Genomic DNA, 57,671 nt, shown 5'->3' with positions numbered 1-57,671 from the left:
GTCAAACTCATCCCTCCCGAGCCTGAGGCCGTTCAATTTGTAACCCGCGATGACATTATCGTAGATGCTCATCATAGGAAAAGGGTTTGGCTTCTGGAAGACCATACCTATCTTCCGCCTCAGGAAAATAGGCTCCATAGCGTAGACATCTTCGCCCTTCAGGTACATCTTGCCTGACACCTTTGTATCGGGTATCAGCTCATGCATCCTGTTTACACATCTGATAAGGGTAGTTTTACCGCAGCCGGAAGGACCCATCAGCGCAGTAACAAGATTATTTGATATTGAAATGTTGATATCCTTCAATATCTGGTTGTCGCCAAAAAAGGCACAGAAATCCTCAACAGCTAAAACTGGACTTTCCATTTAGTTGCTATCCCCCTTGCGATGAGATTGAAGCCCAGGACCACTACCACGAGGATAAATGAAGCTCCCCACGCAAATGTGTGCCATTCAGGATAAGGGCTCATTGCATAATAAAAAATACGGTACGGCAAAGAATCCATAGGTTTAAAGATGTTATAATTCATAAACTGGTTACCAAAAGCGGTAAAGAGAAGCGGTGCAGTTTCTCCGGTAATCCGTGCAACGCTGAGCAGTATGCCTGTCAGAATACCGCTTAATCCTGTGGGCAGAATGACCTTCAGGATTGTCTTATAATATGGCACTCCAAGGGCAAGGGAGGCCTCTTTCAGTGAGTAAGGCATAAGTTTCAGAGTCTCTTCCGTGGTTTTGATAATAACGGGCAGCATCATGATACTGAGGGCAACGCCTCCCGATAAAGCTGAAAAACCTTGGAAAGGTCCAACAACCCACATATATGCAACAATACCTATGACAATCGATGGTGTGCCCTGCAGGACAACAACACAGAGTCTGACAATATGGGCCATCTTTCCTTCACCCTTTTCAGAAAGATAAATCCCTGCCGATATTCCGAAAGGTATCGACAAAACGCTTGAAAGAACGATGAGAAAAAGAGTTCCTATGATTGCGTTGTAAATACCGCCCCCTGCTTCACCGATGGGCCTGGGAAGCTGGGTCAGAAATTCCCAGTTTATCACTGCAATACCGTTTCTTGTAATGTAGTAGAGTATGAGAAGCAGCGGGAGAAGCGATATGAATGAAAGGAGAATAACCGCGCCTTTAAAAATATTATCTTTTATGATTCTATTACGGGGGCTTACGTCGCCCCCTCCACCGGCAAAGCCGTCGGAGCCTCCCCCTCTCGCTCGCTGTGCTCGCTGTGCAGATTCCAACGGGAATCTGCTACCCTGGTTACCTTCCATTATGTTACCTCTTTGGATGCTTCAAGGCTTATTTTCTTGATGACATATGTGCCGATGATGTTGACAATTGTCGTGACAAGAAAAAGCACAAGCCCCACATAGATAAGTGATGATGCCGTTATCCCCGTTGCCTCGGCAAATTCATTTGCAATAACGCTTGCCATAGTATTTGCAGGGCTGAAGATGCCTGTAGGGAGGAAATTGCTGTTCCCGATAAGCATTGTCACCGCCATTGTTTCACCGATTGCCCTGCCCAGGGCAAGAAGCAGCCCGGCAAAGATGCCTGAACGTGCATAAGGAATGATAATATTTTTAATCACTTCAAACCGTGTAGCGCCCAATGAGTATGCAGCCTCTTTCAAATCTGAGGGCACAAGGATTACCACCTCTCTCCCAATTGAAGCCGAGAAAGGGATGACCATGATGGAGAGTATCAAAGACGCAGTCAGTATCCCTACCCCATGGGGTACCACACCGACTTGCATTTCTATCATCCTTACGAGAGGCATGAGGAGAAATAGCCCCCAGAGGCCAAAAATAACGGAAGGGATGCCGGCTAACACTTCAACGGAACTTCTTAAAAACGTGGAAATTGCCCCTTCCTTGAAATACTCTCCGAGAAAGATTGAGATGGCAATAGAAAAAGGGATTGATATTGCAAGCGCCAGGAAGGAAGTGAGGAGCGTCCCGACAAGAAAGGGAAGCGCTCCGAATTTTTCCGATGCGGCATCCCATGTCTTTCCGATAAAGAATCCGAATCCAAAGGTTCTTATCGACGGGACAGAAGCGACGATAAGCGTCAGGCAGATCACAACAAGCAAAGCCACAACAAAAAGGGCAGTCACTTTCAGAATCAGATTGAATCTCTTTTCTGTTTTATCTTTTGTCAGCATATAATTAGTGCATTGCTCATAGCCTTTAGTGCATAGTGCTTAGTTATTTCAACAAGGGTGTTCCTTTATACGTCATCGACTTTATAATCTTCACTGCCTTGTCTGCCGCTTCTTTCGATAACGCTGAATACTGGAGCGGCTCAACATATTTTTGTCCGTCACCAACCATCCACATGAGGAGCTTTGACAGCACTTCGGCCTTTTCCTTTGATCTGCCGCCGTAATTCTGTTCCTTGTAAAAAATAAGCCATGTAAAACCGCTTATCGGATACCCATCCTTTGCATCTGTGTCGGTAAGCGAAACGTTTGTGTCATCAGGAATTTTCACATTTGCCGCACTGCTGACTGATTTTGGAGTAGGCTCAACGAACTTGCCTGCTCTATTTTTTATATTGCCATAGGGCATCTTATTCTGCATTGCGTAGAGGAGCTCTACATAACCAATTGAACCCGGTGTCTGCTTCACATAGCCGGCCACACCCGGATTACCTTTCTGCCCTATCTGCCCTGCCGGCCAGTTTATGGATTTACCGGTTCCCATCTTTTCTTTCCATTCTTTACTTACCTTTGTAAGGTATTCACTGAATATATACGTTGTACCGCTTCCATCGGCCCGGTGGACAACGCTGATTGAAAGATCGGGGAGCTTCACATCCTTGTTTGCAGAAGCAATCCTGGGGTCATTCCATTTTGTAATCCTCCCGAGAAAGATATCCGCCACGACATCTGGTGTAAAATTGATTTTCGGATTGCCGGGAAGGCTGTATGTTACCACAACCGCACCGAGGCAGGTAGATATGTGAAGTACAGGAGCCCCCGCGTCTTTCAGTTCTTTTTCTGTCATGAACGCATCGGTTCCGCCGAAATCAACCGTCTTTTTAATAAGCTGGTTGATACCGCCGCCTGAGCCGATACCCTGGTAGTTAATCATTATCTTGTTTTGCTGGTTGTATACGTCGAATAACTTCGAATAAAGGGGCTGCGGGAATGTTGCCCCTGCGCCGATCAGCTCCTTCTCTGCTGCGTTAGCTATAACTCCGAATAGCAACAAACCAAAAACAAGCACCGCAACAATCGATTTTTTACGTAAAGTGGTCATCTTTTCCTCCTGCAAATGTTTTTCTTAATATACACAGTGATTGTTATTATGTAATGAATGGTGTGTTAATTTTGTGTTAATTCTTTCAAAGGGATAATTCAGATAACCATTTTTTTGTTACGTATAGCTTCCTCCTACCATTAATTGTTGTATAAATATCCTGTATCCCCATAAATGCTAAAGTACTCTGTTTCATCCGGCAATCATTATTGTCTTGATTCTGATACCTGATTGTAATAATAGATGATGAATATAAAGAACGAAAGAACTATGAAAACCGATGACAGCGAAATAGCGGTTTTTATCTCGACCCGGGAGTCAACTTGCTCTGAGTGTGGGGAAGATCTCGGACCACATGCATGGATAACCCTCGCCAAAAACAAAGGGGCGCTGTGCCTGGAATGTGCTGACTTGGGACACCTGCGGTTCCTTCCGTCGGGTAATACAGCGTTAACCCGGAGGGCTAAGAAAAACTCTCAATTATATGCAGTTGTTTTAAAATGGTCAAAGGCAAGAAAGCGATATGAACGACAAGGACTCCTGGTTGAAGAGAGTGCGCTTGAGCAGGCAGAGACAGAGTGCCTGGCTGACACAGAGGCAAGAGAGCGCCGGAGAAACCGTGAGGCCGAAAGACGCGAAGTAATCGATAAAGAATACGTGAAAAAGTACGGCGAACAGATACGCCGATACTATCCTTGCATGCCCCTCGGTTTGGAGGTGAAAATAGCTGAACATGCATGCGATAAATACAGCGGTAGGGTAGGACGTTCAAAGGAGGCAAAAGGGTTCGATGAAAAATCTATAACCCTTGCAATAGTAGCACACATACGGCACGCCGAAACAGAATACGACGAACTTCTCATGCGTGGTGTAGACCGGTATGATGCCAGAAGGATTATTTCTGATAAAATCAATCAAGTGTTGAAAAGGTGGGGGGAGACTTTTTAATAATAATTCCTGCTTCTTGAAAGGGAGCCTTTGGCGGTCATCGGCAGCTTACCGCTTTTAAGTGGTGTTCAATAGCGCGTGCGAGAACTTATTCCTGTTATGATTTTCCTTGCAGGTTCAGGGGGAAATGTGGCAGAAAAAGAAAAAAGGAGAACACCACAGATGAAGAGCTACCGGAAAGAGTTATGGTTCAACACATCCACGAGAAGGGCATATATCAACATCACCTCTCAAGTGGAAGAATGCCTCAGGGAGAGCGGTATAACGGAAGGCCTGCTGCTCTGTAACGCCATGCACATAACAGCGTCGGTTTTCATAAATGACGACGAGCGCGGCCTTCATCAGGACCTTGACGAGTGGCTGGAGAAACTGGCTCCCCATGAACCCGTTTCCCAGTATCGTCATAACACGGGAGAGGATAACGCAGACGGTCATCTCAAACGTTCAGTGATGGGCCGGGAGGTCGTGGTGTCCATCACAAATGGAAAACTCGATTTCGGGCCGTGGGAACAGATTTTTTACGGCGAGTTTGACGGAAAACGGAAAAAGCGGGTACTCGTAAAGATTATAGGGGAGTAGGGATTTGCTTCCTGAAACAAAGTTTTTCACAAAGAAGCAATTTATACCATGTTTCAAACGGCATTCAATAATTCTTTAAGCGATGAATCACTATTGCTTGACCCCTTGTTTTAAAGGCATTAGCCCTCTGGTTTTTAGCCATAAAATCGATACGTTAGTATTGATAGTTTGTTTTTCTTTTGTTATCCTTATCGCATGCTGAAAAGCAAACTGCCAGTTGTTGCCGGAGGTGACGGGGCAGACGCTGTACCGGCAAAAGCGCAAAGGGAAGAAATTGCGCTGATCATCCCGCACGAGGCTCACTTTTTGAATTGTAATGAGGGGGCAAGACCGTTCAAACACGTAAGGAGAAGCAGATTCGCTTGCGGATCAAATAAAATAAAGGGAGGAATGATGAGCATGACAACTATGGAAAAGGTGTGCGAGATTATTTTGAAACTCAAAAAGAAAAGCATTTCCCGGGCAGCCTTGAAGCCTGAAGCGTTGCTGGTTGATGACCTGATGCTTGATTCGCTCGATTTTGCGGAGATGCTGGTGTTGGCTGAGGATGCATTTTCCATTGAGATACCCCTGGACGATGCAGTAAACCTCACAACGATCGGCGCTGCGGTGGAATATTTCGACAAGCGTATTGCTGAGCGAGGCCGATCTATTGCCGGATGAATTATTCCGGATCGTTGCCGTTGATGTAGCGAACGCCCATCACGTGGGAACGGTTTTTCGATCGTTATATGGCGAAGACTTTCCTGTCAAGGATGTCTATCAACCGGAAGTTTTATGGAAGGAAATACAGGCGGGACGCTTAGTTTCAGCATTGGCTTTTGATGTGAAGGGACAGGCGGTAGGGTACATTTCGATGTTCAAAACCGCCCCTAATCCCCGCCTTTGGGAAGCCGGAAATATGTTAGTCGACCCGGGGTACGCGCACACTAACATTTCGTCGCACTTGATTCGTTGTTATTTTGACCCTGCCATGTGCCGGATGACCGACATCGACGGGATTTTCAACGAAACGGTTTGCTGTCACTTTTTTACGCAGGTTAGCGCCGCCAAGATCGGCATGACTGACTGCGCACTGGAACTGGATCAACTGGACGGTGACAGCTTCAAAGACGGGAAGAGCAACAAAACCGGCACTGCACGCGTATCCTGCGTGCTGTATTTTTGGGAACTGACAGATCTATTGGAGGCCGAATATGTGCCGGTCCGGTATGATACGATTTTAAAAAGGATTGCCGGTTCACTGCGGCCAAGGATTCTTTTTCCGTCGACAGATGCGTTGCCAACCGATGGGTCGACAAGCCTGGAAGAGAAATATTATGCTTCAGCCAAAACCTGGAAAGTGGTGGTCCCTATGGTCGGCGGCAACTGGGCTGCAGCGGTGGAGGATATCCTGAGCAAAGCAAAACAGCGCCGGGTGATCAGCTTGCAAGTCACACTTAATATGGCGTGCCCTCATATTGGCGCTGCTGTTGATTTACTGCGGGAGAAGGGGTTTTTCTTCGGGGGGATGGCTCCGCGCTGGTTTGGAACTGACGGATTGCTCATGCAGAAATTGTTTGGGAGCGAAACAGAATACGAGAAAACGAAGCTTTATACACCGTTTTCCAAGGAACTGCTGGCGTTTATCAGATCAGACCGTGAAGCAATTCGAGGGGTATGACAATGCTAATCAATGCTCTTATTGCCGGTGTTGGCGTTTGTATCCCGGATACCGTGCTGACGAATCATGACCTGGCCAAAACAATGGATACAAGCGACGAGTGGATTCGAACAATGACGGGAATCAGAGAGCGCCATATCGTCGATCCGGCCCAGGCAACGTCCGATCTCGGTGTTGTGGCTGCACAACGGGCCATGATCCAGGCAGGGATTGATCGTGCCGACGTTGATCTGATCGTTGTGGCTACCATGAGCCCGGATTTGCTGGTGCCGGCAACTGCCTGTATCATTCAGGAACAGCTTGGAATGAAAAATACTCCTGCCTTTGATGTTTCGGCAGGGTGTTCGGGCTTTATCTATGCGTTGGTTGCGGGGAGCCAGTTTATTTCCACCGGATTATACCGAACCGTATTAGTCATCGGGGCCGAGACAAATTCGAGGATAGCCAACTGGGAAGACCGTGGGTCCTGTATCGTCATCGGAGACGGGGCCGGCGCTGTTGTGTTGCGGCCAGCCTTGCCGGAGCACGGCATTTTATCGATGTGTCTTGGCGCTGATGGGTCGGGAGTCAAACATCTGTATACACCGGCAGGCGGAACCCGTACGGCAGTGACTGCTGAAAATATTGCGGCCAATATGCACAAAGTAAAAATGGATGGGCAGGAAGTTTTTCAATTTGCCATGCGGATGTTGCCAAAGGTGACTGAGCAGGCGCTGGAAATGGCCAACATCAGCAAGGAAGAGGTTGCGCTGATCATACCGCACCAGGCCAATCTGCGGATTATTGAGGCAGCGGCCCGTAGGATGGATCTGCCCATGGACAAGTTTATGGTAAATTTGGATCGATACGGCAACACATCCTCTGCATCCATTCCGATTGCGCTGCATGAAGCATTGGAGGGTGGCCGGATCAAACCAGGCGATGTGGTGGTGCTGGCAGGCTTTGGGGCAGGGTTAACCTGGGGTGCCGTTGTAATGAGGTGGTGAGGACTTGTCGGACGCATGTGCCGCCTAATGCCAAATACTTATCTACACCATACACATTTGAGGGGCTTATCGAATACGGTTTGAAAAGTGCAAATGCTTGGCGGCTTGTTTCCTATTCCGGCAAAATACGGCTGTCTTCCTGAAGTCAATGGTTTTGGGCAAACAAGAAGCATACCCGCTTTCAAGCGGCAATGGTTAATACCATGGCATCTTATTTGACATTTATTTTCCCCATCCCTTGCCTTTCTCAGTCAACAAAGACCCAACGTTCCCTGATAAATCTTTTTTGAGAAAATCTAAATAACGCACGGGTTGTCCTTCTGAAAAATCCAGCTTATTCAAATCAAGGGAACTTATTTGTGGATTACCCACAGTACGAAAAAATATCTTTCTATTTTTTACATCTGAAACAATGGTCCATTGCGTAAATCCATGTTCAAACCCAGGAGATTCGGACAAAATCTGAACTGTGCTAAATCCATAGACAATCGCCTCTTCTGGTGATTTTGGAGCAGGAAGGTATTTTAGATAATAAGCCCCCCTCACAAATCTATCCATGGATTGTGTCCCGCCAGGTATATACGCCTTGCCGCCAAAACCTTCATAGTTTTTAAGGATTGCCAGAGATTCATCATATATTGTATTTGTCAGGACCCGGACGGGCGGATTAAGATGGACTTTTAGTTTACCTTTGGTGTATTCCACGATAGCTGAGTCACCGGAAGGGTCGTGCATATAAAAATGCAGCTTGATATTTACGATATCCCCTTTGATATCCGCAGGGACCTGAATAACCCGGTATTTTTCAGATTTCACATCAGAAACAGCCTCTTTAACTGTTTTGAAGTTATCCAAAAAATACTGAATTAATGATGCAATCGCCAGTGCCGGACGCTTATCCGCTTTAGGAAGCTCTGATGTTTCAAGGAAATAACTTCCGACCTTAAATCCATACTCATTCATGCCATCAACGCCAGCCAGGACAAATCCGCTGGCATTAACGCTCGCCGGGATACTTTTCTTCGTCGGCAATTCAACATTGAAAATTACGCTTCCATATTTACTGGTCCAGGAAAGAGGCTTTTCGTCATTATTCGCGTAAGCAGATGTTTGGGGGGTGCCCCTGGGGGTGATAACGGCAATACCGTCGCCGAATGAAAAATCGAAATTACGGGCCGAAATAATAGAATCGTTTCCTTCAATATATATCTCTGAGCAGGCTAATATGCTTCTGGAGTTAATAAAAAGAGCGCTTAAGAAAACTATGATTATGATTATATGATTTTTCCTCATATTTCCCCCTTGAATTGTTTTATTGTTCAGTGTACCACGGCAACATATCAGGTATCTATTTAAAAAAAGAGTATCATGCACCTTCGTAGTATGCCTAAATAAGTCTGTGGTCATGTTTTAGATCTGGGGAAGAACTGACGGGACATTGGCAGAATATGGACGTTTGAGCTTACCTCCCCACGCTGACAACCTTTTCCTTTCTCTCGGTAATGGTTATCGTTTTTCGACCATCGTCCTGAACATTTGTACATCGGGTAGCCGAGAAGTGTTTCCTGCTATGCGTAACAAATATTGATTGCCATTTGTAAGGTGCGCTCAAATGTATGAAATAAAGAATTCTATCCTTGCGGTTTTTTATTGAATCGTTCTATACTATCATAACAAGCTATGATATATGAGGAGGTAGTCATGCCGGCTGTAAGCTTTTATCTTAACCAGGATACCTTGAGGGCCGTCAGAACGAAAGCAAAAACAGAAAATACCCCTGTCTCACAAATCATCCGGAAGGCCTTGGAAGAATATCTTTTACTTGACGAGAAAAAGGCGGCAAAGAAAAGGGTCTTGGCTACCCTCATGAATGAAAAACCGCTTGGAGGCACAAAAGAATGGGAATCGCTACACCGGGAAAGGTCAGAAGCAGATGCTGACAGGGGTTGATACGAGTTTCTTCTTTGCCCTTGAGGAAGCGAATGAACTGGCATCAGAGATATGGCAGGAACGTGATATTGTGGTATCTGCTATTACCATCTATGAACTTCAGAAGAAACTCCTTGCAGGTAATTTACGGTATCCTGCGATAATCGAAGACATAAAGAAATCGTCAGCGATAATACCGATAACTGAAGAGGTAGCATCACGGGCAGGACATATCGCCCATGGCACCGGAATGCCGGGCCTTGATGCCGTCATAGTGAGCTCATTCCTCCAGGCAGGATGTGAGGAGATCTATACAACAGATGCCCACCTTGGCTTATATAAGAAGAAAGGGGTCAAGGTTATATATCTTCAATAAATATATGGTTGATCTCGCAAGACAAACAAGGGTATTGGTAAGCAGGTGAAGGAAACAACGTTGAGGCAAAGTGATTTATTAGAAATAGGGAAGGAAAATCATTCGGGATTGATCGGCAGGGTGATGGTAAATTGTGTACCTTTACCGGGGGTACTTTCAACGTCAATAGCGCCTTTATGGAGCATGACAATATGCTTTACGATGGAAAGTCCCAGGCCAGTGCCACCGAGTCTTTTGGAGCGGGATTTGTCTACTACATAGAATCGTTCAAAGATGCGGGGAAGATATTCATTGGAGATACCTATTCCCGTGTCCCTGACGTTAATTACTATGAGGCCGTTATTCTCTGTGATTGATATGGTGATTTCTCCCTCTTCGGTATATTTTATGGCATTGTCAATGAGGTTGATGAACATCTGTTCCAGCTTAAAGGGATCTGCCTGTATGAAAGGGAGTGTGTCCTGAATGGTGACATTGATGTTTATATTCTTTTCTTTTGCCCTGTTTTCAAAAATCTTAAGAACATTCTCTATGATGTTTTCGAGTGAAACTTCTTCAAGCTCCAGTTCAGCGCCTTTTTCCTCATTTTCTGAAAGCAGCAGAAGGTCGCCCACGATGTGCATCAGGCGGTCCGTATGTCTTTTGATAATCTCCAGATAGCGTTTATTTTTAATATCTTCCTCGTCTTCAAGGGTTTCCACGAAACCTTTAATGGCGGTGAGGGGGGTTCTCAGTTCGTGCGATATGTTGGCAATAAATTCCTTTTTCGTCCTTTCAAGATTTTTAAAGTCAGTAATGTCGTGAAGCAATACTATGGTTTCGTCTTTCGACACCAGATAATTCGTGCTGCAGAGAAAAACCTTGTCATATAGATGGACTTCACCTGAATAGTAGATACCACCATCGGCCCCTACCTTTTTCATCATCTCTGCAAATTCCGGTGACCTTACAACTTCCCAGTAAAATTTCCCTTCTACATTCTCTTGTTTTATGAGCCTTCCAAAGCTGTCGTTGCTTAGTCTTATCCGTCCATCCTTATCCAGCACTACCAGCGACTCCTGGATTGAAGAGATGATCGTTCTCAATTCATCGGTGCGGGCCGATATCTCATCAAAAACGTCATGCATCTTTGCTGCCATTTCATTAATGCAGTTCCCTAATTCCTTTAACTCATCCTCATTTTTCAAAAAGACCTTTGTATCGAAATTGCCCGTGGAGAGTCTCTTTATGGCTTGAACCAGTGTTTTTACCGGCCTTGATACTCCCCGTGAAAGCATGAATGCTATCCCAAGGGAGAGGATTGTCATGATGAGGGCTATCCACAAAATGTGCATTTTCAGCTCATTAAGCAGAGAGTTGATCTGCTTGAGCAAGGTGCTGATCCTTATAACTCCTGATACCCTGCCGTCTTTCTCAATGGGGAGGGCAACGTACAACATATCTTCTTCAACTGTTACGCTGAATCGTAATGATTTGCCGACATCACCCGACAGGGCATCCAATACTTCCGGCCTTATTTTGTGATTTTCCATGGTTTTCGGGTCTTTTTCCGAATCGGCTAAGACTTTTCCTTCCCCGTCAATCACAGTGATTCTTGAGTGAATCTGATTCTTTAGGGTCTTTACGTAAGCATCTAATTCCTGAAATCTTTGTTTTTCCAGAAGTGAAGTTACATCCGGCTTTAAAGCAATGGCAAGGTTTTTGAGGTTATCCGTAAAGGTATTAACGTAATGTGTTTTTATCAAATTGAATGAAAGCAAGGGGATAAGGATAGAAAGGAGCGCGATAATGAGAAGGCATCCGCCGAATATCTTCGAAAATAAAGGTATCTTCATTCTTCCAGCTTATACCCTACGCCCCTGATGTTTTTTATAAATATCGAGGCCTTGCCGAGCTTTTCTCTGAGATGCTTGATATGCACATCCACAGTTCTGTCCAGTACCATTTTATCATCCCCCCAGAGATGCTGAAGTATCTTATCCCTTGAGAATACCCACCCCTTTTTCGTTGAGAGAATCTGTAATATTTTGAATTCTGTCGTGGTAAGCTCTATTTTTTCGCCTTCCACCTCAACCTCATATTTTTCAGGATCAAGAACGAGAATGTCCCCTATTTTAATCCTTTTCGTCTCCTCTTTCGGGATATTTCTTCTCAGGACCGCCCTTACCCTTGCCACAAGCTCTCTCGGCGAAAAAGGTTTTGTTACATAATCATCGGCACCGAGTTCCAGACCGAGAACCTTTTCGGTTTCTTCTGCCCTCGCAGTGAGCATGATTATAGGAATGGAGGTATACTTGTCCTGGCCTTTAAGGAATTTACATACCTCGAATCCATCCATATCGGGGAGCATGAGATCCAGTATAACGAGATCAGGGGTTTCGGCTGCGAGAGATCTGAAAAAAGACTCCGAATCGGGAAATTCTTTAACCCGGTAACTCGCTTTTTTAAGATTGATGGAAACAAGCTCTAAAATGTCAGGTTCATCATCTATGATTGCAATCAGCTTATTCATAATCTGTCCTAAGATACTTCATTATATCGGTGTTTGTCATCTTTTTTGAGATGCATGGTAAGAAGTGCTAAGCAGCAGCAGTTGAATATCAAGATGATCTCGAAGTTGCTTGACATTTTTCGGTACGATAAGACAACGCAAAGTAAACAGAAAATTAAAAGGGCTTCCCGCAATGGGAAGCCCTTCGGTTGTTTTCAGTGATGTTCTCAGCCCGGCATCAACAAGTTTGGCAACCACGTTGCAATGCCCGGGAACAGAAAGATAAGAATGCCGCCAACAACAAGACTGATTAAAAACGGGTATACACCGGCATAGATAACATTGAAGGGGGTCTTGGTAATCTGCTTGACGACAAAGACGCATATGGCCATAGGCGGAACGACAACGCCTATCATAACAGTGACGGCAGCCAGGATCCCGAACCAGAGGGGGTTGTAACCAAGTTGAGTAATGGCAGGGTAGAAGATCGGTGTTGCGAGGATCATGAATGCAAGATCGTCGATAAAGGAACCGCCGATAAGGTAAATCAGTGAGATGAGTATAACGATGATCCATGAGGGCATCTGGAGACCGACGATCCAGTCTGCAGTGATCATGGGTATTTTTGTAACGGCGATAAAATGGCCGAGAACGGTAGAGCCGGCAATGAGCATAATGACCATGCAGGCCGTTCGGATAGATTCCCCTGCAGACTTGATGTATCCCTTAAAGTTCATATCTCTTTTAGAAAATGCAAGCAGCAAAACAAGGAACGTACCGACGCTGCCGGCCTCTGTAGGGGTGAAAATGCCACCAAGAATCCCCCCGATAATCAGGAAAAAGATAACCATGACCATTATTACATCCGGCAGCGTTCTGAAGCGCTCACCCCAGGTAGATTTTTCACTTTTCGGGCCTATTGCAGGATTTATTTTACACCAGCCATAAATAACACCTATGAAGAAGAGGGCAATGAGCAAGCCGGGAAAGATGCCCGCGAGAAAGAGCCGGCCGATCGACTGGTCTGTGATGATGCCATAGATGATAAGGGTAACGCTCGGCGGAAGGAGTATGCCAAGTGTACCAACGGTTGCAACAATACCCGTAGAAAGTCTCTTATCGTACCCGTAGCGGTCCATTTCAGGGACGGCAACAAAGGCAAACGTCGCTGCTGTTGCAGGCGAGGAGCCGCAGATAGCCTTAAAAACTGTAGCGCCGCCGACCGTTGCCATGGCAAGGCCTCCGGGGATGTGGCCGATAAATTTATGCGCTGAGTCAAAAAGTCTTTTTGCAATACCGGAGTTGAATGCCACCTGGCCCATCAGGACAAAGAGGGGGATAACGGTAAAGCTATAAGAGTTGAGAACGTCATAAAAATCTTTGGCAAGAAGATTGAATGCTGCATTCCACGATATAAGGTAGCCGAAACCGAGAAAACCCATTAGAATCATGGCAAAGGCCAGCTCTATACCTGTAAGAAACATAATAAGTACAATCGCTAACCCTATGATGCCAACTGTTACCTCATTCATATTGACCTCCAATGACCTTGACGATGTCGGTGACGAGCACAAGGCATTGAATAAAGCAACAAACACCCATACCATATGCTATAGGGTAGAACGGAATCTGCCTGGTTAAGGAAACCTCACCGGATTTGTAGAGGTCTGTTGCATAGATGAACAGATTGTAGCCGATGATGATAAAAAGGGCTATGCTGACAACTCGTGTCAGAATATTCATAGCGTTCTTTCCCCAGTTGGGGAACTTCTGAATAATGAAATCAACATAGATGTGGGCCCTCAACCAAGAGGTGAGAGGGATACCGAAGCCGATCGCTACCGCACCTCCAAGCCCGACAATCTCGAATGTCCCGACGATGGGATGACCAAAGAATCTCAGGACAACATCTGCCACGGTAAGCAGCATAATAAAGGTCAAAGCAGTGTAAGCAATGACATTCATCAGTTTGCTAAGCTTTTCAGTAAACCAAAATAAACCTGCCATACCTCCTCCTAAATTTTAATTGAAATAGATTTTTGCTCTGATGTGTTCATGGTTGTTCAGCACTGTGTATTGATATTTGTGCAAGTATAGTAAATGAATTTTTTTTTGTCAACGATTATTATTAATGAAAACTTAAAGCAGGTATTGAAGGTTCACTATAATGAACATGGATAACCTCCAAATCTGTTCCTTTACTCAAAGGATAAAAAATGATACATTCCCGATAATGAATATCACCTGTGCTATACTTGCAGGAGGGTACAGTACACGAATAGGGCAGGACAAGGCAACCCTCGAGATAAACGGTAAGGCGTTGATACATTACGTCTTTGATAAGGCAAAAAATGTCTTTCAGAATATTGTCATTGTCTCTAACAACCACAGTGCGCTTAAAGGTATACATGTACCCGTAATAAAAGACATTGTGCCTGCCCGGGGTTCTATGGCAGGAATCGTATCGGCCTTAATGTATTCGCATGACCCTTATGTGTTTGTGTGTGCCTGTGATATGCCGTTCATCCATGAAAACGCCATTTATTATATGATGAACGAAATGAACGGCGAGGACATCATCATCCCGAAGACAGAAAAAGGGTATGAACCGCTCCACGCTTTATATGGCAGGTCATGTATTTCACATATGCTTACAGCTATTGAACGGGATAGATTAAAGATTGCAGAAATATTCCCTGTTCTTACCGTAAAAGTATTGAATGACCACACGAGTTTCTATAATAACGGGCGCTCTGTGTTCACGAATATAAATACAGCGGCAGATTTAGAGATACTGAGGAAGTAATGAAAGACGGAATGAAACAATTGCGGATTGCGCCTGTCCACCAAGACGCTCGCGGCACAGGTGGGGATTTCGGATTGCGGACGGAAAAAGATAATGCCGCAGCAACATATGCCGAAGACATGGTAAGGGAAATGAGGGAAGATGACCTGATAGATATCCTGGAGATAGAGAAGCGGTCATTCATCTCTCCATGGACGAGGAGGATGTTTGAAGAAACCATAGAATCCCCCATCTCGACAAACTCAGTAATAGAAATAAATAGTGAAATCCTTGGCTATATTATGCTCTATTCTGTGGAGGATGAGGCGCATATAATGAATCTTGCAGTGCACCCCGATCACAGGGGAAGAGGATACGCTTCAAAATTGATAACCCATACGGTTTCGCATGTTGTCAGGAGAAACATTTCTGAGTTTTTCCTCGAAGTGAGGGAGAGTAATATAAATGCTCAGCGTTTATACACAAAATTCGGGTTCAAGATTATAGGCAAAAGGAAAAGATACTATACGGAGACGAATGAGGATGCACTGGTAATGCACCTGTCATTCAGTAAATAACATGGAGCCCCCGCTACGCGAGGACAGGCGTAGAGAGCATAAGAAGAAACATGGATGATATAGAAGCAACGATCATACAGAATAAACACATTGTATCAAATTACTACACGCTTAAACTGCGGCTATCCGGGTCCATGGGCAGGGTATTGCCCGGTCAGTTTGTTATGCTTAAAATTCCCGGCAACGAGGTGTTTCTCAGGCGACCCTTCAGCGTCTATGCATACAGCAATAATACCCTTACACTTATGTACAGGGTAGTGGGTAAAGGGACAGAGATTCTGAGCAAATGCCCGAAAAATGAAAGGACACTCGTTCTTGGCCCCCTGGGGAATGCCTTTCGTATCAGAAAAACAGATAAATATATAGTGGTTGCCGGTGGTATAGGTATTGCCGGTGTCCATACACTCATTAAAAGGCTGGGGAAGAAGGCATCCATATTTTACGGGTGCACGAACAAAGAGGAACTATCACTGATAAACGATATGCTGCATTTAAATCCCATGGTCTCCACTTTGGACGGCTCATGCGGATTTGAGGGGAATGTTATAGCATTGCTTGGGAGCTACATCGAATCAACAAAAGGTGAAGATCGTCAGATATTCGTCTGCGGTCCCGCTGGCATGGCGAGAAACCTCCGAAAGCTGATAGAAAAGGACAGAACACCATGTCAGGTCCTTGTTGAAGAGAGAATGGCCTGCGGGCTTGGTCTGTGTTTTGGCTGTGTGATTAAAACTATCGACGAAAAAGAACCCTATAAGAGGGCATGTAAAGAGGGGCCTGTATTCGATTTATGGGAAATCTTACTGTAGAATTTTTTGAAAAGACCCTGAGAAACCCTGTCATGAATGCGTCGGGTACGCTGGGGTATGGTAAGGAAATTGAGCCGCTCTGGGGCATTGAAACGCTCGGGACCTATGTTACAAAAGGGTTATCTGCAAAACCGCATCACGGCAACCCCACACCGCGTGTGTGGGAAGAGAGAAACGGGATGATTAACAGCATTGGTTTGCAGAATATCGGCGTGGAGCGTTTCTTTGATGAATATTTCCCCTATTTTAAAAAAAGAAAGACACCTGTTATCGTAAACTTTTTTGGTTTTACCGAAGAAGAATACCTTGCATGTGCTGCAAAGGTCAAGCCTGACCCTTTTATTGTCGCCCTTGAGATAAACCTTTCATGTCCGAACATTAAAAAGGGTGGAATCAGCTTTGGAAAAGAACCCGGCGCAGTATTTGAAATAGTAAAACATGTAAAAAGTGTTACAAAGCTACCGCTTATTGCGAAACTGACACCGGAGGTCAGGAACATCGCGGAGATTGCACAGGCCGCCCATGAAGGGGGCGCTGACGGACTCACCCTCATCAACACAATGCCTGCAGCGGTTGTAGATGTCAAGTCAAGGAACATACCCATAAAAGGGGGGCTGTCAGGGCCCATTTTGAAGCCCATCGCACTGAGGGCAGTATACGAATGCTCAAAGGCGGTTCCCATACCAATTATCGGTGCAGGCGGTATTATGAACACGGAGGATGCCATATCCTTCTTTATGGCCGGCGCGAGGGCGATCCAGATAGGCACCGCAACATTTGTTGATCCGTATGCAATACCAAAGATTATCAGAGGAATCGACGAATATCTGGATGCTCACGGGTGTTCGGGTATCGGGGATATTGTAGGAATTGCACGTGATCAATAGCGTTCAGCATTCAGTGTTCAGCATTCAGGGAAATAATAGCAAGGAAGAAATAGAAATTGCGCGTTCTATTCAAGAGGGCCTTGGTGTTCCTGCCCTCTTCGCACGCATTCTTGTTTCCAGGGGGATGGAAAGCCCTGAAGAAGCGGAGGCATTTCTCTACCCGAAACTCGATAACCTTTCTGATCCCTTTTTACTCCCGGACATTGAGAAAGGGGTAAGCAGAACAATCAAGGCTATTGAGAAAATGGAACATATCTGCATCTACGGTGATTATGATGCCGATGGAATAACATCAGCGGCACTGATGACTAATTTTTTCAGGCACCTCGGGCTATCAGCGGAGGTCTATCTTCCTATGAGAAAAGAGGGGTATGGGCTGAATATTGAGGCAGTAAAAAGGATTGAGGCCCGAGGCACAAAACTGCTTATATGTGTTGATTGCGGATCATCAAATGTTGATGAAATCAAGGCCGCGAATGAACTTGGCATGGATGTAATCGTCATTGATCACCATGAAGTTCCGGCAATAGTCCCTGCGGCATACGCCCTTATAAATCCTAAGAGGAAGGATTCCCGCTTCCCCACAAGGGAGCTTGCGGCCTGCGGTGTGACGTTCTTTTTCCTGTGGGCATTAAGAAGGGTCATGCATAATGATGGTTTGCTGAAAGACAAAATAAACCTGAAGCGCGAGCTGGATATTGTTGCCCTGGGGACTGTAGGAGATATGGCGCCGCTTATAAAAGACAATAGAATCCTCGTGAAATTCGGCATGGATGCTATGAAAAAAAGGCCGAGGCTATGGCTTAAATCCTTTTTGAGAAAAGGTCTTATACCCCGCAAAGGTATCGACGAGTATGCCTTGAATTTTATTATTATCCCCAGAATAAATGCCACAGGCAGGGTATCCGACCCGAAAAAATCTTTAGATTTTCTTATCTGCGAAGACGAAGGTAAATCTGAATCCCTGCTTTTAAACATTATACAAGCTAATCAAGATAGGCAAGAAGAGGGTAAGAAAACGCTCGAAGATGCGTTAAATATTGTAAATAGAAATAACCATGCGGACAAATGTTCAATTGTCTTGTATAAGGAGAATTGGCCCATTGGCACAATCGGTATAGTTGCACAGAAACTTGCTGAAAGTTTTCAGAAACCTTCAATAATCATAACTAAAGTAAATGGTCAGTGGAAGGGTTCCGGGAGAAGTGCTAATAATATTAACCTTCATGAAGCTATTTCTTCAGTAGCGCACCTGCTTTTAAAATTTGGAGGCCATAAGAATGCCTGTGGTATTTCAATAATAGAAGACAATATTGAGCCTTTCAAAAATGAGTTTGAAACATGTGTGGGACAGTGTTTAGAGAAGACAAAAAGAGAGCTACACTTTGATGTCTATGCGGAATTCGAAGAAATAACGGAAAATTTTGTGCGGCAGCTTGATAAATTATCGCCATTTGGTGTTGGAAATCCCAGGCCCCTTATCTCTTTGTCCCCTATTAGCGTATCTAAAAACAATAAAGACAATAAATACAAAAGGATTGTCAAAATCCTGGATAAAAATGGCAGGGGTTGGGATGGAGTTGTCTTTGAAAAAAACATAGTTATTCCCGATAGGGTTTTGAGCATAATCGCATCACCCTTTATTAAAAAGCAGGGTGAGCTTGAATTTATAGACCTCAACATCAAAGAGTTCATTTCTGAATCATTATGAATCAGATATCTCAAGAGACTGCCGAAATTCTATATGGCAAGGTTACCGAAATCGATGAGCAGAAAGGTTTAGCCGCAAAAGAAAAAATCCCTAAGCTGCGTTCCGTTCTGGATAGTCTTTTTAAGGAATTGACTAAAGATGAAAAACAGTTTTTCTCTGATCTTTTTTCAAGGACAATATATATTTTTGATAAGTATAAAATCGATAGAGAAATCATTGAAAAGATACATGCCTTAAGAAGACTTGCCAACAAAGTTATACACGAAGTGGATTGGCTGCCAGAGGAAAACGATTACTTGGCAAGCTTAAATCTTATTGCTGAAGTAATAAATTATTTCTCAAAGATTCCCATACCAGAAACTTTCCAGGGAATCATTACAGGTAGCCCTGATTTAGGAATTAAAACATCAGTGATCCAAGAAGATGAACTAATACCATTTGTCACGGCAATCATATTGAGTGTTGCAAAAAACCAGCAAAACGACAGAGAATATGTCTATTTAAATTGTACTTCAGAAGAAATGGGTCTTTTTACGCTTGTTTTGATGGACTATTACGCTCCATCCGGTCAAACGATCGTTAAATATACTGAACTTGCCGATTTGGTGTGGAAATATTCAAAAGTAAACTTGTTTACAATAGAAAAGATTAAAGGCAAAGATAAATTCTATTCTACAACAGACAAATCCTTCATTGTTTTGGAACCAGATTACCTGCTTGATGCATCTAAGATTGCTGAGTGCTTTCAGGTTAATGGTGAAAACCCTCTTCTATATCTTCTGAATAAATTTAAAAAAGGCGAGCCATCAGAAGCAATGCTTTTGGGTAATATTGTCAACAGGATACTCGATGATGTAATTGTCAGGCCAAAAACAAAGTTTGAACATAGTTTTGAAATGGCAATCAGAGATAGCATGCTACCGTTTTTATCTGTGTCATGCTCAAACAGCAGTTTTGATTTTGATAACATGAAACAAAAAGCAAAAATGCAAATGGCCACCATCTGTGAATGTGCAAAAGAATATGCAAACCATTCAATCCATATTGAACCAACCTTTATCTCACCGATGTATGGTTTGCAGGGCAGGCTAGACATACTTACGGAAGGGAAAGACGATGATAACCGTAAAAACATCATAGAGCTTAAGAGCGGGGCTGTACCAGATAATTCGGTATGGATAAATCATGCTATTCAAGCAGAATGCTATAACATGCTTATTGAGTCGGCATTTCCAGGGAGAAAAGGCATGACCTCTATTCTTTATTCTAAAGCGAATTCAGATGGATTCCCTCTGCGATATCTTAACGAATCTCTTTGGAACAAGCAAAAAGCTTTAAGGATAAGGAATCGTATCGTTGCAAATGAGTATAAATTGGCAAACAACAATTACGATGCTATTTTCAAGATTAAACCACAAACCTTTGGTGTAGTGCCCAGATTTGATATTTCTACCGTTAATCAGTTTGATGATATTCTTAACGGTAATAGTACGACTGATCTTGAAAGGAAGTATTTTCTCACCTTTATTTCATTCATTGCAAGAGAACAACGTGCCGCAAAAATTGGGAGCAACATCGATGATGGCGATGAAGGTTTTGCAGGACTATGGAAAAGCACATTAGAAGAAAAAAGAGCAAATTACACGATTCTGGATGAGCTCGAAATCGAATCAATTTCCGATAATTTTGAGCTTACCCTAAAACGAAAAGGAACACTCTTTACAAATCCTATCTCAAATTTTAGAGAAGGAGATATCGGGATACTTTATCCTACCATCAGTGAAGATAGCTTAAACCCTCTAAGAACCAAGATTCTTAAATGCGTTATCAATGGGATCGACAACTCAGATATTAAGATTACACTCCGCAACAAGCAGGTAGATAAAGCTTATTTCAATAAATTTAGCCGCTGGGCAATAGAACACGATTTATTGGAAAACAATTTCGACGCCATGTATAAGTCTTTATATCGCTTTTTATGTGCAAATTCACAAGAAAAAGAATTATTGCTTGGCTTAAAAAAGCCAGCTTTCAGCATAGCTCATATTCGTTTATCAGACCCTATGACGCCAGACATGAGAAGCTTGCTTGAACGTGCCTTGAGCGCCAGTGATTATTTTCTTGTCCAGGGACCACCTGGTACCGGGAAGACCTCGATTTTCCTTATTGGACTGGTGAAAAATCTCATTAATGCCACAGATGAAAATATTATAATTCTTGCGTTTACCAATAGAGCAATAAATGAGATTTGTTATTATTTAAAAACTGCAGGGTTATCCTTTCTCAAAATTGGGAAGAAGGAAGCCAGGGAAGAAAATAATTGGTCAACGTTGCTCAAAGAAAAAACATTGCAAGAAATTTACAAAACGATAGAAGGTACGAGAATTTTTGTTTCGACACAGGCTTCATTTGCGAGTAATCTTGAAATTTTAAAGCTGAAGAGCTTTTCAACCGCAATAATCGACGAAGCATCCCAACTGCTCGAACCCCACTTGATAGGAATCTTACCGGAGTTTAAACGATTTGTTTTAATCGGGGATGACAAGCAACTCCCGGCTATAGTTATTCAAAAAGATGCTGAAGTTAAAGATAACGATTTAACTGAAATCGGTATTACCAACCTTAAAGATTCACTGTTTTCAAGATTGTATAAAAATTGTGAAAACAAGGGGTGGAACGAGGCTGTTGGCATGCTCACCAATCAAGGAAGAATGCACGAAGACATCGCCGAGTTTGTAAATAATGAATATTATGGAGGTAAGCTTAAAAGTATCTCTCCACACCAAAAGGTGAAAGAGCACAGATTCGCAGTAGATTCGTTCAATATATATGAGAAAGTAATATCGAGTGCAAGGGTGGTTTTTATTCCCACAAAGAGGGAAAGCAAATCCAAACGGAATGATCATGAAGCTATGCTTGTAGGCGCATTAGTAAAGACAATTAAAGACGTATACCAAGATGACTTCAATGAAGGAACCGTTGGGGTAATTACGCCTTATAGGGCACAAATAGCGAATATTATTCTCAATGGAGGGATTCCGCCTGATTTACAAAAACAAATAACTATCGATACGGTAGAGCGCTATCAGGGAAGCCAAAGGGACATAATCATAATATCCTTTGCGGTGAACTATGCCCATCAACTGGACTTGCTGGAATCTTTAACAAGCGACGGTAAGGTCGATAGGAAGTTAAACGTAGCCCTGACGCGGGCAAAAAACCACCTCATTATTCTGGGTTGCCCTGCGATATTGACAAAAAAGCCTATTTACGGAAAACTCATTGATTTTATTAAGCTAAAAGGTGGATATATCCAATTAGGAGTGGTATAAAATAAAAAGGTGGTTTGCTGTGGAGGATGACCTTTTTGATATCTTTGGAATTTCACTTTTTTCTTCAGGTGGGATATGGTGCAATCTGAATAACATGCCTTGCATTCCTCTATCTGCATGTGAGAAGTATATGGAAGATGACAACTGTAGGTATAAGAGTGGGGAGGATAATGCTAAAAACGAGGATGAGTGACAACACCGACAGGTCGGTGTTGAGAAATTGCATGGTTTTTACACAAAAGGCTCCACAATTTCCTCATAATTATGGCAGGAAGAACTTTTTGTGAGTCGCGACTTCGAGCATTTCTTGGGCACCCTGTCGGTAAGCAGAAATGTGCCCGCGGCCAGTGCCGCGACTGGGACGGCCTGATTTGTTCGAAGCCCAGCGGCAAGTTAGAAGGCCGAATGGATGCGAACCTTAGCAAGGGTAAGAAAGCGCAGGGAGCAGAGAGCAAAACAGTGTTCCGGCCACATCGAATAAACAAAGATTAGGAAACTCCAGGTTTTCTTTACCTTGATTTTTGTGGTAAAAGGTAATAATCTGAGCATATGGAGGTAGTTATGAGCGTTGGTATCGTAAGAGATGAAATATATTTAGAGCACATTACGGATGATTACCATCCGGAAAACCCCGGACGTTTGAAATCTATATATTCTATGCTTAACAATATGGACAATCAGGGGATAGTGTATATACCCCCGAGAATGGCCACCCATGAAGAGATTGCTCTTATTCACGAGCATTCCTACATTGATTCTATTGCAGCAACATCGGGGAAGGTACAGAGGAGGCTTGATCCGGATACCGTCACGTCCCCGATGTCATATGAAGCTTCACGTATGGCTGTAGGAGGGACGCTGAATCTTGCGGATGCATTGATGGATGCTGAGGTTGAAAGCGGATTTGCCCTCGTGAGACCGCCGGGTCATCATGCCGAACACAACCGGGCAATGGGATTCTGCATATTTAACAATATTGCGGTTGCTGCACGATACCTTGAGAAAAGACATGGTCTTAAGAGGGTGATCATAGTGGATTTCGATCTCCACCACGGCAACGGAACGCAGCACAGTTTTTATAAAGACCCCGGTGTACTCTATTTTTCCACCCACCAGTACCCCTACTACCCGGGAACCGGGCATTTTGATGAGGTTGGAGACGGCGACGGGAAAGGATATACGGTGAACGTTCCCCTCTCACAGGGGATGGATGATGCCGATTATATATATGTGTTCAACAATGTGCTTATCCCGATAACAGACCTTTATAAACCGGAGGCGGTGCTTGTATCGGCAGGTTTCGATACCCACTACAATGACCCGCTCGGCGGTATGGGTGTAACAGAAGCCGGTTATGCTGCAATGACCCGCATACTTCTCGATATTGCCAAAAAACATTCAAATGGCAAAACGCTTTTTGCCCTTGAGGGTGGATACGATGTGACCGGGCTTACCAATTCCGTAAAGGCGGTAATCATGGAAATGAGGGGCACACCTATGTACAGCAAGGATACGCATGGCAACCCCTCCGATGGCGTTGTTCAGGCTGTACATAAAGTTAAAAAGGCGTTAAGCCCTTACTGGGGAGAGTTTTAGTTTAGTCCTTCCAGATCATTTCTTTTAATTCTTTGCCGACCTTGAAATAGGGAAGCTTTTTTGGCTGCACATCCACGAGTTCACCGGTCTTGGGATTTCTTCCTTTGTAGGCCTTGTATTGCCTGAGCGTAAAGCTGCCGAACCCCCTGATTTCCACCCTTTCGCTATTTACAATCGCCTTTTTTATGGTGTCCACAATTGTGTCAACGGCTATTTTTGCCACTTTCTGATTCAACTTCATGTCTTCTGCAACCTTGTTGATGATATCGATTTTGTTCATAAAACTACCTCCTATAAATTTTCTATTACATATACATAACGGCTATTTTATGTTGCATAACTATGTAACCCGGAAAGAATAAAATTTACACCAAAATAGGTAAATATTACACTTAAAAATCCAATGATTGAAATAAATGCTATTCTTTTGCCCTTCCAGCCCCTTACAAACCTTGCATGGAGGAAAAGGGCATAGATAATCCACGTTATCAACGACCACGTCTCCTTGGGGTCCCAACTCCAGTATGAACCCCATGCGTAATGTGCCCATACGGCGCCAGTCAGTATCCCTGCGCTCAGCATGGGGAAACCTACCATGACACTCCTGTAGTTTATCTCCTCAAGCATCTCTTTTGGCGGTACTACGTTTTTCCATTTGATGAGGTAAAGAAGGCCGCAGATAAAGGATATAACAAAGGCTGCATAGGCGACAAAGCAGGTAATAACATGAATATGAAGCCAGTTGCTCTGCAGGGCAGGGATAAGGGGCTGTATCTTCCTTTCCACAGACGAAGAGATAGAAGCATAGCTCATGAAACCAAGGGCAATAAGTGACGCCATCATGGTAATGATCGGGAATGTCAGTCTTTTCTTCAATATCACAAGTACAAAGCCAATGCACCATGCATAAAAGATGAGCGATTCATAAAAGTTAGACAGGGGAGCATGTCCTATGCCAAGCCTGTAGGATTCAACCCAGCGGGCTATGAGTCCTGTCGCATGTAATCCAAGCGTGATGTAAAGCAGAATCCACATAAAGGAGAGTATCTTTTCCTTTTTCACGGCAAAATGAAGGACGTGAAGAAAGAAAATTGAAAGGTAAAGCAATGTAACAACACCGAGGATTTTATGATCCATTGCCGGAGACCTTCCTTTTCAACTTTTCGAACTCCTCTTTAAACCCTTCCCTGTTCTTGAACGCAATGCCCGCGACAATCAGGCCGTCAGGGATATTCCGCATGTAGATTCTCCTGTAATAGACAAAAAAATTCGCATAAAGTCCAAAGAGTATGAGCGCAAAACCTGTCCAGACCACCCATACCCCGGGATCTTTCGCTATTTCAAGTCCGGTGTAAAAATCCTCTTTAATATCTTCGAGTTTTATATTTACACCCTGAATTTTTTGTTCCTTTAGCCGTTCCACGTCTTTCAGGAACCATACAGCCTTTGGCTCACCCTGGTCTAAATAGGCAACGAGTACACCGGGCCCGAAGTTGTGAATAGCGCTTTCAGAACGTGCTATCATCATGACAAGACCGTCTTTTTCATAGGTTTCCCGCTCACTTAAAGTAACATGTTCCCCGGCAATCGTGAATAAAAATGATGGGGAAGCGCCGTAGCTTGCCTGGTAAACGTTAATACCCTTGTATGAAAGTGGACTGTTTACCCTTATATCCCTTTCCATCACTACCCTGCCGTTATCCAATACTTCAACCTTGCTCACATAATCTTTGGGCTCACCGCCCGGATAAAAACTTACCTGGAAGTCCTTGCATTTCAGTGAAAATCCAAGGGGCACCTCTTTTAGGGGCGTACCTCTCAGGATAAGCTGATCCTTCGTTTCGCCTTTTCTTAGGGTCATAAACCCTTTATACCCAAAGAGCATGCCGATGAGGCTCCCTATAAGAATAATGAGGATGCTCCCGTGTATTATGTACACACCGTATCTTGAAATAACACCCTTTTGTAACACAACCCCCTCTTCCCCCTCATAAATAGTCTGATATCCTTTTTTGATTGAAGCGATGGTGTTTTCTCTCTCATTATTTCCAACATGGAAGACCATGGACATGTCGGAAAGCTCGCTTTCATCGGGCAAATCCACCTTGCCTTCTGTCTTTATGAGTCTGGCAAACCTCCCATATGTACACAGAGTGAGGTTGATGGCGAAGAGCACGATTGCGGCGATGAACCAGGGTGAGTGGTATACATCGTCAAAACCAAGATATTTAATGATCGTATATGTGGTATCTGAGTATATGGAAAGATACTCTTCCACGTCTGCTTTTTGCTTTATAACAGTCCCGAATATTGAACCAAAAGCGATAAAACATAGTAGAAATATTGTAAGGCTCAGGGAAGATAAAAACTTATAAATGTTATTTTTTATGACACTCATTACACTTTACAGGGGCAACCTTACCTTTCGCTACGTTTTCCTTGTGGCATGTCTGGCAGTTTTTATGGAAAGCATCCTTTGCAGGAGCTGCATTGTCTTTTACCTCTTTAAGGAGATGGCACGTTCCGCAAGCCTGTGGTTCCTTTGCGTCTTTATCCTTGTGGTGGCAGGTCACACACTCAATCTTTCCCTTTTCAACGTGAGTGGTATGAGAAAAGGGTACAGGGGGCAGCTTTGCGCCTTCAAGCGTAAGCATAGTGGGTTCGGCCGGTTTTTTCTGTGCTGATGCGAAATTGCTCAAGAGGAAAAAACCAAAAAACACCAGACAGCATACTACAACAATGTATGGTTTTTTTCTCATAGGTTATCTCCAAAAATTCTTGACATGTTATCCCAACCATAGAGAGTAAGTCAAGGAAATACATGCACTTTTGGTAATCCTTCAGTTATTAGACTGGAAAATATTTCACAAGACTGAGGGTTTACCACTTCTGCGAAAATTGGTTTTACAATATACAGGGTAAATGCTTATACTACGTAACCCCGATAAACGGGATAAGTAAGTTTATGAAAGTGAAGACAGAAAAGGAAATGATTGCCCTTGGCAGGTGGTCAAAGAGTGACCTTGAACACATCATGAGCACTGCCTCGCATTTGAGCAACCCCGGCGAACGTATAGGTTTCATCTCACAGCATTTTTTGAACACCCCATATCTCGAATCCACGTTAACCGGCAGTATTGACGAGCAGGAGATATGCGTCATAAACCTTTGCGGGATGGACTGTTTTACCTTCATCGATTATGTGGAGGCTATGAGATTGTCGGGTTCCTTTGATGAATTCAAAGAGAGTCTGAAAAAGGTGAGGTATCAATCCGGAGATGTTGATTACAGGAAAAGAAACCATTTTTTTACGGACTGGGCAGAGTTCAGCAGGGCAAATATCCGTGATGTAACAGGAGAGATTGGCGGCAACAGAACAAAGAAGGCGAAAAAGATTCTCAATACAAAAGAAGATGGGACATGCTTTTTGCAAGGTATCATTCCCCGCGAGCGAAAGATTGCATATATCCCCGCGGATAACATGAATTCTTCTACTCTTGCCGCAATGAGGACAGGAGATTATGCGGGGATATACTCGGAATTACCAGGCCTGGATGTCTCTCATGCAGGCATTATCATAAAAGCAGACAACGATGAAATCTTTTTGAGGCACGCCTCAGCCCTTGAACGATACAGGAAGGTCGTTGACCAGCCATTAAAAGAGTATATGGCAGATAAGGCCGGTTTAATAGTGCTGAGAGCATTGGAACCTGCATGCCATATTATGATATGAATTCTTGTAATGTTTTTATACTCTCTATCGCATGGGCTTCACTATGGAATTCTGATGTATAGATAATGCCGGTTAATTGCGCAATGAATGCCTTCAGTTCCCGGAAAGGAAATGTGCCCCAGCCTATAGGAAGATGCTCGTCGGATTTTCCGTGGTTGTCGTGGAGATGCATCTCTCTGATACGATTCTTAAGGGGGATAAACCATGCTTCGAGGGGAGTCGTGGAAAAGAGATTAAAGTGGCCCGAATCGAAGCAAAAATAAAGGTCTTTATCCTTAAAATAACCTAAAAGGGCTATCAGCGTAGCGGGTGTTTCTTCAAAGATGTTCTCAAGCAAGACGAGCGGGCCGCCCTTTGCCTCACTGAGAACCTCGGTCCACGTCTCGACGCTGTTATCAAGCCACAACTGCTCATTTCCGTCATAAAACCACTTGTTGTATCCGGGATGGCACACAACACTTATTGCATTAAGGCGATGGGCCATCTCCACGGCCCTTTTTATCTTATCTTTTGAGAGGGTCCTGATCTTCCGATCATATCCGCCGGGACTCAAATCCATAAATGGGGCGTGGGCAGTGCAGATAATGCCGCTATCCCGGAGTTTTTTACCCAGTTCTTTGACGTCACCCATGTCCAACTCATCGAGGATATTATTTTCCGCATATACCTCAACCCCAACGCCGAGACCCGCAACTCGCTCGATGTTGGCCTCTACAAGCCTGTAAGGAACATTAATAAATATGGGTAATTTTCGATTGTCCATGGCAAACTTTAATGTATCTTTTATTTATTCAAAGTTCAAGGTTCAAAGTGTAATACTTAAAGACATTAGCACAGAACATTGAACAACTGACTATAGTTTATACCGGAATTTGCGGAGGAGTTCCTTCCTCTGCGTTTTGTCCTCTTCGCCCTCGATACCTTTTGGCCTGGAACCGTCAATAATACCCATGATGCCCCTGCCCTGTTCCGTCTCGGCAACAACGACCTGAAGAAGATTTGCTGTTGCGCAGATTACATGGCATACTTCCTGACAAACCTTGATGGCGTTCAGGACGTTTATGGGAAACCCGTCTTTCATAAAAATAACGAATGTGTGGCCGCAGGAAAGGGCAAAGGATGTCTCGGATGCGAGTTTCATGAGGGCTTCGTCATTCCCTTCATACCGCACGAGGCAGGGGCCGCTTGCCTCTGAAAATGCAATGCCGAATTTCAGGGAAGGCGATGAGCCCACAAGGATCTCATACATGTCCTCCACGGTCTTCACGAAATGGGATTGACCGATGATGATGTTCAACCCTTCCGGGATGTCAATTTTTACTGTCTTTAATTCCATAATTTCCTCCTTTTTTTAACGTTCATTTTGTCAAAACCTCTAAATCGAAAATTTTTATTTTGCCGCCCGCTCACGCTCGACAAAGGCGGACAAAAGCAGACAAAAGAATTATGTTTATTTGCCACGCCGACATTGGCGCGGCAAATACTCTCACGCCCAGGGGCGTAGAGTATCCAACCTTACGGGCGAATATATTAAATTTTTACTCTGCCCGAAGGGCATGGAGTATATCGGGTGCCGAGTCGGCAACCGATATAAAATACTGTCCGGCTTTTGTCCGATCTTGTCTGCGGCTGAATAAAAAAAGTTTTTCATATGTCCTTTGACATTGCCTTAGCGTTTAAACGGTTCTTCCTCTTCAAAATCCGGTACAAGGAGCGGTGCACTTTCCAGTTCCTGAATAAAAACGTTTTCAAAACCATTCTCTGAAAGAAATGTTACCAGATCATTGTATTCGTCATACCGGATTTTCCTGTTTAATATTGGATACGAAGCAGCTTTATACACCGGATAATACTGCGACATGAGGCTTATGAATGTTCCAATACCAAGATGTTCCTTAATCCACCCGATAATATGTCGTGAACCGGCCAGATTCCCGGGGAGGACAAGGTGCCTTATGAGGATACCCTTTTTTGCAACCCCATCTTCTACCACCAGATCGCCTACCTGTCTTTTCATCTCTGATATTGCCCATTTTGCATGCCCAGGGTAACCTTTATCGCGCGGGACATGAGAAAGCTTTTCCGCGATATAAGCGCTCCAGTACTTGAAATCAGGCAGGTATATATCGATGAGCCCGTCGAGCACCCGCAAGGCATGGACATGCTCATAGGCATTCGTATTATAAATAAAGGGGATTCCTATTCTTTCTTTTATTGCCTGGTCTATTGCAAGCGCAATAAAGGGGATATACGGCACAGGGCTCACAAGGTTTATGTTATGACAACCCTGCTGTTTGAGCTGGAAGAATATTTCCACAAGTCCTTGAACGGTAAAGCTTTCACCTGACCTCCTGTGACTTATCTGGTAATTCTGGCAGTAGATACATCGCAAATTACACGAGGCAAAAAATATAGTTCCAGAACCTCTTGTGCCGGAGATGGGTGTTTCCTCACCGAAGTGGGCGCCGTAGTGTGCAATAATAATTTCATTGCCGATGCCGCAGAACCCTTTTTCGCCATTGAGCCTGTTCACACCACATTCCCTCGGGCATAATGCACACTTTTCAAGAAGCAACAGGGGGTCATTCATGGAAACTATTATAATAACTTTGGTTATCGATTTAAAGCCATTTTAAGTATATGGTACAGGTTTGTGTTCCGCTCACAAAGCTGAAAACCGCACCGGCCACGGGTTTCACCATTGAGAAATATAAGGCTTGCAAAATATCAGGAATTGCAGTAAAAAATAAAACTGTTCAGGGGGGGAATTAACGGTAAGTATTCGGATTATCAGAATCTGCGCGTTTTTAATCCCCCGCCTGTTTATAACACACAACACGGAAACAATGACCTCTAACGGTATACAATATCATTGCTATGGAGAGGTTTACCATGAACACAAATGAGAATCATTCAGGAAACGCCTCCAACGATAAGGCTGACTTTGAAAACCCACGGCAGGATATATACCTTATTCTGGCCCGTCTCTTTGACATTATGTTTCCTATTATCCTTTCTCTCGGAGGTATCGCTCTGGCTGCATCCCTTTACCGGTCTGTCGTCCAGCACGGCTGGTATCCCGCCTTCCTTTTTCATATAGCAGTTTACCTGTCAGCCGTGGGAACATTTATCCTCCGCAGACGGATACCGGTTCTTCTGGTATTTTTACTGATATCCCTCTTTGTCTATGCAGTTGCCCTTCAGTCACTCTATACCCTGGGGCTTGCAGGTACCGGTGTTGTTCATCTTGTTATCCTCTGCACCTTCGCAGGCATCTTCCTCGGAGTAAAGGTCGGGATGATTGCCTTGGGTGCCAGTATCCTTACAGTGATCCTCGTCGGGTCAGGGATTTACACGGGCGCTATTACGACAAGGCCTGATACGGCCGCATACCTTTTGGCACCTGCAAACTGGATTCTCCAAGTTGCCTGCTTCCTCATGTACGTGGCGCCCCTCGTCCTCTCTTTGAACGGCCTCCAGAAAAAGATAGTAAATTCTTTTCATGAAATGAAGGCAAACAATCTGCTGCTGGAAAAAGAGATATCGATACGAAGGCAGGCAGAAGAGGAATTGCGGAAGAGTGAAGAGAAGTATCGGAGCATCTTTGATAATTCTACTATGGGGATATTCCAGAGCACCCCTGAAGGGACCCTTTTGAACGCCAACTCTGCACACGCCAGGATGCACGGTTTTTATTCGGTGGAAGAGTTCATGGCAAGCATCACCGACATCAAAAAGCAGTTATATGTCGACTCTGAAGACCGGGACAGATTCATGGAGATCCTCAACGCCCAGGGCAGTATTGAAGGCTTTCAAGCCCAGCAGTACCGCAAGGACGGCAAAAAGATGTGGATTTCAATCAACGCCCGTGCCGTGACGGATGCGAACGGCACTTTGCTTTGCTATGAAGGCACCGCAAAAGATATTACCGAGAGAAAGCAGGCAGCGGAAGCCCTTAGGGAATCGGAGAGTAAATTCAGGGATCTTTCCGAAAAATCGATTGCAGGAATCTACCTCGTGCAGGATAACCTGTTTAAATATGTCAATTCAAGGTTCGCTGAGATACACGGGTACGGCATTGATGAAATGATCGACAAAGTAGGGCCGAAGGACGTGATTTTGCCCGATGACTTGCCGGTGATGGACGAGAATCTGCGCAAGAGAATATCGGGAGAAGTTAAGTCCCTTCACTTCGAATTCAGGATACGCACAAAAAACCGGGAAATAAAATATGTTGAGGTTTACGGTTCGCGCACCATGTACCGGGGACAGCCTGCTGTAATAGGGACATTGCTGGACATTACAAAACATAAACGGGCTGAGCAGGCGCTCCTTGAATCAGAGGCAAAATACCGCAGCGTTGTAGAGAGCGCCCTGGTAGGGTTTTACATCATACAGGGCGGTACCTTCCGGTATGTAAATCAGCGTTTCTGCGACATGACCGGATATACATATGATGAGATTATCGATACCCTGCCCTATATGGATATAATCCATCCGGATGACAAAACGAAGGTAGCGGAGAATGTAGGAAAGCGCATGAACGGGGAGGATGTGTCCATCGAATACGATTTAAGAGTCGTCAGAAAGAGTGGTCAGGTGGTTATGGTACGGGTTTTCGGTGGCTCCATGCAATATAATGGAAGCAAAGCCATTTCCGGAACCTTTGTCGACATTACACACGAAAGGGTGCTGGAGTCCCAGCTCCGCCAAGCCCAGAAGGTGGAAGCCATAGGCCAGCTTGCAGGCGGTATTGCCCATGACTTCAACAATATACTGACGGTCCTCACGGGATACGGAAGCCTCCTGCAGATGAAGATGGATAAAAATAATCCTTTGCGGATATATGTGGACCAGATGCTCTCAGCATCGCAGAAGGCATCCAGCCTGACTCAGAGCCTTCTGACCTTCAGCAGACAGCAACCGATAACCCTGCGGCCGGTTAATATCAATACCGTCATAGGGGGGACAGAAAAACTGCTGAAGCGGCTGCTTACAGAAGATATTGCATTGAAGGTCAGCCTTACCCCTGATGCCATAACGATAATGGCAGATGCTACCCAAGTTGACCAGATATTATTCAACCTTGCAACTAACGCCAGAGACGCCATGAAGAAGGGCGGCGTATTAAGTGTAGAGACAAAACGAATAATACTGGACCATGAATTCAGGCAGGCTCACGGCTTCGGTGAACCTGGACAGTATGCGCTCTTATCCGTCTCCGATACGGGCATGGGGATGGACGAAACAACCAGGGAAAAGATATTTGACCCCTTTTTCACTACCAAGGAGGTTGGAAAAGGAACAGGCCTCGGTCTTTCAACGGTTTACGGGATCGTAAAACAGCATGGCGGCTATATTAATGTGTATAGCGAATTGAATGTCGGTACAGTCTTTCGCATTTACCTCCCGGCAATAAGGGAAGAGGCCGCTGAAGAACAGGCCCCTCCGTGTGATTTCAGGACAGGGGAAGAGACCATCCTTATTGCAGAAGATAATGAAAATGTAAGGCAGTTTGTCGTCGAGATCTTCAGCCTCTGCGGCTATAAGATGATTGAGGCTGTAGACGGTGCAGATGCAATACAAAGATTTCAAGAGAATAAGGAGATCAATCTTGTAATTCTCGATTCCGTTATGCCCGGGAAGAACGGGAGAGAGACATATGATGAAATCGTCAAAATAAAACCCGATATAAAGGTGATTTTTATCAGCGGCTACACAAGAGATATCATTCTCGATAAAGGCATACAGACAAAGGATTTTGCCTTTGTTCAGAAACCTCTGTCGCCGGGCGAGTTATTGCAGAAAGCAAGAGAGGTCCTCGATAGCTGAATATTGCATGAATCGGGGCATTGACAGCGTCTAAGGTAAATGGAATCTTTCCTTGATATTGCCGTACATGCCCTCAGTAAACTGGAGCAGTAGGGGATTTTTTGCGGGGTCAAGCCATTGCAGCAAAAACGAGAGGTTGTCCTCTGCCATTGCCGTACAGCCTGAAGTACCCTTGTCAGGCATTTCCCAGATATGAAAAAATATGCATGACCCGCAACCCTTCACAACAGGTTGGGCGTTATGCTCAATGACGAGGCCGGTTTTATAAACATCGATGGCGGACATCTTTTCGGAACTCTTCCGGTCGCGGAGCGGTATTGCTGAGCTGTCAATGATCCGGTTGTAGTGTTGCGATTCCCCGTCGTCCACACACTCGATACGGTCGGTCAATGTAATGTAAGGCAATTTAACGTAAGGGGCTTTTTCAGAGAAACCGAAGGCCTGTTGTATTGCAAAGATACCCGATGGCGATTTGCCGTCGCCTTCCTTTTTTACAGGCGCCGTTTTATCAAGCGCTTCATAATCGATATCAAAACTTCTGCCCCATCCAAGTCCCTTTTTGCCCAGCACGACCGGGATGCCCTGTTTCACGGTCTGCCATTCCCCGTCTTTCTTTTCATGGAGCGACAGAACTGCCTCAAAAGAATCCCATGTCTTTGCCTGAACAATAATGATCTGCCTTGATTTCCGGAGGGGACCAGAGATGGATGCACCTTTCGCGCTATTGGAAAGGACAACTGAACATATCATGGCAAAGAGAAAGAACATGAGCAGCTTCATACCGTTGATTCACCATCATACACCTAATCGTACCGGCATTTCAACAGCCTCTATCGTATATTGCATTCATGCCTTACCCTCGTCTCTGGTTTTGCCGCCCGCTGTCGCTCGACAATGCGGACAGAAGCGGACAAGAGATTCTGTTTTTTGCCCCGCCGACAATGGCGGGTCAAAACTTTCAGCCCTAACGCGCGAATATATTATATTTTCACTCTGCCCGAAGGGCATGGAGTATATCGGGTGCCAGGTCGGCAGCCGATATAAAATACTGTCCAGCTTTTGTCTGCGTCCGTCTGCGGCTAAATAAAGCCTGGCCGTTGTATACATATAATTTTTTCATTTTCCTATATTCAGCATATTGATCCTGCCGGCTAACCCACTGATTTTACTTGGGGAAAAAGACTATTTTATTGTGTTGATTATTTGGCCGGTTTGATGTACAAGTAGTGAAATTATTCACTACTGGAGGAACGATGAAAAAATATATGTTATTGGTATGCAGCGTTTTCATTTTCTTATTCGTTATGTTCTCACAATCATTTGCCGCTGATCTCACGGCTGACATGATAACCAAGGAAGGAAAGGTAACGAGAAACGGCAAGATATATGTAAAGGGCAGCAAGTGCCGTGTGGAAAAAGGAAGTACGCCCCTTTATACAATCGTCAGGGGAGACAAAGGTCTCTTCTGGCAGGTCAACAGCGCAGAGAAGACGTACCTGGAAGCAAAACTGACGCCGGACATGAAGCCGACTATCGAGGAAAAGATATTTGGCGAGACCGCAAGAAAGCTGGTCGGTACAGAGACGGTGAACGGTTACACGGCAAAGAAGTATGAAGTAACCGCAAAAAAGGGTAATAAGGCGGAGACGATACAGCAGTGGTTTTCAACGGAGTATAATTTCCCCGTCAGGGTCGTTGGTTCAAACTGGAGCGTCGAGTATAAGAACATCAAGAAGGGCAGCGTTTCTGACAGTCTTTTTGAGCTTTCTCCTGGTCTGGTAAAGGATACCTCCGAAGTCCCTGATGTGCTCCATTAACCGGAACAATAACCGATCATAGCGTTTATTACTGAAAAGGCCAGAACTGAAGTGTAGTGCTCAGTCCCGGCCTTTTTCTTCACAGGTTGCAGGGAAGTAGAGCGTCAGACAGGCATGTCTGTCTTATCACATAGAAAAAGGGGGTCATACATGGGAGGAGAAATAAAGCAGAGGCATCATCTCAAGGCCATGCTCTTCACGGGGGTCGTACTGATCATCTGCGTCGGGATTATCATGTGGCTCAAAGAGCAGGCGGCACAGCAGCCGGTGCCGACCGACAGGGCAATATATGATGCGAAAAGCACCGACTGGAAGAAATACGGGACTGATCAAGACGGCGATCACTTCTACCGCTTTGACGGATCAGGCAAGGCATTTCCCGATATCTTCAGCATAAAAACGCGTCTTGTGTATAGCGAAGAAGGGAAGAAGCGGTGTATCGAAGAACGCCGGCAGGCACGGCTTTCGCTGAAAGACTTTGATAAACTCAGTTCAAGGACAGTGCTCTATGGACTCAACTGTTTCAGCAAGACAAAAGAACTCTGCATCCTTGAGGTCTTTGAGCTGACCCAGGAAGGGGCCACCCTTGACTATGCCAAGTCAGGCTCATACAAGGACTGGAAGGCGATCCCCGAGGACACGATTCACGAAGCCCTCTACCGGGTTGCGTGTCCTGAAAAGAAGGATAATGAAAAGCAGTGAATAGCCGATAGTTTAAGGCAGTGAATAGTCGATAGTGAATAGTGAATAGCTTTAAATCTGTTCACGGTTCACAGCCATCCAGCATCCCTCGTCCGTCATGACGAATAGTACCCCGTTGTTTGCGGGCAATAGCCAATAGCCCGGCACATATGCTCATCCTGATTGAAAAATCTTGGTTAAAAAAAGGGGCCCGAAGGCCCCTCTCAATGATTGTTATTGTTCTGCTATTGTTGCTTAATCCGACTGTTTTCCCCAGAGCATATCAATGAGTTGTTTTGACGGCGGTTTTGTCATGAAGCTCACGAGAAAGTAGATGGCCCCGCAGCTTAAGACGAGGAACCACTCATAGCTGCCCATACCGTACATCTTCTTGTACAGCACAGCCCAGCTTCCGTAGAGAGTAAATACGGTACCCCAGACAACGCACGCCATGGCGCCCCACTTCGTTGCCCCTTTCCAGTAATAGGAAATGGCTGTGACGAAGAAGAAGACGGCGCCGAGACCCATGGCCGCCATCCCCATGAAGATGGAGAGGAGTGGAGGCGGGTTGACGAGCACAAAGTAGAAGGGGAGGAAGAGGAAGAGGGCAATGAGGAAATACCCGAGATAGAGCATGGACTTATCTGATACACTCGGCTTCCAGAGTTTGATAATATCCTTGGTCACATTGGCGCTCATGATAAAGACCATACCTGCGAGGGTCGAGAGGGCCGCAGAGAAGAGCCCTGCCGTGTATGCTGCGAGGAGCCACGGACCGCCCAGAGCATGAGCAAGTAAGGGCGCTGCAAGGTCAGCCTTAAAGACATTGGGCTGGCCGTGAATCGTTGCAGCCTGGAGGAGTGTCGGCCCATAGAGGAGACGGGCCACAAGGCCGTTGCTTGAGCAGTCGAGCATGATGGGGATACCGGTAAAGAGCCATACGATGAATACCAGCCACCAGTAGTCCTTCTTGGTGACCTTCTTCATGCCGAGGAACCGGCTTACGTTATGGGGAAAACCCACAGCCATGGTAAAGAAGATGACCGGTGTGGCAAGGATGCCGACCCAGCTCGACATAAGCTGTGTAAAACCGAGCTTCGGAAGCTTCGGGTTGATGAGCGCCATCAGGCTCGGGTTCTGGGCTGCAAGACCAGCGGTCACATTATAGAAACCGCCTGCATAGATAATGGCCCAGAGACCAAGGACGGTGCCGACCACGCAGAACACGAGGCCCTGTAAGGCCATTGCATACTGGTTGCCCACATAGCCGCCGAGCACCATATAGAGCCAGGCAATAAAGACCGAGAGCAGGAGACACCACAGCGGTGCAAGTCCTGTCATGGCAAACCAGACGGTGGCGCCCGCTTTTAACTGACCCACGGAATAGAGGAAGAGAAAAAAGAGCATCGATATGGCCACAACGGTCTGGAGAGCCTTTGATTCAAATCTCCTGCCGATCGTTTCAGGGAGCGTGGCTGCGCCGAGTTTCTTGGAAAAGTCCCGTGTTTTCAAGGCGCCGAGCCAGATGCAGGGGATGATGCCGATGAGGCTCCAGATGCCGGCAAACCACATGCCGGAAAAACCTAGGGCGTAGACGATGCCGGTGCTGCCGCAGAAGGCCCACCCTGAGATGTAGGTAGCGGAAAGTGCGGCGCCGGTAATGATGGGACCCAAATCGCGTTTTCCGACGAGATACTCATCGAAGCTGCCTTTGGTCATTTTTTTTCTTCCTGCAAGGCCGAGGAGCACGGAAACGAGGAGCAGTATGGCCACGGCTAAACTTCCCGATACAATCATCTCTGTAGTCGGTGTTGGAATGGGTAAAAACTTCAATGCTGTAGGATTCATTCTTTCCACCCCCTCGTTACAAGATGTGTTCCAATGATGGTAAATAGAAAGGCAAAGGCAAAAACCGAGGCCCATACATACCATGAAAACATTAAATCAGCTACTACTTCAGGCGGTACTTGTTGCATAATAAACCCTCCTTTTAATTTTTAAAGGAATCAATAATGTAATAACTCACCCCCTTTCAAGGTATTTTGATTAATAAACTTAAAAACGAAATGACAAGATAGAGATAAATCTGTACGAATATGTACACAAACAATAACCCCCATTCTCCTTCTCATTTCCTATTATGATAGCCTTATAGATAAAAATGTCAATAAAAAATTGATCTACATCACATATTATTTTCGATACCCAAAAGCAACCACCTGAATATATTGAAGAAAATAAACATGTGAAAGATTGTACATACTGTATACAGGATACATGAAATGCAGACTAAAGGCCCTTTGTCGTTAATGAATGGTGAATGGTTTAAAGACAAGGCTTACCTGCACTCGATACGATGTGAACTGTTGAGAGGTTTTAACTGACGACTATCCACTGTTCACTATTCACTGATTTTATAGTCGGACAGATACGACCTTTGAGATGCCTTCATCTTCCATGGTGATGCCATAGATGGTATGCGAGGATTCCATGGTGATCCTGTTGTGGGTTATGAAGATTATCTGGGTTTTGTTACTGATCGTCTGGATAATTTCCATTAATGACATGAGGTTGGCATCGTCAAGGGGTGCGTCGATCTCATCCATGAGTGAAAAAGGAGACGGTTTTGTATCCATGAGGGCAAGCAAAAATCCGAGAGAAACGAGGGCTTTTTCACCGCCGGACAAAAGCTCCATCCGGGCAACCCTTTTACCAGGTGGCTGCATATATATTTCCACCCCGATATTGTCCTGGTTGAGGGCGAGATAACCCTTACCCCCTTTGAACAACATGCCGGTAAAGCGCTTAAATGCATCGTTGACCATATCGAAGGTATCAGAAAATATCTCTTTGGACAGGTTATCTATTTTTATTATGGTTTTTTTTAGTGAATCCATTGCATTTTTAAGGTCTTCCTTCTGCTTCTCGAGAAATGATGCCCTATCCTTCAATTCCTCATATTCTTTTTCAGCCCGAAAGTTTACCTCTCCGAGGTCAGAAATTTCTTTATCCAGGACTTCTTTCTCTTTTTCCAGGTCCATACTCAGGGGAACCTTGACATGCTCGGGCCGATTAATGCCGTGTGTTGTCTGAAGCCTGTCAGAAATAGCATCCTGCTTTTCGTTTAAAATAGCCAATTCCTTTTCAATATTTTCCTTCCTGTTCCGTATCCTGTCAATCTCTTTGGAAATACCTTCCATCTTTTCCTCAAGAACATGTTTCTCCATATGAAGGGTGCCCGATACAGCCTTCAGTTCTTCGTATCTCTTTATATGCTTCTCAGATGTTGTTTTCAACCCATCATAGTCTTTCTCTACTATTTCTATCTTTTTTATACGTTCAATCATGTCATTCTTCTGGGCTTCTATCCTTTGCCACCGTGTGTTACCGTCTTCAATAAGGTTTGCTATGAACAACTCCTTCCTCTCTATGTCTTCATGGAGTGCCCTGATCCGGTTTCTTTTCCGTTCATTATTGATCGATACCTCATGCCATTGCGAGGATACGCTTTCATGCTCCTTTTTTATCCTGTCGAGGGTTTCTTTAAGGGATTTTATCCTGCCTTCCACTGTATCTTTCGTCCTCTCATGCCTTTCTTTTTCCAGGAGGAGATCATCTGCTGCCCGGGGAGGAGCATCCTCAGAAAAATCGATCCTTGTGTCCAGCTCGTGGAATCTCTCCCCTGCCGTCCTTATCCCGGCATCCAGAACGGCCATCTCTTTTTCGATGCCCTTTATGGACTCCTCTTTTCTCTCCAGTTCAAATCGTATTTTTTTATGCATGTCGCTTGAACGGATGAATTCCATCTCGATTGTCTTAAGAGAAGATACATGTTCATTGAACTCTACCTCTATTGCCTTTAATTCTCTCTCAGCGCGTTTACGCTCTTTGAATTGCTTTATATCGATCTTTTTTGCTGCCCTTTCCTGCAATATAAATCCCCTTGAATCTATATAAAGGTCTTCATTGAGGAATATCCCTTCCTCTCCCTTCCCTATTCTCTCAAGGGCATCTTCTACACCGGCAATCCACTTCACATCGATAGCAACCTCATTATCGCTGAGTCTTGCCATACCTTTTTCAGGGAAGAATATATAATTTTCGTTATACTGCTTTATCTTTTCGGAAATAGATTTTGTATCCCCTTCGGACAACACATAATAATCCATTTCTCTGTAAAAAAACCTCTCCAGGGCCTTTTCTTTCCCTTCATCAACACGTATCATGTCAATCAGTTTTTTTGTGTCAGGCGGGCCTTCCTTTTTCGTCTCCTGTAAGCTGCTCATCTGTTTCAAGAACTCTTCCTTCCCCCGCTTTTCCCCTTTCAGTGCCTCTATGACACCCTTTACCTTTGCGATTGAGCCTGCGAGGTTTTCCTTCTGCTGTGATGCTTCCTGCTCTTTAAGTGTAATGGCTTCTCTTGTACGTGTATCACTTTCAAGCCTGCCTTCGAATTCCTTATGCTTTGCCTCTAAAACGCCCAGTCTTTGTGCGAGTTTCTCTTTTTCTTCAATCCTCTTGGCCTCTCTTTTCTCCTTTTCCTTGGCCATTCTTTCGATATCAGAAATAGAATTTTTTATGTCGGTGATCGTGCTCATAGTAACGAACAGTTTGACCCTCTCCTCTTCAACGCTTTTTTCGTGTGCCTCTCTGGTGTTTTTAAATTCGTCAATGGTTTTTGTCAGATGGTCCGCCCTGCCTTCGCCCTCTTTTAATGAGACAGTAATCGCCTCTGCCTCCCCTTTAATTGCCTCTATTTCCACTTTGCATTTCTCGATATTAGCCCCTATCTCCTTCCTGCTGTTGATGAGTCCATTCACCTCATCCTCCAACCTTTTCCTGTCTCTATTGAGATAGTCGACCTCAAGGAGCTTGCTCTCCATATCCTTTTCTTTGCCTTTTATGTCAACCTCGAGTTGCCTTAAAATGCTGTCGGTGAGTGAAAATTCCTTTTCTTTGGTCTCAAGTTCACTTTTTAAAACATTTTTCTCATTTTCCCTTGCAGCGATTTCCTTATCGAGGTCTACCTGTCGTTCCTGCATTTTTGCCATTCTTTTTGTCAATTTCACGTAACCATCAATAAGTATCCAGGATTCAATTTCAGAGTTTTTGTCAATGAGCAGTTTATATGTCTTCCACCTGTTCCATTCGATCCCTGCCTTTTCGAGGGATTTCACCACTTCACTATAGATATCTTCAACCCTCTCCAGGTTTCCCCTTACCTCTTCCAGCCTTGTAATGGCTTCCCTCTTTTTTTCTTCGAAACGTGTAATGCCGCTGGTCTCTTCTATAACAACCCTTCTCTCGTGGGGCTTCATCTGTATAAAGTGTTCTATTCTGCCCTGTTCCACGATGGCGTAAGAATTTAATCCGATACCTGTGCCGAGTAAAAAATCCTGTATATCTTTAAGTCTTACCTGGTTACCGTTTAATGAATACTCATTGAGGCCGTCCCTGTAAATTCTCCTTTTGATTACGTATTCTTTGTCCAGGTCTGCGAGCTCTATGCTCACTTCAGCGATGTTTACAGGCCGCCTCCCATTGCTCCCGTGGAAGATGACATCCCCCATGTCCTTAACCCTCAGGGATTTTGTGCCCCTTTCACCTAAGGCCCAGACAATGGCGTCAACAATATTGCTCTTGCCGCAGCCATTAGGCCCCACGATTGAGGTAATGCCGTCATTGAACTGGAAGACTGTTCTGTTCAGAAAGGATTTAAAACCAAAAAGCTCAAGCCTTTTAAATTTCATTTTATATATTCGATTGCCTTTTCGATATGGAGTTTTCCAAAATTAATTGCTTCAATGATTCTCGTGCTTTACTGTATTAAGGCTAATCGCTAACAGCTATTAGCTGATTCGATTGATTATAATGAAATTTTCCCTGTTCATCAATGTATTTTTCTCGCAAACGGTAAAACAGCCCAAAACCATTAGCCTTCAGCTTTCATGTATACGAAAAACGAGATACGTAAGCCCTGGTGTTCATGATAATTGCAAAAAACTGATCGCTAAATGCTTACTGAAAACAAATACTTATTTGAATTTTATCAAAAATATGGTAGAATATCGGGATAAAAGGGAAAAATCTGTAATATGAATGGAGGGATCATGTTCGAAATAGGAAAAGTGGCTGTTTATCCAGGCCATGGTGTCGGGAAGATAGAGTCGATTGAGGAAAAAGAATTTTCAGGCATGAAACAGGCTTTTTACATCATGAGAATCCTTGATACTGACATGACAATCATGGTTCCGGTAGATGGAATGAACACCGCAGGGCTCCGGTGTGTAATCGACTCGGGGGAGGTAAGCAGGGTCTATGAGATATTAAAGGACAGGAATGTGGTGCACGATAATGCGCCATGGAACAGACGGTACAAGGAATACATGGAGCGGATCAAGAGCGGTTCAATCTTCGAGGTTGCAATGGTGCTCAGGGAACTCTACAGCCTGAAAGTATGGAAAGAACTCTCCTTTGGTGAGAAAAAAATGTTTGAAATTGCAAGAAACTTAATTAAAAAAGAGTTGTCCATTGCCTTGGATAAACAGGAAGATGAGATTGAGGGAGAGATAGAAGGTATTTTCTCTAAAAATTATAAGGATTAGGATTTGTGGAAATACTCATTCAACTTGTATTGGTAGCGGTAACCACCGTATCAAGTCATTTCATCGTAAAAGAGATTTTCGGAAGTAACTTATTGGGTCTGATTGGCGCCATCTGCGGCCTTGCCATCGGTTACCTTATCATTAAGGCAGAAGAAAAGCTCAAGGACATCCCCCTCAAGACAATCATTGGAAGCATGACAGGCCTCGTTCTGAGCTTGCTCATCGCAAATCTTTTTATTTCAAGGCTCCTCTTGGCAATTATAAAAGACGTACCTATCACACTACCCATTTATGTGCTCATTTATTTCGTTATGGGGTATCTCGGCTTCAGGATCGGGGCAAAGAAAACCCAGACGCTTGACCTTTCAAAGCTCCCTTTATTTGAAAAGATGGAAGATGCTGAGAATGTTAAAATAGTAGATACAAGCGCTATCATTGACGGCAGAATTGCTGATGCATGCGAGACAGGGTTCGTGGAAGGGACATTTATTATCCCTCAGTTTGTTCTTTATGAGGTCCAGCATATTGCGGACAACCAGGAACCGATGAAAAGAACAAGGGGAAGAAGGGGTCTTGATGTGATCCACAGACTGCAGAAACAGAACTTTGTTAAAATAAAAATAGTAGATTATGATTTTCCAAAACTGAAAGATGTGGATACAAAGCTTATTGCACTTGCAAAAAAATTAAACGGCAAGATACTGACCAACGACTATAACCTCAACAAGGTAGCAGAGCTTCAGGGCGTGGAAGTATTGAATGTGAACCTGTTGGCAACATCATTGAAACCAGCCATACTTCCCGGGGAACACATGAATACCCGCATTATGAAAGAAGGTAAGGAGCAAGGACAGGGCATAGGGTATCTTGACGATGGAACGATGGTTGTTGTCGATGATGCCAAGAAGCTACTCGGCAAGGCTGTCGACGTGGTTGTAACGAGTGTTTTACAGACCACATCAGGCAGAATGATATTCGCAAAACTCAAAGAACAGGCCGAACGGGAGTTCTATTTCCCTGACGAATACAAACTGGAAGAACAGGTGAGATAATTATGAGAACGCTCGCAATCGTACTGGCAGGCGGAGCCGGCAAACGGATGGGCACAGCTACGAATAAACAGTTTCTTCTCTTAGACAATAAGCCAATCATTGTCCGCACCTTGCAGATCTTTGAAGAATGCAGACCCGTTGACGGGGTTTATCTCGTGGTGAACCAGAAAGACCTCCCGATTATGCAGGAAGAAATCCTGGAGACATATAAATTCAACAAGGTATTGAAACTCGTCATAGGTGGACGGTTGAGACAGGACTCGGTGAGGAACGGGCTTGAAGCCATTGAAAACCCCTGCGATATCGTTATTATTCATGACGGTGCACGTCCATTTGTATCGCCTTCCTTCATAGAAAAAGGTATTTTTTTGATGGAGATGTTTGATGCAGTGATACCTGCCCTTCCCGTAAAGGACACGATAAAGACAGTTTCCAAGGAGGGGTTTGTTATGAAAACCCTGGAAAGGGATTCCCTGTGGAATGTTCAAACACCCCAGACATTCAAATATGACCTCATAATAAAGGCATACAGAGATGGCATGAGCAAGAAGCTCTACGGTTATGACGATGCAACGTTCCTCGAACATATGGGTAAAAAGATAAAAGTCATCGAAGGCTCCCCCTATAACATCAAAATAACAACACCTGAAGACCTCATTATTGCGAAAGGCATGCTCTCCCAGTTAAAAGGCAGTGTATGATAATAAGTTCAGGGCAATCATTATAAATCTCATGAGAGTCGGGATCGGATACGATGTGCATCGCCTGGTGGAGGGAAGGAAATTATTCCTCGGAGGGATCGAAATTCCCTTTAACAAAGGCCTGCTGGGCCATTCCGATGGTGATGTTCTGATACACGCAATCTGCGATGCCCTCCTTGGTGCCATTTCTGAAGGCGATATCGGTCTTCACTTCCCTGACTCAGACCAGGGTATTAAAAACATAAAGAGCGGAAACATTTTATCTTTCGTTGGCAAACTGTTAAAAAACAAGGGGTTTAAAATTGAAAACATAGACGCCGTTGTTGTTTCAGAAGAACCAAAAATCCTCCCTTATAGAAAAATCATGATCGAAACCATATCAAACATTCTTCAGATAGATCCGGCACAGGTGGGTTTAAAAGGAAAAACCACTGAAGGACTCGGCTTTGCAGGACGCAAAGAAGGTATAGCGGTATATGCAGTGGCGTTAGTAAAAAAATGATTAAACTGAACATCATCTCCTCCATAAAAGACATTTTCCGAAGCCTGTCCCTGAGGACACAACTCCTGCTCATCCTGCTTTTCCTTCTCGTTATCTCCATAAGCTCTTTATCAATCATCTATTCGAGAACAGAAGATATGATTATCGATAAGGTAACGGAAAATATAGACGATATTACAAAGGCCATTCAGATCAGCGTGGAAGAATTGACCTATAAAGGCAGCAGCACGGAAAGGCTGAAAAGCTACGTGGATATGTTGAATAAAAAGGGCATTAAAGAGATATCGATTTTAAGTGACAGTTCGGAAGTCATTGCAAGTTCTGACCCAAAAAAGATAGGGACAAAGGAAAAGATAGGTGAAAAAAGGAGTTGGAGAAAAAAGGATTTGATGATTACGGCCCGCCTTGGTGAAGAGAGCAAAAAGGAAACACAACGCCTCTACAATATAATAATGCCCGTATCGGTAAAAGGACAGAACATTGGGTATATCCATATCAATATGGTGCTGGATGATTACAAGCTCCTCTCGCAAAAGAATCACTTAAAGAGGATATTGAGCACCGTCTTTGTCTTCAGTATAGGCATCATCGTGAGCCTTCTCATTGCAGACAAATATACAGAGCCTATTAAAAGAATAGCGCGGGCAAGTAAAAGGATCGCTGAGGGCGAGTTGGTCAAGATAAGGGACAAGAGTCACCGTAAGGACGAGATAGGTGTGCTCATCCGGAGTTTCAATGAGATGGTTGATAAACTTGGCGAACGACAGGAACTGGAAGAAAAATTGAAAAAAACCGAACAGCTCTCAATGATAGGTCAACTATCTTCAGGAATAGCCCACGAGATCAGAAACCCCCTTAACTTTTTATCATTATCAGTCGGGCATATCAAAGAAAGGATCTTAGAGGAGAATATCAGAAACAAGGAAGGGCTCATTAAGCTTCTCGATGATGTGACAAAGGAAATTTACAGAGTGAATGAACTGATCCACAATTTTCTTTTCCTTGGCAAACCCATAACCTTGCACAAGGAGTTCGTTGAACCGGAAGCCCTCATAAGCGAGGTGCTCTTTATTTTAAAGGATAAGGTAAGAAAGGGCATAGACATCCGGGTAACCTGTAAAGAAAACAGCCAGCCTATATATTGCGACCGGGAATATATGAGGCTATGTGTCACCAACCTCCTGTTGAATGCCATTCAGGCTATTGACGATAAAGGTGCTGTGCACATTGAATGCGGCAGGGAAGATTCCTATTCCTGCATCTCTGTCCTTGATGATGGCGGGGGCATCGGGCCTGAAGAGCTTGATAAAATCTTTGAGCCATACTATTCTACAAAAAAGCTCGGCATCGGACTTGGTCTGAGCGTTACAAAACGGTTCGTAGAAGAACATGGCGGGACAATAGCAATAGCAAGCAAGGTGGGCGAGGGGACAACAATTACAATTAAGGTGCCGTATCGTGAAGCTTGATAAAGGCAATATCCTCTTAGTGGAAGATGATAATAACCAGAGAGGCATTATCAAAACCATCCTCACAAAGGAAGGTTTTTTTGTGGAGGACGTGGACTGCGGCAAAAAGGCGATTGAGCAGATTAAAGGCGGTTCCTTTGATCTGGTGGTAACGGATTTAAGGCTTCCGGACATCGACGGCACAGAAGTGGTTAAAGAGGTAAAAAGGGTTGGCAGGACATGTCATGCCATTATTATTACTGCCTATGGCTCAATCCCGTCCGCTATAGAGGCCACAAAGCTTGGCGCCTTTTATTATCTTGAAAAACCCTTTGAAAAAGACCAACTGCTTATCGTAATCAGCAATGCCATGAACCAGGTCAAACTCCTGAAAGACAATATCATGCTGAAGGACCAGCTTCACGACAGGTTCAGCCTTGATAACATCGTAGGCGTCCACGGGAGAATGGAGGAACTCTTCAAGATTGTGAAAAAGGTTGCCCCGACTAATTCAACGGTCCTCATTTACGGTGAAAGCGGCACTGGAAAAGAACTTTTTGCAAAGAGCATCCATTATAACAGTCCGAGGAAAAACAAGCCCTTCTTTGCGATTAATTGTGCTGCCATACCTGAGACGCTCCTTGAGAGCGAGCTTTTCGGATACGAGAAGGGAGCGTTTACCGGTGCGCTGACCCGTCATGCGGGACTCTTTGAACAGGCAAACGGGAGTAGCCTGTTCCTTGACGAAATAGGCGATTTAACGCTCAATACCCAGGCAAAACTCTTGAGGGCCATCCAGGAAAGGGAAGTTCGCAGAATCGGGGGTAAGGAAAATATCAAGCTCGACGTTAGAATTATTACAGCAACGAACAAAAGACTTGAGGAAGAGATAGCAAAGGGTAGATTCCGCGAAGACCTTTATTACAGATTAAACGTGATCGCCTTTTCGATACCCCCTTTAAGAGAAAGAATGGCGGATATCCCGCTTCTTGTGGAACATTTCTTAAAAAAATTGAACGAAAACCATGAGGGGAAAAAGGGTATTTCCAATGAAGCATTACAACTCCTGATGAAATATTCCTGGCCGGGTAATGTAAGACAGCTCGAATCGGTGACGGAAAGGGCCTACATCATGTGTGAAGAAGATACCATCAGCATAGATTATATGCCTGAAGAGGTAAAGCAGGAAAGCGGAAGAAACCTCTCAAAACATTTTGAAATACCCGACGAAGGACTGAACTTTGAAGAGATTGAAAGGGAATTCATAAAGAAGGCGGTCATAAAAGCAGAAGGCAAAATATCCCTTGCAGCGAAACTCCTCAATATGTCATATGACAAATTATGGTTCAAGGTCAAGAAGATGAAGGAAAAGGGAGACATTCTTGATTACACGAACAAGTAAGACCGCCCTTCCGTTATTTTACGAATAATCAATCCCAACCGTCACCATTAAAATCATCAATACATAATGATTATAACCAATTTATTTGGTGGCACAGCATATGCATAATAAAAATGTATATGAAGTTAACAAAAAAAATAGGAGGAACCAAAATGAAGAAAGTTTTAATGATTGCTCTCACAGTGTTAATCAGTGTTTCATTCGTGACAGCCGTATTTGCACAGGCACCGAAGGCAGCAGCTCCTGACAAAACGGTAGCAGCTCCTGCAGCGGAAAAGGCAGCCCCTGTAAAGGCTGACAAACCAGCAAAGGTCAAAGCAATGAAGGCGGCCGGCGAGGTTGTGAAAATCAGCGAACAAGAAGGGATCATCGTCGTGAAAGACAAGAAGGGCGATGATGTAATCTACGACATCAAAGACGTGAAGTGGAAAGTATACAAGGATGCCAAAGAAGTTAAAGAGGGTGAAGTCGTTGTCATTTCTTACATCGATAAAGATGGTAAGAAGGTTGCCAAGGTAGTCGGCAAGTCAGTGAAAAAGGCAGCTAAGAAAGCAGCCCCAAAGGCTGAAGCCAAACCAGCACCGGCTCCTGCACCAGCTCCCGCACCAGCACCGGCACCAGCACCGGCAAAGAAGTAGTTAATAGTGTATAAATAAAAAAGGGGGCATAGCACATGCCTCCTTTTTTTATCGCTATTACCGGGACTTGCCCCGTGGGTATCTATATGATAGTCGGGTCGGGTTCAATGCGGACACCCGAAAAATTGTAGAGAGCCAAAAGCCCCTGTGAAATAGATTCGTTTTCAGGAATTTTCAAAATCATTTTATATTGGTAGCGATATCCCCTCTTTTGAATGAGGGGACCGGTTATGCCTTGTCCGAAACCTTCTTCCTCCAGGAAAGACTGTATTTTCTTTACAAGCCGTTGGCCCATCTCCCGGTCCTTTTTCTCTACCTCAATAAGGAAGAGTCTCACGTATGGGGGGTATTCCGCAAACTTTCGTTTTTGAAGCTCATTAAGATAAAACGACCTTACACTAATAAAGGAATTCAGTTCAACTGACTTCTTTTCATCCATAAAAAAACAGATACGCTCAGGCCGTAATACATCAATAAGATTCATGAGAACCTGATACATCTTTTCAGTGGCTCTGTAACCGGAAATCCTCATTAATTCTTCCCATCCATAAAGGATAAGGAGTTTGACATCTACCGCATATAATTTCGACAGCGCCTGGGTACCGATGAAAATTGTCGGATTAAGCGGTTTGCCTGTCCCGGAACGGTTCTGGCCGGGGAACGGTTCATCCAGAGCCTCCCCCTTCACCACCCCTTCCAGGGTCTCGCCTGTGACTTTTACTATCCGGCATTGGGCAAAAGCATCCTTCAGCTTTCCTTCCAGATATTCAGCGCCTGTTTGAGAAAAACGGATGAGTTCGCTATTGCAATGCGGGCATTTTTCTTCATAGTTGATACTTTTATCGCAGGCTGAGCATATGAGCACATTACTTCTTTTTTGATAGCTCAACGGTCCCCCGCAAATGGTGCACAGAAACGGGGTTTTGCATTCGAGACAAAAAAGGTGTGATACGTAATCCTTTCTCGGCGTGAATATGGCAACATTTTCACCCTTTGCTATGGCATCCCCCACAATCTCTGTGAATTCTCCCGGCAACTTTCCAGGGATAGACAGATTCCTTTTCATGACAATATGTATGTCTTCCCTTTTTATTGATACGGCATTATCAATGATGCGGAATTTTCCTTCTCCAATACCCTTATATATTTCCAATGGCGGGGCTATACTCCCGAATACAATAGGAATATTCTCTATCTCTGCCCTTTTCAAGGCGATTATCCATGCGTTGAATTTGACACCTTCCTCATTTCTGTATTCATCTCCTTCGCTCCTCTCCACAATAATGAGTCCGTTATTCAGCAATGGCAGGAAGGCTGCGCTCTTGTTACCCAATATCACGAAACCTCCGTCGTTTCGTGCCTTGAAATATGTTTCCATGCGGGCCCTTGCCTTTCCTGGTGAACCATACCAGGAAACATTACCTTTAAACTTCTCGACAAGAATTTTATAATAATACCTCCCGGAGGCATGGTAATCGGGGAGAAGCATGAGGACATTCCCCCCACCTGCAATATGTTGCGATATGAGCATAAGATAATGCTCCATGCGGTCATTTATACTGCCCAGATAGAGTATTTTATCGTGTTTTTGGACCTGCCCGGGTTCTTGCACGAGTGAAGTAAAGGGTTTGCCTGTAAATACATCATAAAGATCTATCTCCCGTTTATGGTAAAGGTTCAAGACTGCGTCTCTGCCTGCAGACCTTAAAACCTTTTTCAAGGAAATGCCATTCAAGGAAGATGTGTGGTCACACAGGGACTTTACAAGAAGATATTGCTCTATCTGGAGGTTTAACGGGACAGCATACTTGAGAATCAAGCCTAACGGGGTAGCATAATAATGGGATGCCCACAAACTTAACGATACGAGCGATTCGTTAAATAACGGGAATATGTCTACTACACCAAGTATCTCCTTCAAAGAATCATCGTCCCCGTTATCCGCTCCGACAACGTATCCCGTAAGGACCCTGTTACGGAAAGGAACCGTTACCCTCATGTACAGTTTAATGAATAATTCAAACTGACGGGGGACGAAGTATGAGAATGTCTTTGATACGGGTATTGCTAACGAAACATGAACAATCATGGAAAAAGGAGATAGTCTTTATAATCGAGGCTTTTCAGGAATTTTACATGTGTTATATCCTCTCCAAGGAAGCGGCTGCCAATTTCCTGGAAAGATTCAGGTGAATCTGTTACAAAATATTCAGAACCCCCCTTGCCGGTATCATTGATAATCTTTTTCTGCTCAAGAGATTTTTTTACTTCCTTTGCAGTTTCCCTGCCGGTATTGACAATAGTAACGCCGTGGCCCATGACGGTCTTTATGACCCCTTCCAGGATCGGATAATGTGTGCAGCCCATCACAAGGGTGTCGATGGAGGACCCTTTAAATTCCTCTAAATATTTTTCCGCCACAAGATAGGCAATCATATCATCTTCAAGGCCTTCCTCAGCTATAGGCACAAAGAGAGGACAGGCCTTTGACAGGACCTCAACGCCAGGGTCAAGCCGTCTTATTGCCTTTACATAGGCCATACTCTTAACGGTAGCCTTCGTACCGACGATACCCACCCTTTTATTTTGTGAATGTTCAACCGCTTCTTTTGCGCCTGGATCGATAACCCCCAGCACAGGGATAGGAAGCTTCTTCTTTAAAATGTTCATGGCTAATGCCGATGAGGTATTGCAGGCGATAACAAGTATCTTGATTCCCTTGGTGAGCAAAAAGATGGCGCTTTCCAGGGCATATTTTGTAATAGTCTGTGGAGACTTATTTCCATAAGGAACCCTTGCGGTATCACCCAGGTAAAGAACATGTTCATGGGGCAGGAGTTTCCTTACCTCCTTTAATACAGTCAATCCCCCGATACCCGAATCGAACATCCCTATGGAGAGATTTTTCACAGAAAAAGATTATTTTAGATGCACGGAAAAGTCAAGCTAATAACCGGAAATCTCTCTTTCTCGTTTTTTAAAAAACACTTAAGAGCTTCTATCGGTGTTTAGTTGCCGGAATGATATAAACTACATAAAGAGGCCAATGGTTTTCCTTACCTCATCCATCGTTTCTGCTGCAATTGCCCTGCAGGTATCGGCGCCTGTTTTTATGACATCAATGACATAATCAATGTTATTGTTGAGCGAAACGGCCTTTTCCCTTATGGGATCCAATTCTGCCATCATGTTGGAAAAAAGAGTCTTTTTGCAATCGATACAACCGATCGACGCCGTTCTGCACCCTTTGTCAATTTCCAAAAGGGTTTCGTTTGGAGAAAAGGCACGGTGTATCGTGTAAATATTACACACTTCCGGGTTGCCCGGGTCTTTTCTTCTTACCCTGTTCACATCCGTAACGGCTGTTCTCAGTTTTTCCCACATGGAATCCTTATCTTCCAGCAAACCGATATAATTATTCAATGTTTTTGACATCTTGCTTGTCCCGTCCACACCCAGAATTTTGGGCGCCATGGAAAGTATCACCTGGGGCTCAGGAAAAATATCTCCATACCTTGCATTAAACTTTCTCGCCACTTCCCGCGACAACTCCACATGCTGCACCTGGTCTTCACCGACAGGCACATACCCTGCTTTATACACAAGGATGTCAGCAGCCTGCAGCACCGGATAACCCATAAGCCCTATATTGATGTTAGCCCTGTGTTGTCTTGATTTATCCTTAAATTGTGTCATTCTTTCAAGCTCACCTATAGGGGTCACGCAGTTGAATATCCAGGCAAGTTCCGTATGTTCACGGACGTGGGACTGAACAAACATTTTGCACTTCTCCGGCGATAACCCGCAGGCAAGCAATATAAGAGCAGTTTCCAGGGTTCTCTTCTTCAGCTCGTCAATCCTATATTCCACCGTTATTGCGTGGTAATCCACTACGCAGAAGATGCAGTCATACTCTTCTGTCAGATAAACCCAGTTTCTTATTGCACCCACATAGTTTCCCAGATGAATCTCCCCTGTAGGCTGAATCCCGCTGAATATCCTTTTCATCAAATCCTCCGGTTTTTTAGCCGATAGCTCATTACTAATTCTTGTAATCTACATCAAAAAATGCTTAAAATCAATGCCCGTAACTGCATTCAGGTTGAGCTGCGTCGAACATTTACAGAAAAAGCAATTGACGTAATCCAAATTTTCTGCTACTTTGTGAAAATAATCTCAGGAGGAAATATACATGAAATACGATGGAACCGTTGCAAGAATAACAGAAATCATCGGTGCTTCTCCGAAAAGTTTTGAAGATGCGGTAAATGTTGGTTTTAAACGGGCTTCAAAAACACTGAGGGGTATTACAGGTATTAAGGTGAGTGATCACCGGTGCAAGGTAGAGGATGGGAAAATCGTTGAGTACCGCGTGACCCTGAACGTTACCTTTATCCTGGAAAGCTGATCCAAAAATAAAAACGTCTTTACCTGTCGCTGCAGTAAGGGCTTTTCCTTAAACATACGTTATTTACCTCATTGTGACCACGTTGTTTCCTCGTCGTTTTTATCCGGTATGCTTATCTTGTTGAGTTTTTTTCAGGCATAGATTCTTGCCGAACATCCAGGTCATTCCACGGGTATTGGAATCTATTCAGCTCACACAGTGAGCGAGAGGGGGAGGCTCCGGCAGCTTTGCTGCTGGAGGGGGCGACGCAAGCCCCGGTATCGGAAATATCTACCAGCGAGCTATGCGAGCGAGAGGGGGAGGCTCCGGCAGCTTTGCTGCTGGAGGGGGCGACGCAAGCCCCGGTAATAGGCAAAATCTGACTTGACAAAATCTTTCATCACCGCTACCATTCCACTATATCATGATTACATGGCTGCAAAAGGGGGCAAATATGGTGAAGAAGGCTATTTTTGTTAGATGGTTGCTACTTACATGTGCTCTCGTGTTGATTCCTGCTCTTGCGACTGCTCAGGCAACCTATACAGGCTCAGCAAAGTGCACGCCCTGTCACAAGGCAATCTCTGATAACTGGAAAGATACGCTGCACAATAAATCTCAGCAAATCCTCAGCCCTGCAAATGATACTGTGGTTGTGGACTGGAAAGGTCCGGTAAAACTGAAAGCGGGAAATATCCCAGAAGTAACGGTTAAACTGGGTAAAGGGGCCGGGAACACCTACCAGACAACACTGGTAGACGCAAAAAATCCTTCTAAAGAAATTACATACGACATCGTCAGGACGTATGGAGGATGGGGCTGGAAACAGCGTTACCTTGTAAAAGTCGGAAATAATAACTATATTCTGCCCATTCAGTGGAACCAGGCAACTTCCCGGTGGGTTCCCTACAATCTTCAGAACTGGTATAATGATGATGGCAGTCTGAAGGCATTGTTCGTGAAGAACTCTTTTGAGATGAAGTGTGCGGCATGTCATAATACCGGACTTGAACTGAAGAAGGTGGATGACGGATACGAATCAAAATACGTGGAGCTGAATACAGGTTGTGAAAAATGTCATGGACCGGGCTCGCAGCACGTAAAGTCTCCAAAATCAAAGGGTAATATTGTTAATCCACGCAAGATAACATATGAGAGAGGATTGGAAAGCTGCGGTCAGTGCCACACGAGAGGTACAAGCGTTCCGAACGGTTCTTTTGAGTTTCCATGGAATGACAAGGATAACAAGCCCTACAAGCTTGGTGAGCCCATAGCAAACTATTATCAATTCACGCCAGGATTGTGGGGAGACCCGGAAGCACACTCCAAACAACACCACCAGCAATGGATAGACCTCTTAAAAAGCAAACACTTCAAGGCTAAAGTAGCATGTTATGATTGTCACAACCCGCATGGAGGGGCTGGAAGGTTCCAGTTGGTAAAGGCAGATTTCAACAATACTCTCTGCCTGTCCTGCCATGGCAAGGACAAGAGGTTTTCAAACCCTGCGGCAATAAGGAACCATACAAAACACAATTATGCACCGGAGACAAAAGGTACCAGCAGGTGCTCCGGCTGCCATATGGTAAAAACCGCAGCATCAGCAGAGGCAGGAGATATCCATTCTCACGATTTCAAGATTATAAAACCAACCGTCAGTCTTGAGGCATTCAAAAAAGATCCGAAAAATGTGGTGCCGAATTCATGTACGGGATGCCACAAGGATTGGGCAAAGGACGAAGCTGGCTTGCAGATGGCCGCAGGCGCATACGATTCGCTCTTCGCAAAATAATCCTTTACCCCATTTCAATGTTTTGAGTTGAAACGCTGAGCAACTCTGTGATAACTTCTTTTCTTCAAGCCTATGATAAAAGAATGGGAGATCATAGAATCAAATGTAGACAGGGACTACAAGGTCTTTAAGATAAAAACGGTCCAGGCCGTCTCTCCCCGCACGAACAATACAGGTCAGTTCTACACGATAGAAACCAATGACTGGGTCAATATTATCGCCGTTACTGAAAATCAGGAAATCGTAATGATAAAACAGTACAGGCATGGGTCGCAAGAGGTTACACTGGAGATTCCCGGCGGACTCGTTGACGATGAACACCACCAGGAGGCGGCATTACGGGAACTCTTAGAAGAAACCGGGTATGCCGGTGAAAATGTGCAATATCTCGGGGCTGTAAATCCGAACCCTGCCATATTTAATAACCTCAGCCATACGTATCTTGTGGACAAAGTGCGAAAGGTGTCCGGCAAAAACCTGGATCCCAATGAGGATATAGATGTCATCCATGTCCCCGTTGCTGAAATTCCCTCCCTTATTGAAAAGGGCATAATCACTCACGCATTGGTGGTTGTCGCTTTTTACTTCTACTTTTCCAAGGCAGCCCTATCCTGAATCCCCATGACCAATAAAAGGATCCCCGTACTCTCTGTTGTGGGCAGATCAAAAACCGGCAAGACGACCCTGATCGAAAAGCTGATACCCCTCCTTGACAGTAAAGGCATTAAGGTTGCCGTCATAAAACATCACCACCATGATTTTGAGATAGATACTCCGGGTAAGGACACACACAGGCTCAAACATGCCGGTGCCCATACCGTTATCATCTCTTCCCCGAAAAAGATCGCTATTATTCAAGACACATGGAGAGAGCCGTCAATCGAAGATATTGTTTCAAAATACGCATCAAACATGGATATTGTCATTACAGAAGGGTACAAAAAGGCGGATATGCCGAAAATTGAGGTCTATCAGAAAAAGAAAAACCTTCCTCCCGTATGCATAGACGATAAAAATCTCCTCGCCTTAGTTTCAGATTCACCCATTTTGGCCTCTGTTCCGGTATTTTTAAGAGATGATGCAGAAGGTATTTTAGAACTTATACTTTCACGTTTCACATTGTCCCGCGCTTTGCGGGATTGAGGAGTACACATTTCACGTTAGATTTCACTTACCTTTTTCTATCAGTTCAATGAGAAGTCTGTCCGAAACGATAAAGAATGCTATTTTTGTGACATCGTTGCACCCTCTTTTGAGGTTTTCATCATAGGCTTCGCAGTCTTCCGGAGGAACAATCATTTTAAAGCCTTTTTCGACCAGTTCACGGGATGTCTTTTTTATATCATCAACCTCAAAACAGAGGTGATGAAGACCTCCGCCCTGTTTTTCAAGAAACTTTGTAATGGGTGAATCGTTGCGGGTCGGCTCAAGGATTTCTACGTATACATCCTCTCTATCCCCCACCTTCACGAATGATGCCGCCACCTTCTGCCTCGGGTTTTCAATAGATTCCGTAATCTCCTTGAGACCCAATGCGCGAAAAACATGTGCAAGCTCCTCAATATCTTTCGTCACCAGTCCTATGTGATCAAGTCTGAACATTTTTGTCCCCGTCCTGTTGATTTTCTTATACTTGCTGATACTTATCTACTGTTTCGACTTTAACGCCTTAACAAGCGCAATGTTTTCAATGTGTCCTGTCTGCTTCGCAGTGATCTTGCCGATAATAGGCCTGTTAAGAAGATAGATGTCACCGATGAGGTCAAGCACTTTATGCCTCACAAACTCGTCCTCAAAGCGTAGTTTTGTATTAATTACCCCCTCATCATTCAGGATAATCACATTGCTCATTCGCCCGCCTGAGCCAAGACCCATTTTTTCAAGCCTGTCAAAGTCCTTTAAAAAGCCGAATGTCCTCGCAGGCGCTATTTCGTTTACAAAATTCTCTCTTCCACCGATAAAACGATACTCCTGGATACCTATGGGCTTCGGGTGCTCAAGGGTATAATCGATTTCAAATACATCCCATGGCTCAATTGAGAGGTATTTTCCGTCTGAAAGGCCGGGGAGCACGATGGGGTCATACACCCGCAAAGGTTCAATGCCTTCCTGCTGTTCCACAATGCCTGCCTCATCGATCTTTTTACATATCTCTATCGATGAACCGTCGAGGATAGGCACCTCCTCGCTTACCTTTATAAGGAGGTTTGTGATCCCGTACATGTGGCATGTTGCGAGCAGATGCTCAATCGTACGGACAAGGCAATTTTTCCCTTTCAAAGATGAGGCATATCCCACAGAAAAGACATAATCGATATAGGCCGGTATCCGTTCACCATCCGGCATGTGCTCAAATATAATACCTGTGTCTTCCGGCATGGGTAGTAGTATCATGCCCGTCTTCACGCCCGAATGAAGCCCCAACCCATAGACAACAATGCTCTTTCCTATTGTTTTCTGCTTACGGGTGTCCGGGCCCTTTGTAATGCCAACCTTAACGTTTTCAGTCTTGTCTGCCCTGCCAATGTCCAGCCCCAAACCCCTTGAAATCACCTCTAACACCTTATCTATTGAGAGGGGTTTTTCGAGGAAATCGTAAGCCCCCCTCTTAACCGCTTCAACAGCCGTAGATATTGTCCCGTGTCCGGATATAACAATAACCATGGCATCCTTGTCTTTCTTCTTTATCCGTTTCAGCGCCTGGAGGCCATCCATCCCCGGCATCCATACATCAAGGAGGACTACTTCAGGTCTTTCCTTTTCAAAGAGAGCCAACCCTTCATTGCCGTCTATTGCCTTGAATACCTGAAAACCTTCATCCTGGAGAATGGAGGACAGACTGTCCAGTATTGCCTTTTCATCGTCTATTATGAGCACTGTATGCATGTGATATACTTTATACCTGAAATGATGTGAATTTACAATTCTTTCAAGCCAAATTGTTAAACAGATTGGATTACTGGAGTTTCTTGAGTTCCGGCGACGAAGAAGCTGCAAAGTTCTTCCGGCTTGAAACAACAACTTAGCCCAAATTTATCATTAGGATCATCATGGGTGTCGGACCATCCCTCTCAAACACGCTCATTGCGCTCCGGCGGCTTCAATCGCTCGCGTTCGGCTTCGGAACTTT

General features: G+C 44.4%; 55 protein-coding genes (1 of these 55 running past the window's edge). 30 read left to right on the top strand and 25 right to left on the bottom strand.

Features of this window, described 5'->3' with window-relative positions:
• The 4 genes in view from pstB to pstS are tightly spaced (at most 43 nt apart) and all read right to left on the bottom strand, a layout consistent with a single transcriptional unit that may run on beyond the window.
• A protein-coding gene (pstB, locus tag NTX75_17385) for a phosphate ABC transporter ATP-binding protein PstB (protein ID MCX5817990.1) crosses the window boundary here: on the bottom strand, nt 1–366 show its 5' end (the start). 393 nt of this gene lie to the left of the window's left edge; 366 of the gene's 759 nt are visible here — the first part of the coding sequence; its start codon is at nt 364–366; its stop codon lies beyond the left edge, outside the window.
• Nucleotides 348–1,289: a phosphate ABC transporter permease PstA gene (gene pstA, locus NTX75_17380; GenBank protein ID MCX5817989.1), complete on the bottom strand. Its 942-nt coding sequence runs from the start codon at nt 1,287–1,289 to the stop codon at nt 348–350. Before pstA ends, pstB begins: the two co-directional genes overlap by 19 nt.
• Entirely contained in the window at nt 1,289–2,182 is an 894-nt protein-coding gene (pstC, locus tag NTX75_17375) for a phosphate ABC transporter permease subunit PstC (GenBank protein MCX5817988.1), read from the bottom strand. The genes pstA and pstC overlap by 1 nt, the downstream gene beginning before the upstream one ends.
• Nucleotides 2,183–2,225: 43 nt before the next feature.
• On the bottom strand, nt 2,226–3,281 hold the full coding sequence (pstS, locus tag NTX75_17370) for a phosphate ABC transporter substrate-binding protein PstS (GenBank protein MCX5817987.1): 1,056 nt from the start codon (nt 3,279–3,281) through the stop codon (nt 2,226–2,228).
• 270 nt (nt 3,282–3,551) lie between these two features.
• Here pstS and NTX75_17365 point away from each other — a divergent pair, with 270 nt between their 5' ends.
• The 5 genes from NTX75_17365 to NTX75_17345 all read left to right on the top strand — a co-directional run bounded on the left by NTX75_17365 (nt 3,552) and on the right by NTX75_17345 (nt 7,457).
• The gene (locus tag NTX75_17365) at nt 3,552–4,229 is read left to right on the top strand and encodes a DUF2293 domain-containing protein (GenBank protein ID MCX5817986.1); all 678 of its coding nucleotides are present in this window, start codon (nt 3,552–3,554) and stop codon (nt 4,227–4,229) included.
• Nucleotides 4,230–4,391: 162 nt separating this feature from the next.
• Complete coding sequence (locus NTX75_17360; protein MCX5817985.1) at nt 4,392–4,808, top strand: secondary thiamine-phosphate synthase enzyme YjbQ; 417 nt, start codon at nt 4,392–4,394, stop codon at nt 4,806–4,808.
• A 195-nt stretch (nt 4,809–5,003) separates the two neighbouring features.
• A complete protein-coding gene (locus tag NTX75_17355) occupies nt 5,004–5,471 on the top strand; it encodes an acyl carrier protein (protein MCX5817984.1) in 468 nt (155 codons plus the stop codon).
• Nucleotides 5,461–6,471 (top strand): hypothetical protein, encoded by a 1,011-nt coding sequence (locus tag NTX75_17350; GenBank protein ID MCX5817983.1) that lies wholly within the window; start codon nt 5,461–5,463, stop codon nt 6,469–6,471. Before NTX75_17355 ends, NTX75_17350 begins: the two co-directional genes overlap by 11 nt.
• 8 nt (nt 6,472–6,479) lie before the next feature.
• On the top strand, nt 6,480–7,457 hold the full coding sequence (locus NTX75_17345) for a ketoacyl-ACP synthase III (GenBank protein MCX5817982.1): 978 nt from the start codon (nt 6,480–6,482) through the stop codon (nt 7,455–7,457).
• A gap of 222 nt (nt 7,458–7,679) precedes the next feature.
• Here the strand turns inward: NTX75_17345 and NTX75_17340 are convergent, their stop codons facing one another.
• Nucleotides 7,680–8,750: a linear amide C-N hydrolase gene (locus tag NTX75_17340; protein ID MCX5817981.1), complete on the bottom strand. Its 1,071-nt coding sequence runs from the start codon at nt 8,748–8,750 to the stop codon at nt 7,680–7,682.
• A gap of 408 nt (nt 8,751–9,158) precedes the next feature.
• Here NTX75_17340 and NTX75_17335 point away from each other — a divergent pair, with 408 nt between their 5' ends.
• Together NTX75_17335 and NTX75_17330 are read left to right on the top strand one after the other, a co-directional pair.
• Nucleotides 9,159–9,407: a ribbon-helix-helix protein, CopG family gene (locus tag NTX75_17335; GenBank protein ID MCX5817980.1), complete on the top strand. Its 249-nt coding sequence runs from the start codon at nt 9,159–9,161 to the stop codon at nt 9,405–9,407.
• Nucleotides 9,391–9,762: a PIN domain-containing protein gene (locus NTX75_17330; protein MCX5817979.1), complete on the top strand. Its 372-nt coding sequence runs from the start codon at nt 9,391–9,393 to the stop codon at nt 9,760–9,762. Before NTX75_17335 ends, NTX75_17330 begins: the two co-directional genes overlap by 17 nt.
• 98 nt (nt 9,763–9,860) lie before the next feature.
• Here NTX75_17330 and NTX75_17325 read toward each other — a convergent pair whose 3' ends face one another.
• The 4 genes from NTX75_17325 to NTX75_17310 all read right to left on the bottom strand — a co-directional run bounded on the left by NTX75_17325 (nt 9,861) and on the right by NTX75_17310 (nt 14,260).
• Nucleotides 9,861–11,597: an ATP-binding protein gene (locus NTX75_17325; GenBank protein MCX5817978.1), complete on the bottom strand. Its 1,737-nt coding sequence runs from the start codon at nt 11,595–11,597 to the stop codon at nt 9,861–9,863.
• Nucleotides 11,594–12,274, bottom strand: coding sequence for a response regulator transcription factor (locus NTX75_17320; GenBank protein ID MCX5817977.1), 681 nt, complete (start codon nt 12,272–12,274; stop codon nt 11,594–11,596). The genes NTX75_17325 and NTX75_17320 overlap by 4 nt, the downstream gene beginning before the upstream one ends.
• Nucleotides 12,275–12,480: 206 nt before the next feature.
• Nucleotides 12,481–13,785: a TRAP transporter large permease gene (locus tag NTX75_17315; protein ID MCX5817976.1), complete on the bottom strand. Its 1,305-nt coding sequence runs from the start codon at nt 13,783–13,785 to the stop codon at nt 12,481–12,483.
• Nucleotides 13,778–14,260, bottom strand: a complete 483-nt coding sequence (locus NTX75_17310; protein MCX5817975.1) for a TRAP transporter small permease — start codon at nt 14,258–14,260, stop codon at nt 13,778–13,780. Before NTX75_17310 ends, NTX75_17315 begins: the two co-directional genes overlap by 8 nt.
• Nucleotides 14,261–14,420: 160 nt before the next feature.
• Here NTX75_17310 and NTX75_17305 point away from each other — a divergent pair, with 160 nt between their 5' ends.
• The 8 genes from NTX75_17305 (at nt 14,421) to NTX75_17270 (ending at nt 23,951) form a co-directional block, all read left to right on the top strand.
• On the top strand, nt 14,421–15,059 hold the full coding sequence (locus tag NTX75_17305) for a molybdenum cofactor guanylyltransferase (protein MCX5817974.1): 639 nt from the start codon (nt 14,421–14,423) through the stop codon (nt 15,057–15,059).
• Nucleotides 15,059–15,616 (top strand): ribosomal protein S18-alanine N-acetyltransferase, encoded by a 558-nt coding sequence (gene rimI / locus NTX75_17300; GenBank protein MCX5817973.1) that lies wholly within the window; start codon nt 15,059–15,061, stop codon nt 15,614–15,616. Before NTX75_17305 ends, rimI begins: the two co-directional genes overlap by 1 nt.
• A 50-nt stretch (nt 15,617–15,666) precedes the next feature.
• Entirely contained in the window at nt 15,667–16,425 is a 759-nt protein-coding gene (locus tag NTX75_17295; protein MCX5817972.1) for a dihydroorotate dehydrogenase electron transfer subunit, read from the top strand.
• The gene (locus NTX75_17290; GenBank protein ID MCX5817971.1) at nt 16,407–17,312 is read left to right on the top strand and encodes a dihydroorotate dehydrogenase; all 906 of its coding nucleotides are present in this window, start codon (nt 16,407–16,409) and stop codon (nt 17,310–17,312) included. Before NTX75_17295 ends, NTX75_17290 begins: the two co-directional genes overlap by 19 nt.
• Nucleotides 17,302–19,023, top strand: a complete 1,722-nt coding sequence (recJ, locus tag NTX75_17285) for a single-stranded-DNA-specific exonuclease RecJ (protein ID MCX5817970.1) — start codon at nt 17,302–17,304, stop codon at nt 19,021–19,023. The genes NTX75_17290 and recJ overlap by 11 nt, the downstream gene beginning before the upstream one ends.
• Nucleotides 19,020–22,355 carry an AAA domain-containing protein gene (locus NTX75_17280; GenBank protein MCX5817969.1) on the top strand — a complete coding sequence of 1,112 codons (3,336 nt, stop codon included), beginning with the start codon at nt 19,020–19,022 and terminating at the stop codon, nt 22,353–22,355. Before recJ ends, NTX75_17280 begins: the two co-directional genes overlap by 4 nt.
• A 19-nt stretch (nt 22,356–22,374) precedes the next feature.
• Nucleotides 22,375–22,548, top strand: coding sequence for a hypothetical protein (locus NTX75_17275; GenBank protein MCX5817968.1), 174 nt, complete (start codon nt 22,375–22,377; stop codon nt 22,546–22,548).
• Nucleotides 22,549–22,916: 368 nt separating this feature from the next.
• Nucleotides 22,917–23,951 carry a histone deacetylase gene (locus NTX75_17270; protein ID MCX5817967.1) on the top strand — a complete coding sequence of 345 codons (1,035 nt, stop codon included), beginning with the start codon at nt 22,917–22,919 and terminating at the stop codon, nt 23,949–23,951.
• 1 nt (nt 23,952) lies between these two features.
• Here NTX75_17270 and NTX75_17265 read toward each other — a convergent pair whose 3' ends face one another.
• From NTX75_17265 to NTX75_17250, 4 genes are read right to left on the bottom strand one after another with little or no spacing between them, the layout of a single operon-like run.
• Nucleotides 23,953–24,231: an integration host factor subunit beta gene (locus NTX75_17265; protein MCX5817966.1), complete on the bottom strand. Its 279-nt coding sequence runs from the start codon at nt 24,229–24,231 to the stop codon at nt 23,953–23,955.
• A gap of 47 nt (nt 24,232–24,278) precedes the next feature.
• Nucleotides 24,279–25,088 (bottom strand): c-type cytochrome biogenesis protein CcsB, encoded by an 810-nt coding sequence (gene ccsB / locus NTX75_17260; protein MCX5817965.1) that lies wholly within the window; start codon nt 25,086–25,088, stop codon nt 24,279–24,281.
• Nucleotides 25,078–26,349 carry a cytochrome c biogenesis protein ResB gene (locus NTX75_17255; GenBank protein MCX5817964.1) on the bottom strand — a complete coding sequence of 424 codons (1,272 nt, stop codon included), beginning with the start codon at nt 26,347–26,349 and terminating at the stop codon, nt 25,078–25,080. The genes ccsB and NTX75_17255 overlap by 11 nt, the downstream gene beginning before the upstream one ends.
• On the bottom strand, nt 26,330–26,710 hold the full coding sequence (locus NTX75_17250; protein MCX5817963.1) for a cytochrome c3 family protein: 381 nt from the start codon (nt 26,708–26,710) through the stop codon (nt 26,330–26,332). The genes NTX75_17255 and NTX75_17250 overlap by 20 nt, the downstream gene beginning before the upstream one ends.
• Before the next feature lie 206 nt (nt 26,711–26,916).
• Between NTX75_17250 and NTX75_17245 the strand changes: the two genes are divergently transcribed.
• On the top strand, nt 26,917–27,684 hold the full coding sequence (locus NTX75_17245) for a DUF1460 domain-containing protein (protein MCX5817962.1): 768 nt from the start codon (nt 26,917–26,919) through the stop codon (nt 27,682–27,684).
• Here NTX75_17245 and NTX75_17240 read toward each other — a convergent pair.
• From NTX75_17240 to NTX75_17230, 3 genes are all read right to left on the bottom strand, one after another.
• The gene (locus NTX75_17240; GenBank protein ID MCX5817961.1) at nt 27,674–28,447 is read right to left on the bottom strand and encodes a sugar phosphate isomerase/epimerase; all 774 of its coding nucleotides are present in this window, start codon (nt 28,445–28,447) and stop codon (nt 27,674–27,676) included. The genes NTX75_17245 and NTX75_17240 overlap by 11 nt on opposite strands.
• A gap of 90 nt (nt 28,448–28,537) precedes the next feature.
• Nucleotides 28,538–29,020: an adenosine-specific kinase gene (locus NTX75_17235; protein ID MCX5817960.1), complete on the bottom strand. Its 483-nt coding sequence runs from the start codon at nt 29,018–29,020 to the stop codon at nt 28,538–28,540.
• A gap of 333 nt (nt 29,021–29,353) precedes the next feature.
• The gene (locus NTX75_17230) at nt 29,354–30,274 is read right to left on the bottom strand and encodes a radical SAM protein (GenBank protein MCX5817959.1); all 921 of its coding nucleotides are present in this window, start codon (nt 30,272–30,274) and stop codon (nt 29,354–29,356) included.
• A gap of 302 nt (nt 30,275–30,576) precedes the next feature.
• Between NTX75_17230 and NTX75_17225 the strand changes: the two genes are divergently transcribed.
• Entirely contained in the window at nt 30,577–33,516 is a 2,940-nt protein-coding gene (locus NTX75_17225; protein MCX5817958.1) for a PAS domain S-box protein, read from the top strand.
• A gap of 30 nt (nt 33,517–33,546) precedes the next feature.
• Here the strand turns inward: NTX75_17225 and NTX75_17220 are convergent, their stop codons facing one another.
• Nucleotides 33,547–34,296: a L,D-transpeptidase family protein gene (locus NTX75_17220; GenBank protein MCX5817957.1), complete on the bottom strand. Its 750-nt coding sequence runs from the start codon at nt 34,294–34,296 to the stop codon at nt 33,547–33,549.
• Nucleotides 34,297–34,769: 473 nt separating this feature from the next.
• Between NTX75_17220 and NTX75_17215 the strand changes: the two genes are divergently transcribed.
• Together NTX75_17215 and NTX75_17210 are read left to right on the top strand one after the other, a co-directional pair.
• Nucleotides 34,770–35,333 carry a DUF4412 domain-containing protein gene (locus tag NTX75_17215; GenBank protein MCX5817956.1) on the top strand — a complete coding sequence of 188 codons (564 nt, stop codon included), beginning with the start codon at nt 34,770–34,772 and terminating at the stop codon, nt 35,331–35,333.
• Nucleotides 35,334–35,483: 150 nt separating this feature from the next.
• The gene (locus NTX75_17210; protein MCX5817955.1) at nt 35,484–36,035 is read left to right on the top strand and encodes a hypothetical protein; all 552 of its coding nucleotides are present in this window, start codon (nt 35,484–35,486) and stop codon (nt 36,033–36,035) included.
• A gap of 234 nt (nt 36,036–36,269) precedes the next feature.
• Here the strand turns inward: NTX75_17210 and NTX75_17205 are convergent, their stop codons facing one another.
• The 3 genes from NTX75_17205 to NTX75_17195 all read right to left on the bottom strand — a co-directional run bounded on the left by NTX75_17205 (nt 36,270) and on the right by NTX75_17195 (nt 41,764).
• Nucleotides 36,270–37,862, bottom strand: a complete 1,593-nt coding sequence (locus NTX75_17205) for a sodium:solute symporter family protein (GenBank protein MCX5817954.1) — start codon at nt 37,860–37,862, stop codon at nt 36,270–36,272.
• Nucleotides 37,859–37,990, bottom strand: coding sequence for a hypothetical protein (locus tag NTX75_17200; protein MCX5817953.1), 132 nt, complete (start codon nt 37,988–37,990; stop codon nt 37,859–37,861). The genes NTX75_17205 and NTX75_17200 overlap by 4 nt, the downstream gene beginning before the upstream one ends.
• A gap of 438 nt (nt 37,991–38,428) precedes the next feature.
• Nucleotides 38,429–41,764, bottom strand: a complete 3,336-nt coding sequence (locus tag NTX75_17195; GenBank protein MCX5817952.1) for an AAA family ATPase — start codon at nt 41,762–41,764, stop codon at nt 38,429–38,431.
• A 360-nt stretch (nt 41,765–42,124) separates the two neighbouring features.
• Between NTX75_17195 and NTX75_17190 the strand changes: the two genes are divergently transcribed.
• From NTX75_17190 to NTX75_17160, 7 genes are all read left to right on the top strand, one after another.
• Nucleotides 42,125–42,619: a CarD family transcriptional regulator gene (locus NTX75_17190; GenBank protein ID MCX5817951.1), complete on the top strand. Its 495-nt coding sequence runs from the start codon at nt 42,125–42,127 to the stop codon at nt 42,617–42,619.
• 5 nt (nt 42,620–42,624) lie between these two features.
• Complete coding sequence (locus NTX75_17185; protein MCX5817950.1) at nt 42,625–43,671, top strand: TRAM domain-containing protein; 1,047 nt, start codon at nt 42,625–42,627, stop codon at nt 43,669–43,671.
• A 2-nt stretch (nt 43,672–43,673) separates the two neighbouring features.
• Complete coding sequence (ispD, locus tag NTX75_17180) at nt 43,674–44,372, top strand: 2-C-methyl-D-erythritol 4-phosphate cytidylyltransferase (protein ID MCX5817949.1); 699 nt, start codon at nt 43,674–43,676, stop codon at nt 44,370–44,372.
• A gap of 31 nt (nt 44,373–44,403) precedes the next feature.
• Entirely contained in the window at nt 44,404–44,874 is a 471-nt protein-coding gene (ispF, locus tag NTX75_17175) for a 2-C-methyl-D-erythritol 2,4-cyclodiphosphate synthase (protein ID MCX5817948.1), read from the top strand.
• Nucleotides 44,871–46,343 carry an ATP-binding protein gene (locus tag NTX75_17170; GenBank protein ID MCX5817947.1) on the top strand — a complete coding sequence of 491 codons (1,473 nt, stop codon included), beginning with the start codon at nt 44,871–44,873 and terminating at the stop codon, nt 46,341–46,343. The genes ispF and NTX75_17170 overlap by 4 nt, the downstream gene beginning before the upstream one ends.
• The gene (locus NTX75_17165; GenBank protein MCX5817946.1) at nt 46,333–47,724 is read left to right on the top strand and encodes a sigma-54 dependent transcriptional regulator; all 1,392 of its coding nucleotides are present in this window, start codon (nt 46,333–46,335) and stop codon (nt 47,722–47,724) included. The genes NTX75_17170 and NTX75_17165 overlap by 11 nt, the downstream gene beginning before the upstream one ends.
• 152 nt (nt 47,725–47,876) lie before the next feature.
• A complete protein-coding gene (locus tag NTX75_17160) occupies nt 47,877–48,362 on the top strand; it encodes a hypothetical protein (GenBank protein ID MCX5817945.1) in 486 nt (161 codons plus the stop codon).
• An 82-nt stretch (nt 48,363–48,444) separates the two neighbouring features.
• Here the strand turns inward: NTX75_17160 and NTX75_17155 are convergent, their stop codons facing one another.
• The 3 genes from NTX75_17155 to trpS form a co-directional block, all read right to left on the bottom strand.
• Nucleotides 48,445–50,451 carry a hypothetical protein gene (locus NTX75_17155; protein ID MCX5817944.1) on the bottom strand — a complete coding sequence of 669 codons (2,007 nt, stop codon included), beginning with the start codon at nt 50,449–50,451 and terminating at the stop codon, nt 48,445–48,447.
• On the bottom strand, nt 50,448–51,272 hold the full coding sequence (gene murI, locus NTX75_17150; GenBank protein MCX5817943.1) for a glutamate racemase: 825 nt from the start codon (nt 51,270–51,272) through the stop codon (nt 50,448–50,450). Before murI ends, NTX75_17155 begins: the two co-directional genes overlap by 4 nt.
• Before the next feature lie 120 nt (nt 51,273–51,392).
• Nucleotides 51,393–52,370, bottom strand: coding sequence for a tryptophan--tRNA ligase (gene trpS, locus NTX75_17145; protein MCX5817942.1), 978 nt, complete (start codon nt 52,368–52,370; stop codon nt 51,393–51,395).
• Between the two features lie 184 nt (nt 52,371–52,554).
• Here trpS and NTX75_17140 point away from each other — a divergent pair, with 184 nt between their 5' ends.
• From NTX75_17140 to mobB, 4 genes are all read left to right on the top strand, one after another.
• The gene (locus NTX75_17140) at nt 52,555–52,770 is read left to right on the top strand and encodes a dodecin family protein (GenBank protein ID MCX5817941.1); all 216 of its coding nucleotides are present in this window, start codon (nt 52,555–52,557) and stop codon (nt 52,768–52,770) included.
• Nucleotides 52,771–53,203: 433 nt separating this feature from the next.
• Nucleotides 53,204–54,541: a multiheme c-type cytochrome gene (locus NTX75_17135; GenBank protein MCX5817940.1), complete on the top strand. Its 1,338-nt coding sequence runs from the start codon at nt 53,204–53,206 to the stop codon at nt 54,539–54,541.
• A 72-nt stretch (nt 54,542–54,613) separates the two neighbouring features.
• Nucleotides 54,614–55,156, top strand: a complete 543-nt coding sequence (locus NTX75_17130) for an NUDIX hydrolase (GenBank protein MCX5817939.1) — start codon at nt 54,614–54,616, stop codon at nt 55,154–55,156.
• 6 nt (nt 55,157–55,162) lie between these two features.
• Complete coding sequence (gene mobB / locus NTX75_17125) at nt 55,163–55,684, top strand: molybdopterin-guanine dinucleotide biosynthesis protein B (protein MCX5817938.1); 522 nt, start codon at nt 55,163–55,165, stop codon at nt 55,682–55,684.
• Between the two features lie 24 nt (nt 55,685–55,708).
• On the opposite strand, the gene NTX75_17120 is transcribed toward mobB, so the two are convergent.
• Complete coding sequence (locus NTX75_17120; GenBank protein ID MCX5817937.1) at nt 55,709–56,143, bottom strand: VOC family protein; 435 nt, start codon at nt 56,141–56,143, stop codon at nt 55,709–55,711.
• 45 nt (nt 56,144–56,188) lie between these two features.
• Entirely contained in the window at nt 56,189–57,427 is a 1,239-nt protein-coding gene (gene lpxC, locus NTX75_17115) for a UDP-3-O-acyl-N-acetylglucosamine deacetylase (protein ID MCX5817936.1), read from the bottom strand.
• Between the last annotated feature and the right edge of the window lie 244 nt (nt 57,428–57,671).

It is taken from the genome of Pseudomonadota bacterium (genome assembly GCA_026388315.1).
Lineage (GTDB): Bacteria > Desulfobacterota > Syntrophorhabdia > Syntrophorhabdales > Syntrophorhabdaceae > MWEV01.
The sequence above is the reverse complement of the archived record's forward strand: the minus strand, read 5'-3'. Positions and strand labels throughout refer to the sequence as shown.

Coding starts and splice junctions, on each gene's coding strand:
- NTX75_17170 (MCX5817947.1), top strand. CDS start 44,871: ATGATTAAACTGAACATCATCTCCTCCATAAAAGACATTTTCCGAAGC.
- NTX75_17365 (MCX5817986.1), top strand. CDS start 3,552: ATGAAAACCGATGACAGCGAAATAGCGGTTTTTATCTCGACCCGGGAG.
- NTX75_17215 (MCX5817956.1), top strand. CDS start 34,770: ATGAAAAAATATATGTTATTGGTATGCAGCGTTTTCATTTTCTTATTC.
- NTX75_17135 (MCX5817940.1), top strand. CDS start 53,204: ATGGTGAAGAAGGCTATTTTTGTTAGATGGTTGCTACTTACATGTGCT.
- NTX75_17355 (MCX5817984.1), top strand. CDS start 5,004: ATGCTGAAAAGCAAACTGCCAGTTGTTGCCGGAGGTGACGGGGCAGAC.
- NTX75_17270 (MCX5817967.1), top strand. CDS start 22,917: ATGAGCGTTGGTATCGTAAGAGATGAAATATATTTAGAGCACATTACG.
- NTX75_17240 (MCX5817961.1), bottom strand. CDS start 28,447: ATGGACAATCGAAAATTACCCATATTTATTAATGTTCCTTACAGGCTT.
- NTX75_17250 (MCX5817963.1), bottom strand. CDS start 26,710: ATGAGAAAAAAACCATACATTGTTGTAGTATGCTGTCTGGTGTTTTTT.
- pstC (MCX5817988.1), bottom strand. CDS start 2,182: ATGCTGACAAAAGATAAAACAGAAAAGAGATTCAATCTGATTCTGAAA.
- NTX75_17335 (MCX5817980.1), top strand. CDS start 9,159: ATGCCGGCTGTAAGCTTTTATCTTAACCAGGATACCTTGAGGGCCGTC.
- NTX75_17200 (MCX5817953.1), bottom strand. CDS start 37,990: ATGCAACAAGTACCGCCTGAAGTAGTAGCTGATTTAATGTTTTCATGG.
- NTX75_17130 (MCX5817939.1), top strand. CDS start 54,614: ATGATAAAAGAATGGGAGATCATAGAATCAAATGTAGACAGGGACTAC.
- NTX75_17320 (MCX5817977.1), bottom strand. CDS start 12,274: ATGAATAAGCTGATTGCAATCATAGATGATGAACCTGACATTTTAGAG.
- NTX75_17160 (MCX5817945.1), top strand. CDS start 47,877: ATGAAGAAAGTTTTAATGATTGCTCTCACAGTGTTAATCAGTGTTTCA.
- ispD (MCX5817949.1), top strand. CDS start 43,674: ATGAGAACGCTCGCAATCGTACTGGCAGGCGGAGCCGGCAAACGGATG.
- NTX75_17245 (MCX5817962.1), top strand. CDS start 26,917: ATGAAAGTGAAGACAGAAAAGGAAATGATTGCCCTTGGCAGGTGGTCA.
- mobB (MCX5817938.1), top strand. CDS start 55,163: ATGACCAATAAAAGGATCCCCGTACTCTCTGTTGTGGGCAGATCAAAA.
- ispF (MCX5817948.1), top strand. CDS start 44,404: ATGAGAGTCGGGATCGGATACGATGTGCATCGCCTGGTGGAGGGAAGG.
- NTX75_17305 (MCX5817974.1), top strand. CDS start 14,421: ATGAACATGGATAACCTCCAAATCTGTTCCTTTACTCAAAGGATAAAA.
- NTX75_17265 (MCX5817966.1), bottom strand. CDS start 24,231: ATGAACAAAATCGATATCATCAACAAGGTTGCAGAAGACATGAAGTTG.
- NTX75_17235 (MCX5817960.1), bottom strand. CDS start 29,020: ATGGAATTAAAGACAGTAAAAATTGACATCCCGGAAGGGTTGAACATC.
- NTX75_17220 (MCX5817957.1), bottom strand. CDS start 34,296: ATGAAGCTGCTCATGTTCTTTCTCTTTGCCATGATATGTTCAGTTGTC.
- rimI (MCX5817973.1), top strand. CDS start 15,059: ATGAAAGACGGAATGAAACAATTGCGGATTGCGCCTGTCCACCAAGAC.
- NTX75_17230 (MCX5817959.1), bottom strand. CDS start 30,274: ATGAATGACCCCCTGTTGCTTCTTGAAAAGTGTGCATTATGCCCGAGG.
- NTX75_17195 (MCX5817952.1), bottom strand. CDS start 41,764: ATGAAATTTAAAAGGCTTGAGCTTTTTGGTTTTAAATCCTTTCTGAAC.
- NTX75_17280 (MCX5817969.1), top strand. CDS start 19,020: ATGAATCAGATATCTCAAGAGACTGCCGAAATTCTATATGGCAAGGTT.
- NTX75_17310 (MCX5817975.1), bottom strand. CDS start 14,260: ATGGCAGGTTTATTTTGGTTTACTGAAAAGCTTAGCAAACTGATGAAT.
- NTX75_17155 (MCX5817944.1), bottom strand. CDS start 50,451: ATGATTGTTCATGTTTCGTTAGCAATACCCGTATCAAAGACATTCTCA.
- NTX75_17140 (MCX5817941.1), top strand. CDS start 52,555: ATGAAATACGATGGAACCGTTGCAAGAATAACAGAAATCATCGGTGCT.
- NTX75_17340 (MCX5817981.1), bottom strand. CDS start 8,750: ATGAGGAAAAATCATATAATCATAATCATAGTTTTCTTAAGCGCTCTT.
- NTX75_17225 (MCX5817958.1), top strand. CDS start 30,577: ATGAACACAAATGAGAATCATTCAGGAAACGCCTCCAACGATAAGGCT.
- NTX75_17325 (MCX5817978.1), bottom strand. CDS start 11,597: ATGAAGATACCTTTATTTTCGAAGATATTCGGCGGATGCCTTCTCATT.
- NTX75_17190 (MCX5817951.1), top strand. CDS start 42,125: ATGTTCGAAATAGGAAAAGTGGCTGTTTATCCAGGCCATGGTGTCGGG.
- lpxC (MCX5817936.1), bottom strand. CDS start 57,427: ATGCATACAGTGCTCATAATAGACGATGAAAAGGCAATACTGGACAGT.
- pstA (MCX5817989.1), bottom strand. CDS start 1,289: ATGGAAGGTAACCAGGGTAGCAGATTCCCGTTGGAATCTGCACAGCGA.
- NTX75_17120 (MCX5817937.1), bottom strand. CDS start 56,143: ATGTTCAGACTTGATCACATAGGACTGGTGACGAAAGATATTGAGGAG.
- ccsB (MCX5817965.1), bottom strand. CDS start 25,088: ATGGATCATAAAATCCTCGGTGTTGTTACATTGCTTTACCTTTCAATT.
- NTX75_17290 (MCX5817971.1), top strand. CDS start 16,407: ATGGGAAATCTTACTGTAGAATTTTTTGAAAAGACCCTGAGAAACCCT.
- trpS (MCX5817942.1), bottom strand. CDS start 52,370: ATGAAAAGGATATTCAGCGGGATTCAGCCTACAGGGGAGATTCATCTG.
- NTX75_17330 (MCX5817979.1), top strand. CDS start 9,391: ATGCTGACAGGGGTTGATACGAGTTTCTTCTTTGCCCTTGAGGAAGCG.
- pstS (MCX5817987.1), bottom strand. CDS start 3,281: ATGACCACTTTACGTAAAAAATCGATTGTTGCGGTGCTTGTTTTTGGT.
- NTX75_17255 (MCX5817964.1), bottom strand. CDS start 26,349: ATGAGTGTCATAAAAAATAACATTTATAAGTTTTTATCTTCCCTGAGC.
- NTX75_17205 (MCX5817954.1), bottom strand. CDS start 37,862: ATGAATCCTACAGCATTGAAGTTTTTACCCATTCCAACACCGACTACA.
- NTX75_17295 (MCX5817972.1), top strand. CDS start 15,667: ATGGATGATATAGAAGCAACGATCATACAGAATAAACACATTGTATCA.
- NTX75_17315 (MCX5817976.1), bottom strand. CDS start 13,785: ATGAATGAGGTAACAGTTGGCATCATAGGGTTAGCGATTGTACTTATT.
- NTX75_17360 (MCX5817985.1), top strand. CDS start 4,392: ATGAAGAGCTACCGGAAAGAGTTATGGTTCAACACATCCACGAGAAGG.
- NTX75_17210 (MCX5817955.1), top strand. CDS start 35,484: ATGGGAGGAGAAATAAAGCAGAGGCATCATCTCAAGGCCATGCTCTTC.